General features: G+C 72.4%; 53 protein-coding genes and 1 tRNA gene (1 of these 54 running past the window's edge). 24 read left to right on the forward strand and 30 right to left on the reverse strand.

The annotated features are described in order from the left end of the window. Positions 1–878: DUF3662 domain-containing protein (locus ACLQ3K_RS03785; RefSeq protein ID WP_425997140.1), on the reverse strand; the 878-nt coding region annotated here is incomplete at its 3' end. A 212-nt stretch (positions 879–1,090) separates the two neighbouring features. Here ACLQ3K_RS03785 and ACLQ3K_RS03790 point away from each other — a divergent pair. The 4 genes from ACLQ3K_RS03790 (at position 1,091) to ACLQ3K_RS03805 (ending at position 3,616) form a co-directional block, all read left to right on the forward strand. Next, positions 1,091–1,176, forward strand: a tRNA-Leu gene (locus tag ACLQ3K_RS03790). A 159-nt stretch (positions 1,177–1,335) separates the two neighbouring features. Next, entirely contained in the window at positions 1,336–2,514 is a 1,179-nt protein-coding gene (locus ACLQ3K_RS03795) for a DUF4253 domain-containing protein (protein ID WP_425997142.1), read from the forward strand. Further along, on the forward strand, positions 2,511–3,077 hold the full coding sequence (locus ACLQ3K_RS03800; RefSeq protein WP_425997144.1) for a TetR/AcrR family transcriptional regulator: 567 nt from the start codon (positions 2,511–2,513) through the stop codon (positions 3,075–3,077). Before ACLQ3K_RS03795 ends, ACLQ3K_RS03800 begins: the two co-directional genes overlap by 4 nt. After that, positions 3,074–3,616, forward strand: coding sequence for an FAS1-like dehydratase domain-containing protein (locus ACLQ3K_RS03805; protein ID WP_425997146.1), 543 nt, complete (start codon positions 3,074–3,076; stop codon positions 3,614–3,616). The genes ACLQ3K_RS03800 and ACLQ3K_RS03805 overlap by 4 nt, the downstream gene beginning before the upstream one ends. Positions 3,617–3,635: 19 nt before the next feature. On the opposite strand, the gene ACLQ3K_RS03810 is transcribed toward ACLQ3K_RS03805, so the two are convergent. Beyond that, positions 3,636–4,256: a TetR/AcrR family transcriptional regulator gene (locus tag ACLQ3K_RS03810; protein ID WP_425997148.1), complete on the reverse strand. Its 621-nt coding sequence runs from the start codon at positions 4,254–4,256 to the stop codon at positions 3,636–3,638. A gap of 118 nt (positions 4,257–4,374) precedes the next feature. On the opposite strand from ACLQ3K_RS03810, the gene ACLQ3K_RS03815 reads away from it, so the two are divergent. Both ACLQ3K_RS03815 and ACLQ3K_RS03820 read left to right on the forward strand, forming a co-directional pair. Beyond that, a complete protein-coding gene (locus ACLQ3K_RS03815; protein WP_425997150.1) occupies positions 4,375–4,851 on the forward strand; it encodes a DUF2867 domain-containing protein in 477 nt (158 codons plus the stop codon). Then, a complete protein-coding gene (locus ACLQ3K_RS03820; protein ID WP_425997152.1) occupies positions 4,848–6,143 on the forward strand; it encodes an alcohol dehydrogenase catalytic domain-containing protein in 1,296 nt (431 codons plus the stop codon). The genes ACLQ3K_RS03815 and ACLQ3K_RS03820 overlap by 4 nt, the downstream gene beginning before the upstream one ends. A 10-nt stretch (positions 6,144–6,153) precedes the next feature. Here ACLQ3K_RS03820 and ACLQ3K_RS03825 read toward each other — a convergent pair whose 3' ends face one another. Next, on the reverse strand, positions 6,154–7,143 hold the full coding sequence (locus ACLQ3K_RS03825; RefSeq protein WP_425997154.1) for an alpha/beta hydrolase: 990 nt from the start codon (positions 7,141–7,143) through the stop codon (positions 6,154–6,156). Positions 7,144–7,226: 83 nt separating this feature from the next. After that, complete coding sequence (locus ACLQ3K_RS03830; RefSeq protein WP_425997156.1) at positions 7,227–8,447, reverse strand: MFS transporter; 1,221 nt, start codon at positions 8,445–8,447, stop codon at positions 7,227–7,229. 391 nt (positions 8,448–8,838) lie between these two features. Here ACLQ3K_RS03830 and ACLQ3K_RS03835 point away from each other — a divergent pair, with 391 nt between their 5' ends. The 3 genes from ACLQ3K_RS03835 (at position 8,839) to ACLQ3K_RS03845 (ending at position 11,270) form a co-directional block, all read left to right on the forward strand. Beyond that, positions 8,839–9,135 carry a hypothetical protein gene (locus ACLQ3K_RS03835; protein ID WP_425997158.1) on the forward strand — a complete coding sequence of 99 codons (297 nt, stop codon included), beginning with the start codon at positions 8,839–8,841 and terminating at the stop codon, positions 9,133–9,135. Between the two features lie 96 nt (positions 9,136–9,231). After that, positions 9,232–10,143, forward strand: a complete 912-nt coding sequence (locus tag ACLQ3K_RS03840) for a metal-dependent hydrolase (RefSeq protein WP_224644822.1) — start codon at positions 9,232–9,234, stop codon at positions 10,141–10,143. 146 nt (positions 10,144–10,289) lie between these two features. Next, complete coding sequence (locus tag ACLQ3K_RS03845) at positions 10,290–11,270, forward strand: nitronate monooxygenase (RefSeq protein WP_336669516.1); 981 nt, start codon at positions 10,290–10,292, stop codon at positions 11,268–11,270. 35 nt (positions 11,271–11,305) lie between these two features. Here the strand turns inward: ACLQ3K_RS03845 and ACLQ3K_RS03850 are convergent, their stop codons facing one another. Together ACLQ3K_RS03850 and ACLQ3K_RS03855 are read right to left on the reverse strand one after the other, a co-directional pair. Beyond that, positions 11,306–12,034 (reverse strand): GGDEF domain-containing protein, encoded by a 729-nt coding sequence (locus ACLQ3K_RS03850; RefSeq protein ID WP_425997160.1) that lies wholly within the window; start codon positions 12,032–12,034, stop codon positions 11,306–11,308. Beyond that, positions 11,998–12,390: a hypothetical protein gene (locus ACLQ3K_RS03855; RefSeq protein ID WP_425997162.1), complete on the reverse strand. Its 393-nt coding sequence runs from the start codon at positions 12,388–12,390 to the stop codon at positions 11,998–12,000. Before ACLQ3K_RS03855 ends, ACLQ3K_RS03850 begins: the two co-directional genes overlap by 37 nt. A 120-nt stretch (positions 12,391–12,510) precedes the next feature. Here ACLQ3K_RS03855 and ACLQ3K_RS03860 point away from each other — a divergent pair, with 120 nt between their 5' ends. After that, the gene (locus tag ACLQ3K_RS03860) at positions 12,511–13,161 is read left to right on the forward strand and encodes a GNAT family N-acetyltransferase (protein ID WP_425997164.1); all 651 of its coding nucleotides are present in this window, start codon (positions 12,511–12,513) and stop codon (positions 13,159–13,161) included. Between the two features lie 46 nt (positions 13,162–13,207). Here the strand turns inward: ACLQ3K_RS03860 and ACLQ3K_RS03865 are convergent, their stop codons facing one another. From ACLQ3K_RS03865 to ACLQ3K_RS03875, 3 genes are all read right to left on the reverse strand, one after another. Further along, a complete protein-coding gene (locus ACLQ3K_RS03865; protein ID WP_425997166.1) occupies positions 13,208–14,629 on the reverse strand; it encodes an O-antigen ligase family protein in 1,422 nt (473 codons plus the stop codon). Next, positions 14,629–15,588: a hypothetical protein gene (locus ACLQ3K_RS03870; RefSeq protein ID WP_425997168.1), complete on the reverse strand. Its 960-nt coding sequence runs from the start codon at positions 15,586–15,588 to the stop codon at positions 14,629–14,631. Before ACLQ3K_RS03870 ends, ACLQ3K_RS03865 begins: the two co-directional genes overlap by 1 nt. A gap of 92 nt (positions 15,589–15,680) precedes the next feature. Then, positions 15,681–17,078, reverse strand: a complete 1,398-nt coding sequence (locus ACLQ3K_RS03875; protein WP_224644828.1) for an oligosaccharide flippase family protein — start codon at positions 17,076–17,078, stop codon at positions 15,681–15,683. 263 nt (positions 17,079–17,341) lie between these two features. Between ACLQ3K_RS03875 and ACLQ3K_RS03880 the strand changes: the two genes are divergently transcribed. The 4 genes from ACLQ3K_RS03880 (at position 17,342) to ACLQ3K_RS03895 (ending at position 22,161) form a co-directional block, all read left to right on the forward strand. Next, positions 17,342–18,280: a glycosyltransferase family 4 protein gene (locus tag ACLQ3K_RS03880; protein ID WP_425997170.1), complete on the forward strand. Its 939-nt coding sequence runs from the start codon at positions 17,342–17,344 to the stop codon at positions 18,278–18,280. 140 nt (positions 18,281–18,420) lie between these two features. After that, entirely contained in the window at positions 18,421–20,406 is a 1,986-nt protein-coding gene (locus tag ACLQ3K_RS03885; RefSeq protein WP_425997172.1) for a glycosyltransferase, read from the forward strand. An 8-nt stretch (positions 20,407–20,414) separates the two neighbouring features. Then, positions 20,415–21,527, forward strand: a complete 1,113-nt coding sequence (locus tag ACLQ3K_RS03890) for a glycosyltransferase family 4 protein (protein ID WP_425998119.1) — start codon at positions 20,415–20,417, stop codon at positions 21,525–21,527. Then, entirely contained in the window at positions 21,508–22,161 is a 654-nt protein-coding gene (locus ACLQ3K_RS03895) for a class I SAM-dependent methyltransferase (RefSeq protein WP_425997174.1), read from the forward strand. The genes ACLQ3K_RS03890 and ACLQ3K_RS03895 overlap by 20 nt, the downstream gene beginning before the upstream one ends. 24 nt (positions 22,162–22,185) lie before the next feature. Here the strand turns inward: ACLQ3K_RS03895 and ACLQ3K_RS03900 are convergent, their stop codons facing one another. After that, positions 22,186–22,920 (reverse strand): WecB/TagA/CpsF family glycosyltransferase, encoded by a 735-nt coding sequence (locus ACLQ3K_RS03900; RefSeq protein ID WP_425997176.1) that lies wholly within the window; start codon positions 22,918–22,920, stop codon positions 22,186–22,188. A gap of 104 nt (positions 22,921–23,024) precedes the next feature. Here ACLQ3K_RS03900 and ACLQ3K_RS03905 point away from each other — a divergent pair, with 104 nt between their 5' ends. Next, positions 23,025–24,224 carry a glycoside hydrolase family 5 protein gene (locus ACLQ3K_RS03905; RefSeq protein ID WP_425997178.1) on the forward strand — a complete coding sequence of 400 codons (1,200 nt, stop codon included), beginning with the start codon at positions 23,025–23,027 and terminating at the stop codon, positions 24,222–24,224. Positions 24,225–24,250: 26 nt separating this feature from the next. Here the strand turns inward: ACLQ3K_RS03905 and ACLQ3K_RS03910 are convergent, their stop codons facing one another. After that, positions 24,251–25,348 carry a glycosyltransferase family 4 protein gene (locus ACLQ3K_RS03910; protein ID WP_425997180.1) on the reverse strand — a complete coding sequence of 366 codons (1,098 nt, stop codon included), beginning with the start codon at positions 25,346–25,348 and terminating at the stop codon, positions 24,251–24,253. An 11-nt stretch (positions 25,349–25,359) separates the two neighbouring features. Between ACLQ3K_RS03910 and ACLQ3K_RS03915 the strand changes: the two genes are divergently transcribed. Beyond that, entirely contained in the window at positions 25,360–25,920 is a 561-nt protein-coding gene (locus tag ACLQ3K_RS03915) for a hypothetical protein (RefSeq protein ID WP_224644835.1), read from the forward strand. 4 nt (positions 25,921–25,924) lie between these two features. Here ACLQ3K_RS03915 and ACLQ3K_RS03920 read toward each other — a convergent pair whose 3' ends face one another. Both ACLQ3K_RS03920 and ACLQ3K_RS03925 read right to left on the reverse strand, forming a co-directional pair. Then, complete coding sequence (locus ACLQ3K_RS03920; RefSeq protein ID WP_425997182.1) at positions 25,925–27,268, reverse strand: glutamate-1-semialdehyde 2,1-aminomutase; 1,344 nt, start codon at positions 27,266–27,268, stop codon at positions 25,925–25,927. Continuing rightward, a complete protein-coding gene (locus tag ACLQ3K_RS03925) occupies positions 27,265–28,368 on the reverse strand; it encodes a class I SAM-dependent methyltransferase (RefSeq protein ID WP_425997184.1) in 1,104 nt (367 codons plus the stop codon). Before ACLQ3K_RS03925 ends, ACLQ3K_RS03920 begins: the two co-directional genes overlap by 4 nt. 14 nt (positions 28,369–28,382) lie before the next feature. Here ACLQ3K_RS03925 and rfbC point away from each other — a divergent pair, with 14 nt between their 5' ends. Then, positions 28,383–28,937 (forward strand): dTDP-4-dehydrorhamnose 3,5-epimerase, encoded by a 555-nt coding sequence (gene rfbC / locus ACLQ3K_RS03930; RefSeq protein WP_224644838.1) that lies wholly within the window; start codon positions 28,383–28,385, stop codon positions 28,935–28,937. Between the two features lie 5 nt (positions 28,938–28,942). Here the strand turns inward: rfbC and ACLQ3K_RS03935 are convergent, their stop codons facing one another. From ACLQ3K_RS03935 to ACLQ3K_RS03950, 4 genes are read right to left on the reverse strand one after another with little or no spacing between them, the layout of a single operon-like run. Continuing rightward, entirely contained in the window at positions 28,943–29,959 is a 1,017-nt protein-coding gene (locus ACLQ3K_RS03935) for an NAD-dependent epimerase/dehydratase family protein (RefSeq protein ID WP_425997186.1), read from the reverse strand. After that, positions 29,956–30,609, reverse strand: a complete 654-nt coding sequence (locus tag ACLQ3K_RS03940; protein WP_425997188.1) for a PIG-L deacetylase family protein — start codon at positions 30,607–30,609, stop codon at positions 29,956–29,958. Before ACLQ3K_RS03940 ends, ACLQ3K_RS03935 begins: the two co-directional genes overlap by 4 nt. After that, the gene (locus ACLQ3K_RS03945) at positions 30,606–31,388 is read right to left on the reverse strand and encodes a glucose-1-phosphate cytidylyltransferase (protein ID WP_336669520.1); all 783 of its coding nucleotides are present in this window, start codon (positions 31,386–31,388) and stop codon (positions 30,606–30,608) included. The genes ACLQ3K_RS03940 and ACLQ3K_RS03945 overlap by 4 nt, the downstream gene beginning before the upstream one ends. Before the next feature lie 3 nt (positions 31,389–31,391). Continuing rightward, positions 31,392–32,639, reverse strand: coding sequence for a class I SAM-dependent methyltransferase (locus ACLQ3K_RS03950; protein ID WP_224644842.1), 1,248 nt, complete (start codon positions 32,637–32,639; stop codon positions 31,392–31,394). 442 nt (positions 32,640–33,081) lie between these two features. Between ACLQ3K_RS03950 and ACLQ3K_RS03955 the strand changes: the two genes are divergently transcribed. From ACLQ3K_RS03955 to ACLQ3K_RS03965, 3 genes are read left to right on the forward strand one after another with little or no spacing between them, the layout of a single operon-like run. Then, positions 33,082–34,635, forward strand: a complete 1,554-nt coding sequence (locus ACLQ3K_RS03955; protein WP_224644843.1) for a sugar transferase — start codon at positions 33,082–33,084, stop codon at positions 34,633–34,635. A 20-nt stretch (positions 34,636–34,655) separates the two neighbouring features. Then, a complete protein-coding gene (locus ACLQ3K_RS03960; protein WP_336669521.1) occupies positions 34,656–35,069 on the forward strand; it encodes a hypothetical protein in 414 nt (137 codons plus the stop codon). After that, complete coding sequence (locus ACLQ3K_RS03965) at positions 35,066–35,425, forward strand: hypothetical protein (RefSeq protein WP_336669522.1); 360 nt, start codon at positions 35,066–35,068, stop codon at positions 35,423–35,425. The genes ACLQ3K_RS03960 and ACLQ3K_RS03965 overlap by 4 nt, the downstream gene beginning before the upstream one ends. Here ACLQ3K_RS03965 and ACLQ3K_RS03970 read toward each other — a convergent pair. From ACLQ3K_RS03970 to ACLQ3K_RS04015, 10 genes are all read right to left on the reverse strand, one after another. Then, positions 35,403–36,467: a threonine aldolase family protein gene (locus ACLQ3K_RS03970; RefSeq protein ID WP_336669523.1), complete on the reverse strand. Its 1,065-nt coding sequence runs from the start codon at positions 36,465–36,467 to the stop codon at positions 35,403–35,405. The genes ACLQ3K_RS03965 and ACLQ3K_RS03970 overlap by 23 nt on opposite strands. Next, positions 36,464–37,168: an SDR family NAD(P)-dependent oxidoreductase gene (locus tag ACLQ3K_RS03975; protein ID WP_336669524.1), complete on the reverse strand. Its 705-nt coding sequence runs from the start codon at positions 37,166–37,168 to the stop codon at positions 36,464–36,466. Before ACLQ3K_RS03975 ends, ACLQ3K_RS03970 begins: the two co-directional genes overlap by 4 nt. Next, a complete protein-coding gene (locus ACLQ3K_RS03980; RefSeq protein WP_425997192.1) occupies positions 37,165–39,288 on the reverse strand; it encodes a DUF6421 family protein in 2,124 nt (707 codons plus the stop codon). The genes ACLQ3K_RS03975 and ACLQ3K_RS03980 overlap by 4 nt, the downstream gene beginning before the upstream one ends. A gap of 91 nt (positions 39,289–39,379) precedes the next feature. After that, on the reverse strand, positions 39,380–39,937 hold the full coding sequence (locus ACLQ3K_RS03985; protein ID WP_425997194.1) for a YdcF family protein: 558 nt from the start codon (positions 39,935–39,937) through the stop codon (positions 39,380–39,382). A 52-nt stretch (positions 39,938–39,989) separates the two neighbouring features. After that, positions 39,990–41,447 carry an NAD-dependent succinate-semialdehyde dehydrogenase gene (locus ACLQ3K_RS03990; protein ID WP_425997196.1) on the reverse strand — a complete coding sequence of 486 codons (1,458 nt, stop codon included), beginning with the start codon at positions 41,445–41,447 and terminating at the stop codon, positions 39,990–39,992. A gap of 200 nt (positions 41,448–41,647) precedes the next feature. Continuing rightward, the gene (gabT, locus tag ACLQ3K_RS03995; RefSeq protein WP_425997198.1) at positions 41,648–43,012 is read right to left on the reverse strand and encodes a 4-aminobutyrate--2-oxoglutarate transaminase; all 1,365 of its coding nucleotides are present in this window, start codon (positions 43,010–43,012) and stop codon (positions 41,648–41,650) included. After that, positions 43,009–44,583 (reverse strand): APC family permease, encoded by a 1,575-nt coding sequence (locus tag ACLQ3K_RS04000; protein ID WP_425997200.1) that lies wholly within the window; start codon positions 44,581–44,583, stop codon positions 43,009–43,011. The genes gabT and ACLQ3K_RS04000 overlap by 4 nt, the downstream gene beginning before the upstream one ends. Further along, positions 44,580–45,446 carry a universal stress protein gene (locus ACLQ3K_RS04005; RefSeq protein WP_425997202.1) on the reverse strand — a complete coding sequence of 289 codons (867 nt, stop codon included), beginning with the start codon at positions 45,444–45,446 and terminating at the stop codon, positions 44,580–44,582. Before ACLQ3K_RS04005 ends, ACLQ3K_RS04000 begins: the two co-directional genes overlap by 4 nt. Continuing rightward, a complete protein-coding gene (locus tag ACLQ3K_RS04010) occupies positions 45,443–47,431 on the reverse strand; it encodes a primary-amine oxidase (protein ID WP_224644853.1) in 1,989 nt (662 codons plus the stop codon). The genes ACLQ3K_RS04005 and ACLQ3K_RS04010 overlap by 4 nt, the downstream gene beginning before the upstream one ends. A gap of 57 nt (positions 47,432–47,488) precedes the next feature. Continuing rightward, a complete protein-coding gene (locus ACLQ3K_RS04015; protein ID WP_425997204.1) occupies positions 47,489–48,916 on the reverse strand; it encodes an aminobutyraldehyde dehydrogenase in 1,428 nt (475 codons plus the stop codon). Positions 48,917–49,031: 115 nt separating this feature from the next. On the opposite strand from ACLQ3K_RS04015, the gene ACLQ3K_RS04020 reads away from it, so the two are divergent. Beyond that, a complete protein-coding gene (locus ACLQ3K_RS04020) occupies positions 49,032–50,558 on the forward strand; it encodes a PucR family transcriptional regulator (protein ID WP_336669533.1) in 1,527 nt (508 codons plus the stop codon). Here the strand turns inward: ACLQ3K_RS04020 and ACLQ3K_RS04025 are convergent. Further along, positions 50,529–51,170, reverse strand: a complete 642-nt coding sequence (locus tag ACLQ3K_RS04025; protein WP_425997206.1) for a TetR/AcrR family transcriptional regulator C-terminal domain-containing protein — start codon at positions 51,168–51,170, stop codon at positions 50,529–50,531. The two genes, ACLQ3K_RS04020 and ACLQ3K_RS04025, sit on opposite strands and share 30 nt — an antisense overlap. Positions 51,171–51,290: 120 nt before the next feature. Here ACLQ3K_RS04025 and ACLQ3K_RS04030 point away from each other — a divergent pair, with 120 nt between their 5' ends. The 3 genes from ACLQ3K_RS04030 to ACLQ3K_RS04040 are packed head-to-tail and all read left to right on the forward strand — an operon-like array spanning position 51,291 to position 54,071. After that, positions 51,291–52,268 carry a nitrilase-related carbon-nitrogen hydrolase gene (locus ACLQ3K_RS04030; RefSeq protein ID WP_425997208.1) on the forward strand — a complete coding sequence of 326 codons (978 nt, stop codon included), beginning with the start codon at positions 51,291–51,293 and terminating at the stop codon, positions 52,266–52,268. Beyond that, positions 52,265–53,284, forward strand: a complete 1,020-nt coding sequence (locus tag ACLQ3K_RS04035; RefSeq protein WP_425997210.1) for an agmatine deiminase family protein — start codon at positions 52,265–52,267, stop codon at positions 53,282–53,284. Before ACLQ3K_RS04030 ends, ACLQ3K_RS04035 begins: the two co-directional genes overlap by 4 nt. A gap of 43 nt (positions 53,285–53,327) precedes the next feature. Further along, a complete protein-coding gene (locus ACLQ3K_RS04040) occupies positions 53,328–54,071 on the forward strand; it encodes a sulfite exporter TauE/SafE family protein (RefSeq protein WP_224644859.1) in 744 nt (247 codons plus the stop codon). Here the strand turns inward: ACLQ3K_RS04040 and ACLQ3K_RS04045 are convergent. Continuing rightward, entirely contained in the window at positions 54,068–54,697 is a 630-nt protein-coding gene (locus ACLQ3K_RS04045; protein ID WP_425997212.1) for a TetR/AcrR family transcriptional regulator, read from the reverse strand. The two genes, ACLQ3K_RS04040 and ACLQ3K_RS04045, sit on opposite strands and share 4 nt — an antisense overlap. Continuing rightward, positions 54,694–55,233, reverse strand: the 3' portion of a protein-coding gene (locus ACLQ3K_RS04050; RefSeq protein ID WP_425997214.1) for an MBL fold metallo-hydrolase. 261 nt of this gene lie beyond the right edge of the window; 540 of the gene's 801 nt are visible here — the last part of the coding sequence; its start codon lies beyond the right edge, outside the window — the gene reads right to left on this strand; the stop codon is at positions 54,694–54,696. Before ACLQ3K_RS04050 ends, ACLQ3K_RS04045 begins: the two co-directional genes overlap by 4 nt.

A 55,233-nucleotide genomic window follows, 5' to 3' on the forward strand; every position in this document is an offset into this window, starting at 1 on the left:
TCGTACGCGGGCTGCTGCTGGTAGCCCTGGTCGTAGCCGGGCTGCTGGTAGTTCTGCTGGCCGTAGTTCTGGTCGTAGCCGGGCTGCTGCTGGTAGCCCTGGTCGTACCCCGGCTGCTGCGGCTGCGCGTAGTTCTGGTCGTACGCGGGCTGCTGCTGGTAGCCCTGGTCGTAGCCGGGCTGCTGGTAGTTCTGCTGGCCGTAGTTCTGGTCGTACGCGGGCTGCTGCTGCTGATAACCGGCCTGGTCGTACCCCGGCTGCTGGTCGTAGCCCTGCTGGCCGTAGGCCGGCTGCTGGTAGTTCTGCTGGCCGTAGTTCTGGTCGTACCCGGGCTGCTGCTGGCCGTAGCCCTGCTGCTGGTCGTACCCCGGCTGTTGCTGCTGCTGGTAGCCGCCCTGGTCGTACTGGCCGCCGTGCCGTCCCTGGTCGTATCCGGGATTGTTGCTCATCGAATCGGCTCCTGATTCTGCAGGTGGTCGCTGGGGTACAAGGTTCTGGGGGACTGCATCCGGATCCACAGTGCCGCGGGCCCGGAACTGGCCCGTGTGCAGGCCTGGTGACTGCTCGAAGTGCACGACCACGTCACCATAAGTCTGCCAGCCGTTGTCATGGATGTATTCGTCGAGGTGCTTCGAGAAGGCACGGATCGCGAGCTCGCGGTCCGCCTCGAAGGTCTCCTGATCGGTGGGGGAGACGGCGATGACGTACTTGTTGGGTACCAGGTACGCCCCGTCTCCGAGGGTTTGCAGCTGATCCTCAGCCTCGCGTTGGAGAGCGGCCTCCACTTCCTGGGGGACCACCTTGCCGCCGAAGACGCGGGCGAAGCCGTCGCCCACCGCGCCCTCGAGCTTCCGCTCGAACCGCTGCAGGATTCCCATGGAACGACTTCCCCCTTCCTCAGCGTGTCGTGATGCATGTACTGACCAATGATGATAGCCGCGATCGGGGCACGGCGAAGTCAGCGTAACCCCATTGGTCCCAACTGTCCCTTTGGTAGCACGAATGTCCACGGCCCGGCAAGGTCGGAGTGCCAGGTGGCGGTCCGATTTCGCGGGCCGCGTCGCCTCGTGTTAATCTTCTCCGGTCGCTCGGGCGAGTGGCGGAATGGCAGACGCGCTGGCTTCAGGTGCCAGTGTCCTTCGGGACGTGGGGGTTCAAGTCCCCCTTCGCCCACCACCACACGAGAGAAGAACCCCGGGTCACGAGTACGTGGCCCGGGGTTCTTTCGTTGCGCGACAGTCGGTCGACGTTGCCGCCGGTCCGAGAATGCCGCGTGCGATCGCCGGGCAAGCGTCCCTTCAGCCCGCGGCAGGCACGAGTCGGCACGATCGGCGAATGCCTCTTTCGACCGGCGCGCCGCCGGCGCGCCCCGAACCGCACGGGCGGCGATCCCGCGCGATGTCCGGGCGCCGCGGCGGGATCGGGCGACTCGCCTCGATCGTGGTCGTCGGACTGCTCTGCCTGAGCGGGTGCCGGATGGTGCCGGATCCGCACTTCCCGAGGAGTGCTGCGAGGAGCACCCCGAGCAGTTCCCCGAGCAGCGTGCCGGTCCCCGATGACTGTCTGCGCAAGCAATCCCGCGGTGCCGACGACGGTGCGCGGACGGCCCGCGTCTTCCGGGCCGTCCCCGGGCCCCTGCCCGCGCCCGGCGTCGGCGAGGTCGGCGGCGTGGCGTTGCCGGCCGGGAAGCTCGTCACGAACGTGGCCGGCGATACCGTCGCCTGGATCGGGACCGAGCTGCTCGGCGAGGAAAGACTCACCGGCCTGATCCGGGATCTGGCGGCCGCCTACACCCGGACCGGGCTGTGGCCGCTCGCCGTCCCGGAACCCGGGTGGAGCGGCCTCAGCGCCCCGTGGTCGTCGACGGGGCCTGAGCGACCGGTCGTCGACGTCCCCGATGCCCTGACCGTCTTCCATCGGCTCTGCCGGACGAACTCGGTCTACACCGACGCCGACTACGACCCGCCCGCGCCGCCCGTGACCGTCTTGGCTCCGGCTCAGCCGGGGCCCGACCAGACTCCTGACCGGCTCACCGTCACCGAGCGCGGCAGCCTTCTCCTGGTCCCGGTCGCGCGACCGGCCGACGTGCCCGCGGCGCTCGGCTGGTGGGGCGCGACGAACGCGCAGCTCACCGGCGGGGACGTCACCGCCGTCCTGCGGTCGTGGGAGGACCGCTTCGGCGCGACGCTGGTGTCCCTCGGGGTCGACACCATGGTGCTCCAGGTCGCGCGACGCCCGACGGGCGCGGAGCAACGGACAGTTCTCGCGGCGGAGCACTTCGCGTTCTGCGTGGACAACTTCGAGGGCTCACGCTCGAGGACTACGGCCGGGCCCTGGCCCGCTCGGATCGTTGGGCGTTCTGGTGGGACTGACGGACAGGTGCCGGCGGTCGCCAATCTGTCTCGCTCCCATCCGCGGGGACATCGGCTCCGAATGATCGGTGACCATGTTTCCGATCAGGAGGCGCCCACCGTATGGACACGACGGCACGCCAAGGTAGACCACCCCGCATGAGCCGGGACAAGATCGTCGCGACGGCGATCGAGATCCTCACGCACGACGGCTACGCGAACTTCTCCATGCGCCGGCTCGCGGCCCGGCTCGGCGCGAGCCCCATGGGGATCTACTACTACTTCGACTCGAAGGACGAGCTCCTCGACTTCCTGTTCAACCGGCACGGCGGCGTGGCCGACCACCGGCGCGAGCACCCGTCGGACGATCCCTTCGACCGGGCCGTGCAGTCGTCGGTGGCGGTGGTGCGCTTCCTCGAGGCCCGGCCCTGGGCGCTCGCGGGGATCGTCGACGGGTACATCGGGGTGGAGGAGTTCACTCGGGTCCACCTTCGGGACCTGGCCGACGGCGTGCGCGCCCTCGGTTTCGACGAGGAGGACGCGGCGGAGACGGTGCGCGGGATCTGGCGGATCGCGATCGGCGAGGCCGTGGTCGGCGCGGCGTCGACGAGGCCGGCGCGCTCGCACGCCCCGTGTGCGGAGACGATCGAGAGCTACCTGGTGGGAAGGCTCAGCCGCGTGCGGCTCTCCGACCGGATCGACGACTCCGTGCGGAGCGGCTCATGACCGCCCCGGCGAGCCTCCCGGACGGCCCGCGCCCGGAGGAGTGGGATCTCCGGTTCGACGACGCCTACGAGATCGGCGCGGAGGCGGTGCGCGGGTTCGCCCGGGCCGTGTGCGATCCCCACGTCCCCTTCGGCGCCCGGGGAGTACTGCCCGCCGACACCCCGGTTCCCGTCGCCCTCCTCGCCGCGCCCATGTTCGACGCCGCGGCCGCACTGGTCAGTCGCGCGATCCCGAACTGCAACCTCTCCCGGATCGTGCACGCGGCGCAGCAGTTCACGGTTCTCTGGCCGCTGCGGATCGGGCAGCGCGTCGGCTTCGGGGCGCGCCTGACGTCGCACGTCGTCAAGGCGGGCGTCGACATCCTCGTGATCGACGTGACCGCGTACGCCGACGGATCGCCGCACCTCGCCGCGGTGATCACGCTCGCGCACTCGGGATCGGCGGCACCCGAGGTCGATCTCGACGCGGTGGCGGACCTGATCATGCTCACCGGAACGGGGCCGTCCGACAGCGACGCCTACACCGCGACGCGGGGGTGAGGGCAGGGGCCCGTCCCGGCTAACCGATCCGGCCGAGGACGGTGCGGAGCAGGGCGTCGTCGAGCACGGCGTCCGGGAGGGTGTCCGGGTCGAAGTGCCGGCCGATGGTGAAACCGAGCATGATCGCGTCGACGGTCACCGCGAGCTCGGCGGCGGGGCGCGGGAGGTCGACGGCGAGGTCGGCGGAGAACTGCTCGAGGGTCTCGGCCACCTGTCGCCGGGAGTCGCGGAGGAACCGTCGCGCGTACTCGTCGGCGACGCGCGGCGTGCGCGCGGCGTAGGCGAGGAACTCGAGGTAGAGCGGCAGCCAGCCGGGGATGTCCTCGATGGCGGAGACGAAGAGGTGCGCGGCCGATTGCGCACCGTCGGCGTTCGCGCGGACGGTGTCGAGGATGCGCTGGAACCGGTCCTCCAGCAGCGCGAGGAACAGCTCCTCCTTCGACGCGAAGTTGTAATAGAGCGCGCCCTTCGACATCCCGGCCGCGGCGGCGATCTCGTCGAGCGAGGCCGCGTGGAAGCCGCTCCGCGCGAAGACGTCGAGGGCGGCGTCGATCAGGGCGGCGCGGGTCGCCTCCCGTCGCTGCGCCTGCGTCCGCCGTTCCGGCCTCGACGCGGCCGGCTCCGATGCCTTGCCGTCCACGCGCCCGCCTCCCAGCTCTCGCCCCGACGGTGACCTTGACCACATACCGTCGCGTCAGTATGTTACGAGACGTATCGAGACTCCGGTATCCGGCTCGCCGCGACGAAGGAAGTGCGCGATGGCAGACACGGTGGCACGACGCGCGGAACCGCCCGCGCGAACCCGGTCGGCCGGGGTCGCCGGCGCCGATGCGACCTACACGTTCGCCGTCGCGCGACGCCCCGGCGACGATCGCACGGCGCAGCAGTGGGCGCGCTCCGTCTTCGAGGACGCCCCCGCCCCGATGCCGACGGTGCTGCTCCTCGGCTGGCGCACCGTCCTGCGGCTCCGGTCGCGCCCGCGGACCGGACCCGGGCATGTCCTCGGCTGGCGCATCCGCGCCGACGAGGGCGACCTCCTGGTGTTGGAGCAGGACTCGGGGCTGATCGCCGCGCGGAACGTGGTGCAGGTCGACGGCGAGCTGGTCTCGTGGTCCACGACGGTCGAGTTCGCGAACCCGGCGGCGCGACTCGTCTGGGCCGTCGTGCTCCCGTTCCACCTGGTCACCATCCCCCGCCTGTTGGCGCGTGCCGCGCGGCGCGGGGGACGGGCGTGAGCGAGCGGGCCCCGTCGGCCGCGGTCCCGACACCGGCGGCGCACGCCTACCTCTATCCCGCCGGCCCGCGGCACCGTCCGCGCGGCGCGGCGCGCCATCTCGCCGGGGTCGCGACCGCCGGGACCGCGATCCCCGCCGCGCGCGTGGCACTGGAACGCGGTGCCGCGGAACGCCTCACGAGGTTGCGGTCCGCCGCTGCGGACCGAATCCGGCACCGTCGGCGCGGAGGACCGACGATGCGGGCCCTCGTCGCCTCGCCCGGCGGGCGGATGCGGTGGCGCGACGTCCCGGCGCCACCCCCGCCCGGGCCCGGCGCCGCAGTCGTCCACCCCATCGCGGTCGCCAGCTGCGACCTCGATCGCGCGATGGCGCTGGGGCGCACGCCCTTCCCGCTGCCCTTCCACTTCGGCCACGAATGCGTCGCGGAGGTCGTCGACGTCGGCGAGGGCGTCACGACGGTGCGGCCCGGCGACCGCGTCGTCGTGCCCTTCCAGATCAGCTGCGGCGCCTGCCGGTCCTGCGCGGCGGGCCTCACGGCGAACTGCCTTCGCGTCCCGCCGATCTCGATGTACGGCTTCGGCGTCGTCGGGGGCCACTGGGGCGGCGCGCTCTCGGACCTGCTGACGGTCCCGTTCGCGGACGGCATGCTGGTCCCGCTGCCCGACGGTGTCGACTCGGTCGCCGCGGCCTCCGTGGCGGACAACGTCGTCGACGGCTACCGCGGTGTCGCGCCGCACCTGCCGGGCCTGCTCGCCCGCGATCCCGACGCCGACGTCCTGATCCTCAGCGAGATCGGGCGGCGGCCGCCGATCAGCGCCAGCGTCGCGCTGTACGCCGGCCTCACCGCCCTCGCGCTCGGCGCCCGCCGGGTGCACCTCATCGATCGCCGCGCGCACGTCCGCCGGCACGCCGCCGGCCTGGGCCTGCTCGCCCACGAACCCTCCGCGGTGCGCTCGCTCCCGCCGGCTGACCTGGTGGTGGACAGCACCGGCGACCGACGGGGCGCCGGGCTCGCGATCCGGCGTACCGCGCCCGACGGCACGTGCGTCTCCCTGTCGAGCCTGAGCCGGTCGAGCCCGATCCCGACCGCGCTGATGTACGGCCGCAACGTCCGCTACGAGCTGGGCCGCTCGCACGCGCGGGCCCACATCCCCGCGGTCCTCGAGCTGCTGCGCACCGGCGCTCTGCGCCCGCAGGACGTCATCACGCACACCGGGCCCCTGGACCGGGCGGATCGCATCGTCGCCGAGCACGTCCACGGCGAGGCGACGAAGACCGTCGTGCACGAGTAGCGCGAAGGGCCTACCCGCGCGGCGCGAGATGCGTTCCGGTGGAGCCGATCGCGGCGCGGGTGAAGGCCCGCATCGACGTCGCGCGGGCGGCCAGGATGTCCGCGGCGTGGTACATCCCCGGCTCCACGAGGAGTTCGACGGGAACCCCGGCTGCCTCCAGCCGGCGCGCGTAGTCGACGTCCTCGTCGTGGAAGAGGTCCAGGTCGCCGACGCCGATCCATGCGGGTGGCAGGCCGGCGAGGTCGGTGCGGCGCGCCGGCGCGGCGTAGGCGGGCACCTCCCGTTCGGCGTGCCCGGCGCCGAGGTAGGCGTCCCAGGCGAAGGCGTTGGAGCGCCGCGTCCACACGAGCGTGCCGCGGCGATCGGCCGGGCGGGTCGGGGTGCGGTCGTTGAGCATCGGGTAGACCAGTAGCTGGAAGGCCACGGGCAGGCCCTCGTCGACGGCGCGCTGCACCACACCCGCCGCGAGTCCGCCGCCCGCGCTGGCCCCGCCGACGCCGATCCGTGCGGCATCGATCCCGCGCTCGGCGGCACCGTCGTGCAGCCACCGCAGCGCCGCGAAGCAGTCGTCGTGCCCGGCGGGGAACGGGTGCTCGGGCGCCAGCCGGTACCGCGTGCTCACCACGATCGCGCCGGTGTCCCGCGCCATCCGCACGCACCGCTGGTGGTCGATCTCCGGCGCGCCGATGATCGTGCCGCCGCCGTGGATCCACAGCAGCGCACCGCCGTTCGGCGCCGCGGGCGTGTAGACGTAGACGTCCTGCCCACCGTCGACATCGTGGTGCGTCACGGTGACGCCGCCCCGCGTCGGCATGCCCGACGGTCCGCGCGCCGCCCGGACCGCCTTGAGCGAGACGGGCCCGATCGAGGGGATCATCGCGGCGGCGGGGTGCCGCAGCCCGGGCGCCACGCCGCGCAGGGCGCGGATGCGTCCCGCGGCCGATCCCGCGGCGGTGCCCGCAGCGCCCAGCACGGGCAGGAGCATCCATCGAGCCTTCATCGTCGCCTCCGTCGTCCACGCGGGCCCGGTTGCGTGCGCACAAGCCGGACAGCCCCGTCGATCATCGCGCATTCCGGCGCCGCTCACGGGGAGTCGGCGGGACGGCGGGGCGGAAGGCCCCGGCGGCGAGCGCCGCGCCCGCGGCGGCCCCCAGCAGAGCGACGGCCCCGGGCAGCCCGAAGGGGCCGCGCGAGGACCCCGACGAGGGGCGGCCCGCCCAGGTGGGCGAGGTAGCCGACGGCGCTCACCGCGGCCGTGGCGCGCGCCGCGGAGCCCGGCGACCGCGCCGCCGCGGCGCCGATCGCGAGCGGGAACACCGGCCCGAGGAACAGGCCGACGACCACCACGCCGGCGTACGTCGCGATCCACCCCGGAGCGACCAGCCCGACGGCGGTGCCCGCGCTCCCGCCGAGCGCCGCGAGCAGGAGACAGCGCCGCGCCCCGAACAGCGGGACGATCAGGTCGCCCGCCGAGCGGGAGACGAACATGGCCAGGCTGAACGCGACGACGACCGTCGCCCCGATGGCGTTCCCCGCGCCGTGATCCCGCGCGACGAGCAGCGCCGACCAGTCCGCGAGCATGCCCTCGAGCAGCAGCCCCGCGACCGCCACCGCCGCGACGGCCGGCGTGATCGCCCGCACCAGGGGCGTGCGCGGCGCTGCGACGGGACCGCCGGTGTCCGTCCCGACGTTGCCCGTCCCGACGCTGGCCGTCCCGACGGTGCCGCGCGCGGCGGACCGCGGGACGTGCCGGCCGGCGGCGGCGAGCAGTACGAGTAGGACGCCGGCGACGGCGGTGAACTGACCGGCCACGGTGACCCCGGCGGCCGCGGCGCCGCCCGCCGCGCCGCACAGCACGCCGAGGCTGTAGCCCCCGTGCAGGCGCGCGATGACGGGCACGCCCGCGCGTCGCCGCTGGTACTCGATGCCGGCGGTGTTCATCGCGACGTCGAGGACGCCGGACGCCGCGCCGAGCGCAGCGAGCACCAGGCCCAGGCCGACCGGCCCCGTCGTCGCGGCGATCGCCGGGAGCCCCGCGGCGAAGGCGGCCCCGGAGGCCAGGCAGACGAGGCGGCCGTCGACGCGGCGCAGGAGCCGGTCGGTCAGGAGCAGCGCGGGCAGGGAGCCCGCGGCGACGCCGAACAGCGCGGCACCGAGCGCGGCGTCGGAGAGGGCGAGCCGGTCCTTGACCTCGGGGATCCGCGGCGCCCAGCTGGACAGCACGGCGCCGTTGACGAAGAAGACCAGCCACAGCCCCACGACGGGATGTGGACGGCGCGGGCGGAGGGGGATGTGTCGGAACATGCGGCCTCGTGGCCGCCCTGACGGGAGTGGAGGCGATCCCCGGACGGGACAGGAACCGCGGCGCCGGCATGCGGCGCTGGGGCCAGGCAATCACGGTCCCGTCGCGAACGCAAGGCCCCGGCGCCCTGACCTGCGCAATCGCAGCGTGTGCGGAACGCCGGTGGGCGGTGGTGTCCGAATTCGGACGAATTTCGGGGGATTTCGCGTGACCGCTGGTGTACGAGGTTCCACCAACGCGTGGAGTGTGCTTATCTTCTCCTCGAAGATCGCCATCAGCGACTGATAGCTGCACGATCGATATTCCGTCGAGCAGCCGGCGGCGAGCACCGCGGACCGTCGGAACCGGGTTCCGCACCCGGGCCGAGCAGCCCCCAGGGAAGGCACGAACGCCATGCGCAGGTCGAAGACCGAGACCGTCACCCCCGACCCCGAGGCCACGACGGACGCGGCCGCGGCGACCGTCGATCCCGCGCTCGAGGTCGGCACGGAGGTCGTCGCGTTCGCCGGCTCGGACCGCGAGTCCGCGGGCCGCATCGTCGACGACTTCGGCGACTTCACCCCCGTCGCCACCGAGTACGACGGGGAGCGCATCGCCGAGCCCGCCCGACGGTGGGCCGTCCTCACGACCGCCGGCGACCTGCTCTTCGCCGACTCGGCGGACCTCACCGCGGGGCCCCCGGCGAAGTGATAGAAATCGACGCTTGACATATCACTGAGGGCGCACCAGACTTCGGATCAGTTCCTACATCGTTGTACGAATCTCTCCGACAGGCTGGAGTCGAGCATGGTGTCCCTCAGCAACAAGGCCGGCAAGAACGCGGCGTCGGTCGAACCGGTCGGCGTGGAGATCCACGCCCGCAACGTCGAATTCGACTGGGACGACGTCCCGCTGGAATGGATCCCCGGGCAGCCGGTGGCCAGCGACATCGTCAGCAGCATCCTGCACGTGATCCTCCCCGAGGGCGAGCGGTGGTTCTGCGAGGTCTACACCGAGGCGCTGCCGTACGTGAAGGACGAGAACCTCGCCCGCACCATGCGCGGCTTCATCGGCCAGGAGGCGATGCACGCCGAGTCCCACGATCGGGCTCTGTCGGAGTACCTCGGGCGCTGCGGCATCGAGACCGAGCCGCTCGCGCGGCAGATGGAGTACACCTTCCGCAAGATCCTCGCCCCGCGCCGCTACCGGTCGGACCGCGCGCAGTACAACGACATGGTGCAGCGGCTCTGGCTCATCGCCGGGATCGAGCACTACACCGCCATCCTCGGGGTGTTCGCGCTGAACAACACCTGGGACGAGTACGACGTGAACCCCGTGATGGCCGACATCTGTCGCTGGCACGGCGCCGAGGAGGTTGAGCACCGGTCCGTCGCACACGACGTGGCGAACTATTTCGACCCCGGCTACCTGCACCGCGTGCGGGCGATGCTCACCATCGTCTTCTTCCTGGGGCTCACCCTGCACCGCTCGTCGGGCTACATGCTGCGCAAGGACCCGCACTTCAGCTACTCCTACCCGCGCCTGTGGTGGGAGTACCTCAAGGCCTCGCACAAGGGCCTGCTGCCCAAGATCCGCAGCGTCATCAAGTTCACGCTCGTCTACTTCAAGCCGAGCTTCGACCCCGCGTCCATCGGGTCGACCGCGCAGGCCGTCGCGTACCTCGCCACGTCGCCGGCCGCCCGCGCCGCCGAGTCCTGAGCCGCGCCCGACGACACCGTCGGATCCGTTGTGCCCGCGCACCGTCGGACCCGCGCGGGAGGGGGACGCCGAACCATGGCGCGCGTCGCCCGTTTCGTCCAGACTGTGAGGGTTCACCGCCCCCATCGAGAGGACCACGACCGAGCATGATCAGCACACGCATCACGGAGATGTTCGGCATCGACCACCCCGTGGTCTGCGGCGGCATGACGGGCCTGGGCACCGCCCCGCTCATCTCGGCCGTCGCCAACGCCGGCGCGCTGGGCTTCCTCACCGCGCTGACCCAGCCGAGCCCCGAGGCCCTGGCCGCGGAGATCAAGCGCACCCAGGACCTCACGGACAAGCCCTTCGGCGTGAACCTGACGATCCTGCCCACGATCAACCCCGTCCCCTACGACGAGTACCGCGCGGTGATCGTCGAGTCCGGCATCAAGATCGTCGAGACCGCGGGGTCGAGCCCCGCGCCGCACCTGCCCGACTTCCAGGCCGCCGGCGTCAAGGTCATCCACAAGGCCACCAGCGTGCGCCACGCCCTCTCCGCCGAGCGCAAGGGCGTCGACGTGATCAGCATCGATGGCTTCGAATGCGCCGGTCACCCGGGCGAGGACGACGTGCCCGGCCTCATCCTGATCCCCGCCGCGGTGCGCGAGCTGAGCATCCCCGTCATCGCCTCGGGCGGCATCGCGACCGGCAGCGGACTCGCCGCGGCGCTCGCCCTCGGCGCCGACGCGGTGAACATGGGCACCCGCTTCATGGCGACCGTCGAGGCGCCGATCCACCAGAACGTCAAGGATCAGATCGTCGCCAACTCCGAGCGCGACACCGTGCTCGTCTTCCGCAACTTCCACAACACCGCCCGCGTCGTGCGGAACACGATCTCCGAGCAGATCGTCGAGATCGGCGAGCGTCCCGGCGCGAGCTTCGACGACGTCGCCGAGCTCGCCTCCGGCGCGCGGGGCCGCGCCAACGTCCTCACCGAGGGCCGCATGGAGGATGGGATGTGGTGGGCCGGCCAGACGCAGGGCCTCGTCGAGGAGGTCGACACCGTCGCCGCCGTCGTCGACAAGGTCGTCGCCGACGCCGAGGAGATCATGACCCGGCGCCTGCCGGGCCTCGTCCGCGACTGACGGACCGCCGGGCCCGACGGTGCCGCACCGTCGGGTCAGGAGGCCAGGACCACCGCGTCCCGGGTCCGCTTCGCCTCGTACATCCCCCGGTCGGCGTCCTCGAGCAGCGCCGTGAGCAGGGAGGCGTCGACGTCGGGATGCTCGTCCACGGCGACCCCGATGCTGGTGGTCACGCCGGCGTCGCCGGCCACGGCCCGGCGGATCCGGTCGCCCAGGTCGAGGCACTCCTGCGTGCTGCGGCCCATCACGAGCAGCGCGAACTCGTCGCCGCCGAGCCGGGCGATGACGGCGTCGTCCGCGGCGCCCTCGACGCGCAGCACGCGGGCCACGTGCACCAGGACCTCGTCGCCGGCGGCGTGGCCCCGCCCGTCGTTGATCTCCTTGAAGTGGTCGAGGTCCAGGACGAGGACGCCGACGTGCTCCGCCGACGGGGACCGTCGCATCGCCCACGTGGTCCAGCGCGTGCGGAGGCCCCGGCGGTTGGGGATGCCGGTCAGCGGGTCGGTGCCGGCCTCGGCGGTGTCCAGCCAGGAGAAGGTCATGCCGAACTGCATCGTCCCGGGCACGCCGATGGTCGCGCCGGCCAGGATCGCCGAGGCGAGCCCGGAGTTGAACATGCCGTGCACGGCGGCGATGGGTGGCGCGGTCGCGGCGATCGCCGCCGCGACCAGCACCATGCTCACGACGAACCACCGGGTCGTGAGGATCAGCGCGCCGAACGTGGCGATCATCGCGAGGCTCGCGACGCCGAGGGCGACGCCCACCGGGTCGTGCTGCGCCGAGCGCCGTAGATCGCGATGATTGAGGTGGCGACGAAGACCGCCGCCTCCCGCGCCCCCGGCAGCGGGCCGACCTGCCACCGGACGGCCCAGAACGCGGCGACGACGGCGCACACCACCAGCCGCACCTGCACCGGGGTCGAGAGCGGCGCGATGTTGATCAGGAGTCCGATGGACATCAGCCCGAGCAGGAACGCGCAGATGCTCACGGCGGCGCGGATGAGCCCCAGCAGCGAGCGGTTGCGGAGGTAGGTGATCCGCTCGTCGTACGTGGGGCCGCCGAACCACCACGCGGAGACGAGCTCGGTCAGCGTGGTGCGGAGCGACGCGCGGGTGGTCATGGTGCGCTCAGATTATCCGCTGCGCACGGGGCTTCCTCCGCCGTCCCTCGATGTTCCGGTGGGCGCGGGTGACGTCGGGTTCGGGCGTTACGTGCCGCGGTGTCGGGATAGGATTCGGCAATGCAAAATCCGACCGCGTCGGTGCTGGCCAGAAGGAAGTCCGGGGCCGGAGCACGCGGTGTCTTCGACGGCCGCGAGTTCGAGCTGCGCCGGGTGCGGCTCACCGACTACGCGTCGTGGCGCACCATCCGGCTGGCCAACGAACGCCGGCTGGCGCCGGCGTTCAAGCGCCCGGACCGCACCTGGGAGGAGTGCCACTCCCCGATGGCGTGGGTGGAGTGGTTCGCCGATACCGCCGTCGGATCGCTGCGGCGGACGCGGTACGCGTTGGTCATCGTCGAGCACGCCGCGGGAAAGCCGGCGCGCGTGGTCGGCGAGGTCGGTCTCTGCGGGGTGGACCCCGTTACCCGGGCCGGGGAGCTGTCCGCGTGGGTCTCCGATTCGCCCGGAACGCTCGTTCCCTGGGGGCTCGCCAACGTGATCGACCGGGTCTTCGCCCCGGAGTACGGGCTCGAGCGCATCGTCGCGCCCGGTGTGGAGACCAAGGGGCGTCCGGCGCACCTCGTCGCCGCGCTCGGGATGGAGCGCATCGGCACGCGGCGCGACTTCCGGATCTTCAACGGGGAGCCGACCGACCACATGATGTGCGTCCTGGAGAACACCCCCGAGGTCCGCGCGTCGATGCGCGCCCTCGCCGCCGGGCCGCGCTGACGGGGCGGGAACGCACGGGCCGCGACGACGGGGCGGTGGACCCGCGCTAGACGCCGGCGGGGCGCGGCGCGGGCAGGTCGCCCCGCGCGGGCGCGTCGGCCGGTGCGGGCGCGGCGCCGCGCGCCGCCTCGTCGTCCTTGCGCAGGCTGTTCGCCACCCCGGCCAGGGCGATGAGGATCCAGGTGAGGAACCAGATCTGGACGAATCCGGCCGTGTCCAGGATCAGTGAGATCACGGCCACCGCGGCGAGGGCTCCCGCGATCCCGCCGCTGAGCTCGGCGATGGACGGGTTCTTCGACCGCGACGAGCGCAGTGCCAGGAGCAGGCCCACCACGAGCGCCGCGACGAAGGTCGCGAAGCCGATGACACCGGCCTCCATCAGGCGGGAGACGTACTGGTTGTCGAGCACCGGTTGCTTGAGCGCCGGGTAGGCGCCCACGCCCTGCCCCAGCCACGGATGCTCCCAGAAGTGTTCGCTCGCGTAGGCGAGCCCGCGGCCCCGGGAGTGGAGCGAGTCGTCGCCGAAGGCGCCGGCGAACACCGCGAACATCGCGGAGATGAACTTCAGCTGGAACAGCAGGCCCAGGCCGATCGCGGTCCCGCCGGCGACGAGGACGGCTGCGACGCGGGTGATCGGCCAGCGCCAGCACATGACGGCGACGGCCGCCGCCGTGCCGACGACTGCGGACCGCGACAGCGTGACGAGGGCGCCGCCGACGAGGATCACCGTGCATCCCGTCCACAGCCAGTAGGTGTTCACGCGGCGGGCCTTGGCCTCGAGCGCGAGCGCCACCCCGAGCGGGGTCATCACGGTGAGGATGGCGCTCAGCTCGAGCGGATGGCCGGCGCTGCCCTGCGGGCGCGCGACGCCCTCACGCATCAGGTTGGTGACGATCTGGTAGTCCCGGAAGTTGAGGCCCGGCAGCGTGAAGTAGGCGGCGAGGTCGATGCCGGTGGCCACCTTGACCAGGCCGAACCAGGCGGACAGGGTGGCGCCGATCACGAGCCCGCCGATCACGATCCGCAGGCTGCCGACCGAGCGCAGCACCGTGAGCAGGAAGAGCACGGCGCCGAGGAGGTACAGGTCGCCGAGGATGTACCGGTCGAGTGCCACCTGGGCGACGTAGGGCACGCCGCGCATCTGGCTGGCCCCGAAGGAGAGGAACGACGTGGTCACGTAGCCGAGCACCGCGAACAGGGTGACCCGGTCCCGGACCGGGCCGGAGAAGCCGGTGATGTTCAGGCACACCCAGGTGATCCCGGCGCCGGCGAACAGCGTCTGGCCCACGCTCAGTCCGAAGGTCCCGGGAACGGTGAAGGTCTGCTGCATCCCGAGGAGGAAGAAGCACGCGGTGCCGACGAACAGGGCGAACGGCAGGTCGGGAGGACTCGTGGTCGAGCGGCCGGGGGACCGCAGCACCGACCAGGCCCGCGTCGATGGCGCGCCGCGGTCGGTGACGGTGGCCATCAGGCGTTCTGAACCCGGTCGCCGGTGTCGCCGGCTGCGGTGTCGTCGAGGTCCGGGAGCGGGATCTCGGACTCCTCCGGGACCTCCTCCACGCGGTCGCGCCACCGGGTCATCGCGCGACGGGCCGCGTCGCCCGGCGGGCGGATCGGGATCGCCGCGGGCACGGTGCGCGACGGCGCGCCGGCATCCGATTCGGCACCGAACTCGGGCGCCGCGGGCACGATCCCGGCCAGTGCGGCCGACTCGGCGGTGAGCTCCTCGGGCGTCGCGGGCGTCGTCTGCGTCTGCACGGGGATCGGGACGGTGCGGGAGGCGTCACCCGAGCTCTTGCGGCGGCGCGCCCGGAACGCCTCCCAGGCGGCCGCGGCGATGAGGCAGAGGGTCAGGGTGGCGAGCGCCGCTCCCATGGCCAGGCCCATGGCGGCGCGCAGGGGGTTGCCGCCGACCTCCTCGCCCGGCGTCGGCGCGACGGGAACCCGCAGGTCCGCGTAGGAGTCGCCGACGACGCCGGCCTCGACCTGCATCTTCCGGAGCTCGGTGCGCCAGAACTCGATGAGGGCGTTGGCGCCGGCCTCGGATCGCCAGGCCTCGGGGGCGCTCACGGTGAAAGTGATGAGCGGGGAGATCTGCGTCGAGTTGCCGTCGCCGGCGCTCGCGAGCATCACCACGTCGGGGGAGGAGCCGCTCTTCTCGAGGGCCGCGCGGCCCCCGGCGGACTGCGCGACGGTCGTCAGCACGTGCGCCATCTGGGCGGCACCGCTGTTGAGACCGGTGAACGGGTTGTCCATCGCGTTGCGGCTGCCCGCACCAGGCCCGATCACGAGCACGGCCGCCGAGGTCTCGAAGTGGGTCGTGGTCGACTTCCACCCGATGACTCCGCCCGTGATGCCGGCCAGCAGCACCAGCACGATGATGGCGGGTTTGGTGAGCGCCCAGCGCAGGAAACCAGCGACGTTCATTTACGGGGACCCCCTAGCGCAGTTGCAATTGCAGTGTTCCGAGCATTGACTGTACTACGCAGGTTCGCTGGAGTGTACTTCTACGGTCTGGATCACTCCGACTCCCGCTCGGGCGAGCGCGAGGCCATGCCGATCAGGGCCGACAATCGGATCGGACCCGCGATCGCGCTGGTGAGGAGATAGGCGCCGGCGGATGCGAGGAGCGGGATCAGGACGAACTGATGGCGCAGCACGATCGCGACGATCACCGCCACGCCCAGCGGCACCGCGAGCCGGAACAGGTACTGCCACGGCGGACGGAACGGCGCGCGGGAGCGCAGCCGCCAGCCGGCGACCACCATGCCGATGACCTCGCTGATGATGAGCGCGGCGGCGGCCCCGATCGCGCCGTAGAACGGGATCAGGATCACGTTCAGGGCGATGTTGCCGATCAGGTTCACCACGTTGAGGCGCAGCAGGAAGACCTGGTCGTGCGCCGCGAACAGGCCCTGACTGAGGACGGCCGTGACGAAGGTGACCGAGACTGCGATGAACAGCAGGCTCAGCGTCCGGCCGCCGACCTCGACGAACTCCGCCGTGCTGAGCAGGCCGATGATGCTCGGCGAGAGGACGCCGCCGACGAGCGCGATCGGCGCACCGACGAAGATCAGGGCCTCCGCGCTGCGTTGCACGAATGCGGCGAAGCGCTCCTTATCGGTCGCGAACAGATTCGTCATCGTGGACAGCGAGGAGGCGAGGAAGACGGCGGAGATCACGGTCGCGTTCGACGTGATCTGATACGCGAGGCCGTAGGCGCCGGTCTGCTGCGGCGTGCTCAGCACACTGAGGAGGAAGGCGTCGGCCCGCCAGTACAGAGCCGCGATGATCAGCACGCCGGTCTGCGGCAGGCTCTCCCGGACCAGGTCCCAGCTCTGCCGCGCCGAGAAGACGGGCCGGATGCCGACGGCGCGGTGCGCCACGAAGCCCTGGATGATCAGCATGACCAGCGGCGGGACCAGCTGGACCGCGGCGAACCACACCAGGTCGGCGTCGATCCGGACCAGCACGATCGTGCCCACGAGGGAGAGCGCGCGCCCGCCGACGTCCGACACGGCGACCGCACCGAACCGCACATTGGTCATGAACAGCGGTTGGAAGCAGGACGCCAGGGTGGTCAGCGCAAGGCCGCCGGCGATGATCGCGATCATCATCGGTACCTCGGCGGTGTCGCGGTAGATCAGCGCGCCGGTGATCACCGCCGCCGCTGAGAGCGGCACGCAGTACGCGAGCGACAGGCCGACGTTGACGCGGATGAGTTGCCGCAGGTCACCGGCACCGGAGGTGACGCGCCGGACCACGACCGCCCCGATGCCGAGTTCGGTGAGGCTGGTCCACAGGCCGATGAAGACGATGGCGGCGGTCAGGTGGCCGTACGAGATCAGGCCGAGGTGGGTCGTGGTGATCGCCATCGTCGCGAGCGAGGCGACGAGGCCGACGATCCGCGCCGCCAACTGGAGGCCGAAGGCTCGGGCGATGAGCCGCGGGGATGCCCGTCCGCGGTGATTATCTGTTTGCGACTCGATAGTCTCATCATCGGGCGGTGTCGAGACATGGGACTCGGACCGGGGAGCCGCCGAATCGAAAGGACTGTTCGGTGCGGGTGACGGTGCCTCTTGCTGGGGGATTGACGGCGACGGAGTGGGCTCGTCGGCACGCCGAGGGCGACGTTCCGGATCGGTCACCGTACGGACTCCATCGACTCGAGGACCACGGCATGCGCGTCACGTTCGCTTCGGCGCAACCCGCGGGCGGGCTCCGGGGCAGGATCGAGGACCGGGTCGCCCGTTCGGTACGGCACCGCACCGACGGCTACGAATTCGTCGAGCGGGTGCTCGGCGTGGGCGCGCACGGCGCCGACGCGATCCTGTCCTACGACGAGCGCACCGGAGTCCCGGCGCTGCTCACCGGCCGGACGCCGGTCGCCGCCGGGATCGGCTGGCTGACGACCCGCGCGAACGCGGGCCGTGTGCACGGCGAGCTCGCGGCGCGGGCGCTGCCGCGTGCCGGCGCGGTATGGGCCCAGTGCTCGGCCGTGCTGCCCGTGCTCCAGCGGGAGTGGGGGCTTGCCGCTTCCCGTACGCAGTTCATCCCCCTGGGAATCGATACCGATTTCTACGTCCGACAACCGGGTCCGGGTACTCCGGGGCTCGTGGTGAGCGCCGGGGAGGACCGGTTCCGGGACCACGCGACGCTGATCCGTGCACTGGCGAAGGTGCGTGCGCAGCGTCCGGACACCCATCTCGAGCTGGCCTCCGGTCTGCCCTTCGACGCTCCGGAGGGCCTGGTCACGGTGCACACCGAGCGGTTGGACGGACGGATCCGCGACCTCTACGCCCGGGCGTCCGTTGTTGCGATTGCGCTCCATCCTACCGTCACCGGCTCCGGGCTCACGGTGGTGCTGGAGGCGATGGCCAGCGGCCGACCCGTCGTGGTCACCGACAATCCCGGCGTCGCGGACTACGTCGAGCACGGCGTGACCGGCCTGCTCGTGCCCCCGGAGGATCCCGAGGCGCTCGCCGCGGCCGTCGGGGAGTTGCTCACTGACGAGGCCGCGCGGACCGAGATGGGCCGCGCGGCCGCGGCCCGAGCGCGGGAGCGGTTCACGACCGACGTCATGGCCGGGCACTTGGCGAGGATGCTGTCGTCGATGTGATCCCCCCGGTGCCTCCATGGCCGTCCTCTCGTCCCGCGGAGCGATGTGGCCGCGATGATGCGATGACGAATCGTCATGCGTTGTCATTGCGTATAGTATGACGAAGCTGATAGCGCCCGATGACGCGTGAGGAGATGTTCGTGCCGAGCGAACTGGATCGTGCGTACCTGCGCGGCGGTCTGGGATCGGCGCCGCCGCCCGCCGAAGCGGGGGAGCACCCGCTCGTCGTCCTCGTCGTCGCCTACCGGAATCCGGTGGATCTGCGGGCGTGCCTCGAGTCGGTGGCACTGCACCTCCCGGGTATCCGCACCCTGATCTGGGATAATTCCGGACCGGACTGGCCGGGGATCGCCGAGCTCCACGCCGCGTTCCCGGACGTCGAGTGGTACACCGACGGAACGAACAGGGGCTTCGCCGCGGGGGTCAACCGGCTCGCCGCGCTCGCGCCGGAGGCCGACCTGCTGCTGCTCAATCCCGATGCGCTGCTGCTCGGGGATCTGGCCGTGACGCGAGTGGCGTTGCGCTCGCCGGGCGTCGCCGCCGCTGCTCCAAGAATTCAGGATTCAGCACTTTCCGCGAGCGACGGACGCGATTGGGACGTCGCGCACCGTCGGCGGGGCACGGTCCGCGCGCTGACCTCCTACGCGGGCTACGCCGCACGGTTGCGGGGGACTCCGTTGTCGGACCTGTACGGGGAGGCGCCCGGCGAGGTGGAGGGCTACCTGACGGGTGCCTGCCTCGCGATCCAGCGCGACGCGTGGGAGGCGCTCGGGCCGTTCGACGAGGAGTTCTTCCTCTACGGCGAGGAGTCCGACTGGCAGTGGCGCGCCCGGCGCGCGGGCTGGCGGTTGGTGCTGACCGACGATGCGGGAGTCGAGCACGCCGGCCACGGCACCGTCGCCGATGACGCGAAGGCCGGGCGCCGCTCGACCGACCTGCTGCGCGCGAACATCGCCCTGAACCTCGAGCACGACCGCGGCGTTCGTGCCGCCGATACGTACCTGGCGGGCACTGCTCTGCTCGACCGACTGCAGCGGTCGACGCGCCGTGCGAAGGCGACCGCACGGCGGACGGCGAAGCCGGCGATCGTGATCACGACCAACCGGCTGGTGTACGGCGGCGCGGAGCGGCAGCACGCGCTGCTCGCGGCGGAGTTGGATCGTCGGGGTTACCCCGTGACCATCGCCTGCATGCAGCGACTGGGCCCCATCGTCGCCGAGATCCCGCATTCGGTGCGCGTGGTGCGCCAGCCCTGGTGGGCCCCCGTGCTGGACCCGGTATCGGGTCCGCAGATCCTGATCAGCGCCACGACGAACACCGAGACGGGGTTCGCCTCGCTGTGGCGCGCCGGCTCGAAGGATCGACGGTGGCTGGTGGCAGCGCATTCGTGGTTCGGGCCGAACGGCACGACGTTCTCGGCGCCGCTGGCCCGCGCGATGCGCCGTGCCGACGGTTTCGTCGGGCTGGCTCCCGGTCATTGGGATGTGGGCCCGCAGTTCCAGGACCTGGGTAAACCGGTGTTCACCGCGCCGAACGGCATCGTCTCGGCGACCGAACTCGACTCCGTGCCGCCCTCCCGGCCCGCCCGCGCCGCAGGCCGGCCGCCGCACCTCGTGATGCTCAGCCGGATCGTCGAGTGGAAGAACCCGCAGCTGCTGGTAGAGGCCCTGGCGGGGATCGACGCGCCGTGGGAGCTGTCGATCTTCGGCGACGGCCCGGACCGCGAGCGCCTCGAGCCGCTCACGCCCCCTGCGGCACGGGATCGGGTGCATTGGCGCGGCTGGGTCCAGGGCCCGGACGCCGGGCTCGCCGACGCGGATCTGCTGTGTGTGCCGAGCCGGGACGAGGCCTTCCCGCTGGTGATCCTCGAGGCCATGGCCCGCGGCGTCCCGGTGGTCGCGTCCGCCACCGGTGCGGTCCCGGAGATGCTCGCCCACGGCGAGGCCGGGCGCCTCGTCGAGGACGTCACCGTCGACGGTTGGCGCGCCGCGATGACCGACCTGCTCGCGCACCCCGAGGCGTGGCCGGCCCTGGGCGATCGGGGCTTCGAGCGGATGCGGGCGAACTACTCGATCGAGGCCATGGCCGACGGCTACGAGGCCGCCTTCGCCGGAGTCCTCCGGTGACGGGGCGCGTGCTCTGGCTCTCGCCCTGGATGCGCCCCCTGGCCCGGGTGTACTGCGAACAGCTCCAGGACGCCGGGTGGGAGGTGGTCCTGGTGACCACGGACCAGCACCCGGAGTCCGACGGTGCGCGGTCCTACGAGCGGGTGCTCGACGCGCGGCCCCGCACCGCCTCGACCTGGCCCGGCTTCGCGCGGGAGCTGCGGGCTGCGCGGTCCTTCGTGCCCGACGTGGTGGTGACCGAACTGGTGCGCGACCCGCGGTGGATGCTGCTCACCGGCGGCGCGCCGCGCGTGAACCTCATCCACGACGACCGGCCGCACGGCGCCGACGAGGTCTTCCCCGCGTGGGAGCGTCGGCTCTTCGGCCGGTGGGCGGAATCAGCGGCGGGAACGGTCGCGTTCAGCGACTACGTCGGCGAGCGCATCGGCGCGTCCGCGGTGGCGCCGCTCACCAGCGACCTCGACGAGACGCGCGTGCCGCCGCTCGTCGGGGCCGCGGGACGCCGCGACTTCGTGGTGTTCGGGCGCCTCTCCGAGTACAAGAACCTCGGCGTCACCCTCGCGGCGTGGGAGCGGCACGTCGCCGGGCCGGGGTGGCGCGGCGACGAGCTGATCCTCATCGGCGACGGTGATCTCTCCCCGGACCTGCTTCCGGCGGTGCGCTGGCGGCGGGGCCGGTACTCGTACGCCGACGTGCTGGAGCCGATGGCCCGGGCCAAGGGCTCGGTGGTGCACTACCGGCGCGCGACGCAGAGCGGAGTCCAGGTGCTCGCGATGCAGCTCGGGGTGACGCCGATCGTCTCCCCCGAGGGCGCGCTTCCCGAGTTCCAGCCGCCCGGCGAGGATCCGATCGGCGTGGACGACGTGGCGGGCCTGGCCCGCGCCTTCGACGGCCTCGCCGACCCCGCGGAGGCCGAGCGGCGCGGCCGGGCCGCGCACGCGCACTACCTGCGCGTGCACGCGGCGCCGGTGTCCGCGGACGCGCTCGGCGCGGAGCTGCTGCGCGCGGCGGGGAAGCGGAACACGGCCCAGCACGACATCACTCACCAGCACGACATCACTCATCGGACCCGCGGTGCGGGCGAGGTCGAAGGAGACGGACATGGCGGATTGGCTTCGTGACGCGGTGACCGGGGTGGACTCGGAGCGATCGCTGTCGGGTCGCGCCCGCGCCCGGCGGTGGGACGAGCTGCTGCGTCGATTCCCGGACTTCGCGGAGATGCGGGTGCTCGACCTGGGTGGCACCCCCGACTCCTGGCGCCTCGCCCCGGAACGGCCCGTCTCCGTGACCACCGTGAACCTGATGGACCTTCAGTCGTGGTCGCCCGACATCGTCGCCGTGCAGGGCGACGCCTGCGCCCTCCCGGCGGCGATCGCGGCGGACCGATTCGACCTGGTCTTCTCGAACTCGCTGCTGGAGCACGTCGGCGGACACGTCCAGAGGCAGCGCCTGGCCGACAACGTGCACGCGCTCGCGGACCGGCACTGGGTGCAGACGCCCTACCGGTACTTCCCGGTCGAGCCGCACTGGCTGTTCCCCGGCATGCAATGGCTGCCCTACGAGGCCCGGACGCAGATCTCCCTGCGCTGGAACCGCGGCCACATCCGCACCCGTACCCGCGCCGAGGCGCAGGACCAGGTCGACGAGATCGATCTGGTCGGGATCTCGCAGATGCGGCGGTACTTCCCCGATTCGGAGGTCTGGTTCGAGCGGTTCGCGGGCCTGGTGAAGTCCCTGGTCGCGATCCGCGCGTGAGCGGTGTCCCCGGTTCCGGGCCGGTCAGTGCCGGCGATCGGCCGCGCGGGTACGTATCGCGCGGAGCAGGAACAGGGGGTTGCCCAACAGGTACCGCCCGGCCTTGTGCGGCTCCCGCAGCAGGATGTCGACCCATTCGACGCCCAGTCGCCGGGCCTGCCCGGGCGCCCGGGTGCGGGTGCCGGCCCAGAAGCCGAAGAGACCGCCCACGCCGGCGGTGAGCGGGACCCGCATCGCGGAGCGGTTCCGCTCGATCCACTCCTCCTGCAGCGGGTTCCCGAAGCCGACCAACAGCACGTCGGGCGCGGCGGCGTCGATCGCGGCCAGGACCTCCGCGCCGTCCGACAGGTCGAAGTAGCCGTGGTGCCGACCCGCGACCTCGACGGGAAAGCGCCGCTCGGCGGCGGCCGCGGCGGCGGCGTTGACGTCCTCGGTCCCGCCCAGCAGGTACACCCGCAGGCCGGGGCTCGCCTCCAGCAGGGCGGGGATCACGTCGGTGCCGTTGAGGTTGGCGCGCAGCTGGACTCCGCGCATGCGTGCCGCCCAACGCACGCCCGTGCCGTCACCGAAGACGAAGGTCGACGCGTTGAGGACGTCCCGGTACTCGTCCGATCGCGCGGCCACGTTGAGCGTCGCGGCGTTGGGGAAGACGACGGTGCTGCCCGCAGGTCCACGCGCGGCCGCCTGCAGGCGGGACACCGCGGACTCGAGCGGGAGATCGTCGAATTCGACGCCGAGGATGCGCACTTCTTGCGACACGAAGGCAGGCTACCACCGTCCTTTGCGACTGCAGTAGACTGCATGGTGGCCGGACGGCCCAGTACGTTGTGCGCCCGGCCGGGTGGCGTTGCGGGGGTGAAGGAATGAGTGCGATCCGCCGTACCGCCGTCGTCGTGCTCCTCGTCTGCGCCCTCCTGGGCGCGACCGTCGCCGTGCCGCGGTCGGCGGCGCCCGAGCAGTCGACGGACGGCCTGCGGGGCATCAACATCGCCACCCTCCTGACGCAGGCGGTCACGATCTACGACCACCCGACGGTCACGGGGACCGGGGAGCCGCTCTCGACCTACGTGCGGTTGCAGCAGCTCGGCCACCGCCTGATCCGCCTCCCCGTCGACTGGAACTTCCTGCAACCGGATCTGGACACGGGCGAGGAGGACTTCCACCCGGCGTACTGGAACGCGGTCCGCTCGGAGGTGGGCAAGATCAAGGCGGCGGGCCTGCGCGTGGTGCTCACGCTGCACTCCGGGTGCGAATGGCGCAAGCCGAAGACGACATCGGCGCCGCTCGTCTGCGGCGCGGGGCTGAGCACGGATCAGACGGACCGGGTGTGGCGGACCTTCTCGGACGCGTTCCGGGACGATCCCGCGGTGATCGCCTACGACCTGTTCAACGAGCCCACGCGGTTCAGCCATCCCACCCGCCGGGACCTGCAGGCGCCGGACAAGCCGGCGTACTCCGTCTACCAGCGGCACGTGAATTCGGTCGTCCGGGCGCTCCGCGAGAACGGCGATCGGAAGACGATCTGGGTGGAGGGGCTGTGCTGCTCGCCGTACACGGACTTCCTCTACACGGATCCGTCCGGCGGCTGGGTGGACGATCCGCTGCGGCGCATCGTCTACTCGCAGCACATGTACCCGGCGCGCAACAGCAGCGAGGGTGAGGTCTTCGACGCCGCGAAGCTCGACGAGGACTACGTCCGCGACGCGGGCAAGCCCTGGGTCGACCGGGGCTACGAGCGGGGTTTCATCGGCCGGCTGCGGGACTTCGGCGAGTGGTGCCGGCGCAGCGCGGTGAGCTGCTCCGTCGGCGAGGTCGGCTGGTACGGCCCCGGCCAGTCCGCGGCGAACGCGGAGCAGTGGAACCTGCTCGGTGACCGCTGGTACGCGCTCGCCGACACCTACGGCTTGTCGGTCACCTACTTCGGCACGTCCTCGGCCTTCCACGGGCCGCTCTGGGCCTACGACGCCCCGGGCCCGGACGTTTGGTTCCCCGCGCCGGGCCTGTCCCGCAAGCAGTCCCAGTCGGCGATCATCGAGAAGCCCGAACACCTGTCACGCGCATAGTCCCGCGGCTCAACGGTCGGCGCGGGCTACGGACGCGGTCGCGCGAGTTCCGTCCACAACGTCGCGAGCCGCGCGTGCCAGGGGGCGATCGCGAAATCCCCGGCACGCCGGCGGGCCCCGGTCGAGATCGTCTCCCGCAGTGCGGGATCCTCGACCAATCGCGCGAGCGCACCGGCGAGGGCGGGCACGTCGCCCGGCGGTACCAGGACGCCGTCCACGCCGTCGGTGATCGCGTCGGGGATGGCGCCGACGGGGGTGGTCAGCGGCGCGAGGCCCGCGGCCATCGCCTCCAGGAGGGCCATGGGCAGGCCCTCGTCGTAGCTCGGCAGCGCGAAGACCTGTGCGGTGGCGAGCAGCGCATCGCGCCCCGCGGGGTCGACCCAGCCGCTCACCGTCACCGCGTCGCCGACGTCGGCGGCCGCGACGGCGGCGCGCACCTCGTCCACCTCGCCGTCGCCCGCGAGGGTCAGATGCAGCCGAGCGCGCACCGCGGGCGGCAGCGCGGCCACCGCCGCGACGAGGTCGTAGCTGCCCTTCCGGACGCCGAGGCGGCCGAGCGCGACCGCCCGGACGACGCCGTCGACCAGGGCACCGTCGTCCCCGTGATCCGGGACCGGGGGCACGGGGTTGTAGAGCACCTCCACCGCGCCGCGCGGCAGCGCCATCGCGGCCGCGTACTCCTCGGCCAGCCCGGTGCCGAGCACGAGCCACCGATCGGCGGGCAGCGCGGCCCGCACGAGCGGACGGGCGGGGGCGGGCAGCCCCGCGACCCAGCCGCCGAAGTCGAAGCTGTGCCCGTGCACCACGGCGGGCACGCCGCGCACGCGCGCGGCCCAGAGCACCGGCGCCTTCCGGACCACGCTGCCGCCGTGCGAGAGGTGCACGTGCACGACGTCGACGCGGCCGCGCAGCACCGCGAGCACGCCCCGCGCCATGCCGGCCAGCCCCGCCCGCAGCCGCTGTCCGACGGTGCCGTCGATGTACGTGGTCACCAGCCGCACGTCGATCGACGGGTCCGGTTGCGCCGCCATGTGGCCGACCACCGTGGCGATGCCGCCGCGGCTGGACGGCCCGGGCGCGGCGGGGCCGACGACGAGCACGTGCGTTTGTGCGATCACAGACATAGTCTATCGGCGTGACCAGCCCCGAGAACCGCTCCCTGCTGCCCCTGTCCCTCGCCGTGCTGCACCTCGCCGCGCGGCGCGGCCGCGCCGCCCTCCGCGACGCGATCCGGCGTCCGGATGCCGTGCCCGGTAAGGAGTTCCGGATCGCCGCGGAGGGTTCGGAGATCACCCCGGCGGGCCCGGACGAGACGCTCGCGGCGGCCGTTCTCGCCGGCGTGCCGCGCGCCGACGCCCGGCGTGCCCTGCTCTCGGGCGGCCTGACGGGGATCGTCGTGACGCATCCGGACGGGCGGGTGGATCGCGCGATCGGCCGGGTCGACCTGGGCACCGGGACGATCGACGTGCACGTCACGCCCCTCGGCACGCCACCGGACCCCCGGGCCGCGGAGCCGCTCGCCGCCTACGCGCGCCACCGGCTGAGCGAGGACGAGCATCTGCGCCGGGTCTCGGTCACCGTGCCCGCCGGTCACCCCGTCGTGGAGCGGCTGGTCGCGGCCGGTTTCGTCGACGAGGGCTGGGCGCCTCCTGTGGGCGGCTGGACCGACGCCCGCCTGCTCACCCACCTGCGCTGAGGGGTCAGGCGCCGCGCAGCCGCCGCGGCGCGGCGGTCCGCCGCAGCGCGGGCGCCACGGGACGGCCCTGCAGCAGCCCGTCGACGGTGCCCGCCTCCAACGCCTTCCGGTAGGGCACGAGCGCCTGCGCGACGGCGTCGACGGTGTGATCGACGTCGGCGTCGATGTGCGCGGCGGAGATCACGAAGGACTGCCCGAGCACACCGCGGCGCAGCAGCTCCTGCAGGAACAGCGTGCGATACGCCTGCGACGGTGCGCCGTCGGCATCGCGGGTGGTGAAGACGAGGCAAGAGGGCCGGCCGATCGCCCGCACCGCGTCGCCGACGCCCGCGGCCTCGGCGGCGGCGTTCACCCCGTCGGCCAGGCGGCGCCCGGCCCGCTCCATCGCGCCCACCGGATCGCCCTCCCGGTAGGCCCGGGCGACGGCGCGGAAGGCGGTGAGCGAGACCGACTCCGGACCGTGCGTCGTGGACAGCAGGAAGACGCGTTCGGCGTCGGTGTTCAGGCCGCCCAGTTCCATGAACTCGCGCTTGCCGGCGAGCGCGGCGATCGGGAAGCCGTTGCCCATGGCCTTGCCCCAGCAGGAGAGGTCGGGCGTCACGCCGTACACCGACTGCGCGCCGTGCGGCGACCAGCGGAAGCCGGTGATCATCTCGTCGAAGACCAGAAGGGCGCCGTGCTCGTCGCACAGGGCCCGGACGGTCTCCAGGAAGCCGGGCTCCGGCTCGGCGAGCGCGGTGGCCGCCTCGAGGAAGACCGCCGCGATGGCGCCCGGGTACTCGGCGAACAGCGTGCGCAGGGAATCGGCGTCGTTGTAGCGGAAGCGCACGGTGGCATCCCGCGCCGCCGCGGGGATTCCGGCGTTCATGTCCGTGACGCCGATGAACCAGTCGTCCACGGAGAAGAAGGGCTGATCGCAGATCGCCACCAGCTCGCGGCCGGTCACGGCGCGGGCCAGCCGGACGGCGGCGGTGGTGGCGTCGGAGCCGTTCTTGCCGAACTTCACCATGTCCGCGGTCGGCACCAGCTCGAGGAAGTCCTCGGCGGCGTCGAGCTCGGTCGTCGTGGGCCGGCTGAAGCTCAGGCCGTCGTCGAGGCAGGCGCGGACGGCCCCCACGACGGGCGGGTAGGCGTGCCCCAGGGTCACGGCGCGCAGTCCCATGCCGTACTCGACGTATTCGTTGCCGTCCGCGTCCCAGACCCGCGCGCCGCGGCCGCGGGTCAGCACGGGCGGCATGAACTCGGGGTACTGATCGGCGCCGCGGGCGTAGGTGTGCGCGCCGCCGGGCACCAGGTGGTGCAGGCGGTCCTGCAGCGCGCGGGAACGGGCGAATCCGGGTTCGGTCATGGTTGGTTCACCAATCTTCCACGGAGGGCGGGCCAGGCGTCGAGCACCTCGTCGTACAGGTCGGGCAGCGTCAGCACGACGGGGCCGTCGAGGGTGATCAGGTGCTCGGGCGCGACGATCGGGATGTCGGTGCCGGGCATGCGGCGCCCCTGCTTCGACGGTGACGCGTCGGCCACGCAGGTCACGAGGCCCGCGTCGAGCCCGGCGAGCGCGAACAGGGCCACGGCCCGCGATGCGGCGCCGTAGGCCGCGACGGTGCGGCCCGCCGCGGCGTGCCCCTGCGCCCACTCCCGGAGCGCCCGGGCCTGGTCGGCGGGCGCGGCGCTGAGGGTGCGCAGGCCCGCGGGGGTGCCGAGGCCGGCTTCGGCCTCGGTCGCGAGGATCCGGCGCACGACGGGGTCGGCGACGCCCGCGCCGGGAACGACATCGGCCGTGCCGGCGTGCCGCACCGCGAGCAGCACGGTGCCGCCGTACAGGTCGAACTCGAAGGCGCGCACCGGCTCCAGGCCGGCGGCGGCGAGCAGCCGCAGCAGGGCCGTCAGCGTGTAGTAGCCGAAGTGGCCGTGCCGCAGGGCGGTCCACTGCTGCTGATTGACGATGCCGCCGAGCGGCTGGTACTGCAGGAGCAGCACGCCGCCGGGCGCGACGGCCGCCGCGCGCGCGGCGAAGGCGGCCCGCTGGTCCGGCTCGTGCATGATCCCGAAGCTGTCGAGCACCACGTCGGCGGGGCCATCGGTGTCGTGGAAGCCGCGGTCCGCGAGCAGCGGCACCCAGGTGCCGCCGTGCGGGCTGCCGAACTCGCGCACCGTCGTACCGGGGAGGAGGCCGGCGTCGGCGACCCGGCTCACCGCGTCGGCGGCCTGCTCGCGCAGGGCGCGCGGCTCCACGCCGCGCGGCTCGTCCGTCACGGTGTCGTCGTCGGCGAGTTGCGCGAGGCCGCACGCCGCGCACAGGTCCATCGCGAGCGGATGCGCGGATTCGCCGGGGTCCACCGGGGATCCGGCGGGCGGGAAGTGGTCCGCCGCGGGGACGCGGCCGAGGTCCAGCACCCGGGTGAGCTTGGGAGAGCCGCAGGCGCGGCACGCACGGGCGTGTCTCATGGCAGCATGTCCTCATGCGCATCGAGCAGACCGACCTGGCCGACGTCCTGCTGCTGGTTCCCACTCCGCACGCCGACGACCGGGGCCTGTTCACCCGCACCTTCGATGCGGAGATCTTCGACGAGTACCTCGGGGAGCCGGGCGCCGCAGCGCGATTCGTGCAGGACTCGCAGTCCCGCTCGGTGCGGGGCGTGCTCCGCGGGATGCACGGCCGCTCCGGCCGGGGAGAGGCCAAGCTGGTGCGCTGCGCGCACGGCGCGGTGCACGACGTCCTGGTGGACGCGCGACCGTACTCGCCCACCTTTGGCCGGTCGCAGGCCTTCCGCCTGGACGACGAGGCCTTCCGCACGCTGTACGTGCCGCCGGGCTTCCTGCACGGCTTCCAGGCGCTGACCGACGTGGCGGACGTCTGCTACCGGATCGACCGCCCGCACGACCCCGCCGAGGATCTCGCGGTGCACCACGCCGATCCGGAACTGGCCCTGCAGTGGCCGCTGGCCGCGTCGATCGTCTCGCCGCGGGACCGCGCGGCCGGCACGTGGGCCGACCTGCGCGCGCGCCTGGGCTGAGCTGGTCATCGCCGGCGCATCGACGCGTCGATCGCGCCCTCGCCCTGCAGCTCCTTGAGCACGGCGAGCCGGGTGAAGTCGTCGTGGAAGGAGCGTTCGGTGAGCCCGTACTCGGTGTAGGCACGGTGCAGCTCGGCCGCGCCGTCCGCCACCGTCCACTGCGCCTCGAAGCCGAGTTCGTCGCGGGCGCGGGAGAAGTCGACCCGGTAGGAGCGCGGGTCGTTGCCCGCCTCGCCGGTGATCCGGACCGCGGCGTCGGGCACCACGTCGACCACGGCCTGCGCGATCTCGGCGACGGTCACGTTGTTGCGCTCGGTGCCGATGTTGTAGGCGCGCGCCGAGATCGTGTCCTTCGGCGCGGTGAGGCAGGTGGCGAAGGCGCGGGCGATGTCCTGTGCGTGCACCAGCGGGCGCCACGGCGTCCCGTCGGAGAGCACCAGCACCTCGCCGGTGAGCACCGCGTAGCCCATCAGGTTGTTGAGCACGATGTCCGCGCGCAGCCGCGGCGAGAAGCCGAAGGCCGTGGCGTTGCGCAGGAAGACGGGCGTGAAGTCGGCGTCCGCGAGGGCCGCGGCGTCGTCCTCGACCCGCACCTTGCTGATCGCGTACGGCGTGATCGGGTTGAGCGGGGCGTCCTCGGTCACGAGGCCGTCGCCCGCGGCGCCGTAGACGGAACACGTGGAGGCGTACAGGAATCGGGAGACGCCCGCCTCCTTCGCCAGCCGCGCGAGCCGGCTCGACGCGGCGTGGTTGATGTCGTAGGTGATCTCCGGTGCCAGCGAGCCGAGGGGGTCGTTGGACAGGGCCGCGAGGTGGATCACCGCGTCGAAGCCCTGCAGCTCGTCGACGGTCACGTCGCGCAGGTCAGTGGTGATCGTGGGCGGGTCGGCGACCGCCGGCCCGAGGACGCGGTCGGCGAAGAGCCCGGAGTCGAGGCCGGTGACCTCGTGTCCGTCCGCGCGCAGGATCGGTGCCATCACCGTTCCCAGGTATCCCTGGCTGCCCGTGAGCAGGACCTTCATCGATTTCCTCCGAGATCTACGATCGCTTTTTCCAGCATGAAACCCTCGGCGTAGGTGGAGCGGCACTGGATGCCGCGCAGCCGCGCCAGGCCGAGGAAGGACTCGTCGTCGAACCAGTCGTGGTCGACCTGCGAGGGGTAGTGCTCCGTGAGCAGCCGCGTCTTCGCCATCGCGGCGTACGCCGAGAGCGGGTTGAAGACGGTGGGCCGCGGGGTGTCGGTCTCCCACTTGAGGATCTCGTAGCCGAGGATCAGGTGGTCCCGGAACTCCTGCGGCACCAGCTCCGCGAGCTGGCGGTGGTCCTGGTGCGCGTCGCCCCGGTGGGGCGCGAAGACGATGTCGGGCGATGCCGACCGCTTGAACTGCGCCAGCAGGGATTTCTCCCGCTGCCAGTGCGCGGGGGCCCGCCCGTCGGGCAGGTCCAGCACCGTGATGTGCAGTTCCGCCTCCGGCGCGAACGCGGCGAGAGCCGCCCGCTCCTCCGCCTCCCGCGGGGTGCCGGCGCCGCTGCCCACGAAGGCCCGCACGCGCAGACCGGGATTGGCCTCCGCGATCTGGAGCAGGGTTCCGCCCATGCCGATCGCGATGTCGTCGCAGTGCGCGCCGAGGACCGCGATCTCGGAGATCCGGCCGGCGGAGAGCCTGATCATCCGACCGGGTCCTTCCACACCATCCAGGGGCGGTCGCCGCGGGCGTAGCCGGCGTCGAGGTCGGCCCGCTCCTTGAAGGTGTCGGCCGGCTTCCAGAAGCCGCGGTGCTTGTAGCCCAACAGCTTCCCCTCCTTGGCCAGCGCCGTGCACGAGTCCGCCACCAGGTCGCCGCCGGGCGGCAGGTGATCGAACACCTCCTGGGTCAGCACGAAGTAGCCGCCGTTCTCCCAGATCGGGAACTCGGAGACGGGAGTGATGCCGGTGACCTTCGACTCGCCGTCCACGTCCACGCAGTGGAACGAGGACTGCGGCGGCACCAGCAGCATCGACGCGGCGGAACCGGTCTCCTTGACCTGGTCGATGATGGTGTTCATCGGGGCGTCGCTGAGCACGTCGGCGTAATTGGCGAGGAAGTACTCGTCGCCGTCCAGGTAGGGCCGCGCGCGCCGGAGGCGTTCGCCGATAGCGGATTCGAGGCCGGTGTCGACGAAGGTGATCGTCCAGTCGCGCATGTCTGCGCCGAGCAGCTCCACCTCGCCGCCGCGGATCACGAAGTCGTTCGACTCGGTCTCGCGGTAGTTGAGGAAGTAGTTCTTGATGTGCTGCGCGCCGTAGCCCAGGCACAGCACGAACTCGGTGTGCCCGAAGTGCGCGTAGTACCGCATGACGTGCCAGATCAGCGGCCGCGGGCCCACCAGCTGCATGGGCTTGGGCACCATGTCGTCCGCGGTGTTGCGCATGCGCATGCCGTAGCCGCCGCAGAACAGGACAACCTTCATCGCTCAGACCTCCGTGGTGGCGGCGGCCGGCCGCGCGGTGTGCAACTGGGGCATGGGGTAGACCACCTCGGTGCCCTGGTCGATCAGGGGACGCAGCTGCTCGGTGATCTCGGTCTCGAGGTTCCACGGCAGCACGACGATCACGTCGGGGCGGTCGGCGTCGAGCCGCTCGGGCTCGTGGATGGGGATGCGTGTGCCGGGGGTGAACCGGCCGTGCTTGTAGGGATTGCGGTCCACGGTGTACTCGAGCAGGTCGGGCCGGATGCCGCAGTAGTTCAGCAGCGTGTTGCCCTTGCCCGGGGCGCCGTAGCCGGCCACCCGCTTGCCGGCGGCGCGGCACTCGAGCAGGAAACGGAGCAGGTCCTGCCGGGCGCGGTCGGCCTGCGCCTGCATGCCGGTGTAGCCGGAGAGCGCGTGCAGCCCGGCCTCCTCCTCGATCCGCAGCACCTCGCGCACCCGGTCCGACGGTGCCTGCGCGACCCCGTCGGGGCGCGCCCAGACGCGGATCGAGCCGCCGTGGGTGGGGATGGTCTCGACGTCGACGACCGCGAGGCCCGCGGTCGCGAGCGCGCGCTGGGCGCTGAGCACCGTGTAGTACTGGAAGTGCTCGTGGTAGATCGTGTCGAACTGGCCCTCGGCGACGAGGGCGAGCGCGTGGTGCACCTCGATGCTCAGCCAGCCGTCGTCCGCGAGCAGGCCCCGCAGGCCCTGGGTGAAGCCCAGGAGGTCGGGGATGTGCGCGTAGACGTTGTTCGCGACCACGAGATCGGCGGGGCCGTGCTCGGCGCGGACCTGCGCGGCGGTCTCCGGGCCGAGGAAGGCGGTCACCGTCGGGACACCCTTGTCGCGGGCGGCCTGCCCGACGTTGACCGAGGGCTCGATGCCGAGGCAGGGCACGCCGGCGGCGACCGCGTGCTGCAACAGGTATCCGTCGTTGCTCGCGACCTCGATGATGAGGCTGTCGCCGTCGAGTTCGAGGCGTCGGATCGAGTCGTCGACGAATCGGCGCGCGTGGTCGACCCAGCTCGCCGAGAACGAGGAGAAGTACGCGTACTCCGAGAAGGTCTCCTCGGGGAGGATCAGCGCGGGGATCTGGAGGAGCAGGCACTCCTCGCAGATCCGGAGGTGCAGGGGGTAGGTGGGCTCGGGGCCGTCCAGTTCCGCTGCCGTGAGGAACATTTCACAAGGTGGTGTGGCGCCCAGATCGACCACGCTGCGCAGCCGGGGCGAGCCGCATAGACGGCATTTCATGATGTATTCCGTAACTCTTCGCGGGGCTTCGATCGTTGAGCATAGACCTTCACAGCTTTTCTGGTTGCAAACGGTTAATCATCTTGCGATTGCAACGCTGACGGTCTACGGTAGCAACCGGCGGCCATTCGATCCGCCGCGCGGCGCCCGGAGAGTCGAGGGGTGCCGTCGCGGAAGGACCGAGACCCGGATGCGGTGAGGATGGCTTGTGAACAGCGCGAACGATGTTCTCGGCGAGTGATTCGCACCGGACCCGGGGGTGGCCGTGAGCACCGTCACGCCCACCGGGCGGGGCGATGCGCACACCGGACCACGAAGACATGAGACGAAGCTCACTGGATTAGCTATTCGCAACTGCAATATGTAGATTGTCGATTCTGGCCTAGTGGGGACGGCGCATTGTTTCGGGCCCGCAGCGACGGACGAATGTGAGGAGCGGGACTTGTCGATCGACACCTGGGCAGCGGCACCTGTCGCCCCGGCGGAGCCCTTGCCCGTCGCCGTCATCACGCCCGAGAAGACCTCGACCGCCGCGCCCGACCACTCGGCTTCGTCGACCCCCATGATCGCCGTGCCGCGGGTTCCTTCGGCCCGCGCGGTGGCAGATGCCCACCGGACCCGCCTGAGCCGTCGGATCGTCGCCGCGGACGCGGCCGTCGCCGTCGCGGCCTCCGCCGCGGGACTCACGGTCGGCTACGCCGAAGGCGAGAGCGTCCCCGAACTGGCGGCCATCGTCATCGGAGCGAACCTGTTCTGGTTCCTCCGCCTCTGGCGCTCCCGGCCGATGGCCCTGCCCCTCCTCCAGCTCGGCTCGCCCGAGCTGCGCCGCGTGCTCGTCACGGCTCAGCTCGTCTACGGGCCGCTGGCGCTGATCGAGCTGCTCTTCCCCTGGATGCTCCCGCACGCGCTGTTCGTCGCCTCGGCGCCCGTCGCCGTGGCCGGCGCGCTCCTCGTGCGTCTCCGGTTCCGGCACAGCGCCGCCGCCGTGGCCCCGGTGCCCACGCTCGTGGTCGGCGGCTTCGCCTCGGCCACCGCGTCCGCCCGGAGCCTGCTCCAGGCCGACACCGCGGGCGCGCAGGTTGTCGGCGTCTGCCTCCCCGCGAACGACGCCGTCGTGGTCGACGCGATCGAGCTCTCCGGCACGCGGATCCCCGTCGTGGGCACCGACCGCACGGTGATCGAGTCGGCGCGCGAGACCGGCGCCGGGATCGTGGTGCTCACCGCCACGGACTCGCTCGGCCCCGACGACGTCCGTGAGCTTATGTGGCAGCTCGCCGCGGAGGGCATCGAACTCGTGGTCACGGCCGGCCTGCCCGACGTCGCCCGCGCCCGCATGGTCACCGGCTCCGTCGGGCGCACCCCGATGACGCACGTCGCAGCGCCGCAGCCCGCGCGCTCCTACGGGCTCGGTAAGCGCCTGCTCGACCTCGCGGTCGCCGGCACCGGCGTGCTCGTGACGGCTCCCGTGATGCTCGTGATCGCCGCCGCGGTCAAGGCGGACAGCCGCGGCCCCGTCTTCTACCGCGCCCAGCGCGTCGGCGCGGGCGGCGAGCTCTTCGACATGATCAAGTTCCGCAGCATGCACGTCGACTCCGATGTCCGGCGCGACGTGCTGGCGGACGAGAACATGGGCGCCGGACCGCTGTTCAAGGTCAAGAACGATCCTCGGGTCACCCGGGTGGGCCGGTTCATCCGCCGGTACAGCCTGGACGAGCTGCCGCAGTTCTTCAACGTGCTCGGCGGGTCGATGTCGGTGGTCGGACCGCGCCCGGCGCTCGCGCACGAGGTCGAGCAGTATCCGCCGGTCATGCTCCGCCGGATGCTGGTCAAGCCCGGCGTCACCGGCGCTTGGCAGGTCAACGGCCGGTCGAATCTCAGCTGGGACGAGTCGATCCGGCTCGACGTGGGCTACGTCGAGAACTGGTCGCTCGGCCGGGACGTGGGCATCATCGCGCGGACCGTGCGCACGGTGCTCGCCTCCGACGGCGCGTACTGACGGGACGTATCGTCGTCGGAGTGCAGGAGATCCCACCCCCTCCGACGGTGTCCGACGGCCCGCGGCTGCCCACCGACCGCCGCACGCTGGCGTGCGTCGCGCTCGGCGGCGCTCTGGCCGCCGTCGCCGCGAGCCGGCTCTCCTCCGCGCCGGCGTGGCGGGCCCTGGAGTTCGACGTCCGGATCGCGGGCCTCGCCGTGCTCTCGCTCCTGACCGGGGCGCTCTTCGCCCTCCGCGACGTGATCGGCGACCGCTGGTTCGCCTTCCTCGTCTTCGGGGTCCTGGCGGGATTCGGCTCGGTGGGCGTCTACGGCCTGGTGTCCCTGCTCGCGATGCCCCCGTCGGCGGGTGTGCGCTTCCTGTTCGCGGCCCCCGCCGTCGCGGCCCTGGGGATGGCCGCGGGCCGGGCGATCGTGCGGAGGGCGCGGCGATGACGCTGCTCGTCGCGCTCGCCGGGGCGGCCGGTTCGGTGCTCGGCTACCGGCTCCTCGCGGGCGGGCCCCGCTGGACCCGGATGCTGTGCGTCACCATCGCGGTCTCGGCCGTGTTGGGCGGCACTGCCCGGCTGGTGCGCATCGTGGGCGACACGGGTTTCGCCGCCCTCCCCGTCGCCCTGCTCGGGCCGATCGTCACCTTCCTGGGGATCGGTTGGTGGCTCACCGAGGCGCCGCGCCGCGACGCCTGGCGGGCCGCCCTCGTGGTGGGCGGCGGCGTCGCCGCGGCGATCCTCGGCTACCTCTCGATCGACCTCATGGGCCTGGCCTACGTCAAATTCCCACGGTTCGGCTGAGCTCCTCGGCGACGAGGGCGGCGAAGCCGCGGACGTCGTCCTCGGTGGTGTCCCAGGCGCACATCCAGCGGACCTCGCCGCGGATCTCGTCCCAGAAGTAGAACGGCACCCGCTCCATGAGCGCCTCGGCGGCGGCGTGCGGGAGCTCGGCGAAGACGGCGTTGGACTGCACCGGCTGGGTGATCGTCACCCCGTCGATCCCGCCGGTGAGCTCGGCGAGGAGCCGCGCCATCGCGTTCGCGTGCCCGGCGACCCGCAGGTACCGGTCGTCCGAGAACAGCGCGAGGAACTGCGCGGCCAGGAAGCGCTGCTTCGAGGCCAGCTGCATCGACAGCTTGCGCACGTACTCGATCCCGGGCGCGGAGGCCGCGTCGAGCACGACTACCAGCTCCGCGCCGAGCAGGCCGCTCTTGGTGCCGCCGACGCTCACGATGTCGGCGCCGACGTCGGTGGTGATCGCCCGCAGGTCCGTGCCGAGGCTCGCGGCCGCGTTCGCCAGGCGCGAGCCGTCGATGTGCAGCAGCCAGCCGCGCTCGTGGGCGTACGCGGCGAGGGACCGCAGCTCGTCCGGGCTGTAGACCGTGCCGAGTTCGGTGGACTGCGCCACCGAGAGCACCCGCGGCTGCGCCCAGTGCACGTCGCCCGCGCGGTCGGGCACGGCGGCGGTGATGGCCTCGGGGGTCAGCTTGCCCTCGGTGGTGGGCACGACGAAGAGCTTGAGCCCGGCGAGCTTCTCCGGGGCGCCGCCCTCGTCGACGTGGATGTGGCCGGTATCGGCGCAGACCACCGCGGACCAGCGGTCGGAGACCGCCGACAGGGCGACGACGTTCGCGCCGGTGCCGTTGAAGACGGGGAAGGCCTTCGCCCCGGCGCCGAAGATCTCGGCGATCCGCTCGCCGAGCGCGGCGGTGTAGTCGTCGGCGCCGTACGCGCCCTGGTGCCCGAGGTTGGCCTCGGCGATCGCCTCGAGCACCTCCGGCAGCACGCCGGCGTAGTTGTCGCTCGCGAATCCGCGCTTGGCGGGATCGTGCAGGCGGGTCATGCGGTCACCTCCGGTACCAGGGTGTCGACGATGCCGTTGACCTCGGCCGCGGGGGCGTCCCACAGTGCGACGAGGCGGTCGGCCACGTCGCCGATGGGCGTGTAGCGCGGGAACTTCCGCTCCGGGGCGTCGGCCCGCATCTGCGGAGTGAGCAGCGCCATGACCCGCAGGACCGCCGCGGCCGCGCCGGTCCCGGCGAAGCCGTCGGCCAGGGCGAGGGTCCACGCCTCGGCCGCGGCCTTGGCGGAGGCGTACATAGCGTTCTTCGCGGTCGGCTTCGCCACGGAGACCGAGGAGATGACGGCGACGCGCGCGTCCTCGCTGGCGGCGAGCGCCGGGTACAGCGGCTGCGAGACGTTCTGCAGGCTGCGGATCAGGCCCGCCTCGAGGAAGTCCCAGTCGGCGGGGTCGGCCTCGTCGATCGGCGTGCCGCCGCGCCAGCCGCCCACCAGGTGCAGCAGGCCGTCGGCGCCGCCGTGCTCGGCGACGATGCGGCGCACCGCCTCCGCGGTGGCCTCCCGGTCGGACAGGTCCGCGCGGTAGGCGCTGACGCCGTCGAGGGAGGCGATCGCCTCCGCCGGGGCGCCGCGCGTGATCACCGCGGGCTTCGCCCCGGCGGCGACGAGCCGCCGCACCACCTCCTGGCCCAGTGCCCCGTTCGCGCCCGTCACCACGACGGTGCGCCCCGTCACCCCGCTCATGCCGGTACCTCCGTCGCCGTCGCCGCCGTGATGCCCTTCGCGCTCTCGATCACAGGACCCATCTTGCGCCGCAGCGCCTCGTAGAACATGTTGAGGGGGAACTCGTCGGGGAGGACGAGGTCCACCAGGGCCTTCGGCGGACCGTCGAGCGGCAGGGCCGACGGGCCCTTCGCCCAGGTCGAACCGGGGCCGGGCGCGACGTAGGAGGAGACGAACTCGTAGCTCGCGAGCCACTGGCCCACCTTCGACCGGTCGATGCCGGTGCGGTAGAGCTCCTCGATCTCCTCGGTCAGCCGGATCACCTGGAGCGGCAGCTCCTTCCAGTCGAAGGAGAGGCGGTTGTCGCGCCAGCGCAGCGCGCCGTGCCGGTGCAGGTAGGCGAACAGGAGCTGCCCGCCGAGGCCGTCGTAGTTGCGTACGCGGTCCCCGGTGATGGGGAAGCGGAAGAGGCGGTCGCAGAGGATCGCCAGCTGCACCGGCAGCCCGTACGGGTGGCCCTCCTGCTGGAGGCGGTAGGCCTCGCGGAAGGTGGTCAGGTCGCAGCGCAGCTCCTCGAGCGAGTACTGCCAGTACGGCATCCGCTGCTTGATCATGAACGGATCGAAGGGCAGGTCGCCCCGGCTGTGCGTGCGGTCGTGGATCAGGTCCCACAGCGCGAACGTCGACTGGGCGAGGGACTGCGAGGCGACGAGCCGCTCGCCGTCGGGCGGCAGGCGCAGCGAGAGGATCTCGGCGGCCGCACTGGTCACCCGGCGGAACCGGGCCGCCTCGCGGTCGCAGAAGATGGCGCCCCAGTGGAACTCCGGGGTCTGCGCGACGGTCACGGTTTCGGGGAAGAGCACCGCGGAGTGGGTGTCGTAGCCGGGGGTGAAGTCCTCGAAGGCCACGGCCAGGAACTGGCGGTTGTCGAAGACGCGCTCGGTCTCGGCCAGCCACTGCGGCCAGACGACGCGCAGCAGCACCGCCTCGAAGACCTTGCCCGCGTTGCCGTTCTGCGTGTACATGGGGAAGACGACGAGGTGCTCGGCGCCGTCCACCCGGTTCCGGTCCGGGCGGAACGCCGCGAGGGACTCGTCGAACTCGGGGCGCTCGAAACCACCCTCGATCCACCGCCGGAAGTCGAAGGGCAGCGCGGCGAGGTACTCGGCGTCGTGGGGGAAGCGAGGGGCCAGCGCCGCGATCCGCGTCACGATCTCGTCGACCAGGTCGCCGGCGCGGCCGTGATCGGCGGGGTCCGGGACGGCGCCGGACGCGTCCTGGAGGCCGCGCAGCTCCTCCACGGCGGGCTTGAGCGCGGCCCAGTCGGGGGTGCTCGCGGCGCCGGAGTCGGTGGTGGCGGGCACGTCCTCGTGGGCGCCGGCGGCCCAGGTGACCGCGTTGGCCCAGAGGGTGCGCTGGTCGAGGTCGTCGATCGAGTCGTCGCCGACGAGGTCCGAGTCCGCGAAGACCACGACGCGGCCGCGATCGACCTGCAGTGCCGCGGCGAGGGGCCGACCGCCGGGCGCGGCGGTGTCGCTGGTGCGGGCCAGGATCGTCGCGTCGGGCGCGGCGGCGAGGTCGAGGACGCCGGTGCGGTAGAAGCACGCGCCGTCGACGGCGGCGGCGATGCCCTGGCCGCCCAGCTCGGGCGCGATGTCCGAGCGGACCCAGGTGGCGTTGCCGCCGTGCCTGCGCTCGCCCGCGGCCTCCTGCACGACCACCGACTCCACGTGCACCCCGAACCGGCCGAGCAGCTCGTCGAGGTTGTTGCCCGAGGTCGCGGTGTCGCACTCGGCGAGCACCACGAGCCCGCCGCCGTCCCGGACGTACTGCTCGATCGCGTCGAGCTCATCGGAGGCGTAGACGGGCGGCAGGTCACCCGTGACGCGCTCGACGCCCGGCCGCGCGAGGTGCGGAATCACGTAGACATCGGCCGCGGCCAGCTCCGCGACGCCGATGTGCGGGGCGAGGGCGTCGGTCACCGTCATGCCGCGGCGACGGAGCGTGTCGACCGCTTCGGCCAGGCTCGCGTCGGCCGGGTTCGGGGGAACCATCTCGCGCGCCCGGTCGAGCGACGTGGCCCACGCACAGCTGCGGGCCTGCTCCACCTGCACGCGAGGGAACACCGCATCGTCTGACATATCCGTACCGCCCTTTCACCTCTTACGCACGATCTTGACGCAACCTTAACGCCCGAGCGCTCTCGGAGGAAGTGGAACCGGCGCGAAGGCCCTAGCCGCAGCCGCCCTGGACCACGGCCTTCGCCGTGCCCACGAACTGGTAGAGGTAGATCAGCTCCCAGTCGGCGGGGCCGTAGTCGTACTCGCGGGGAACCGCCCGCATGACGGTGTCGCCGGAGAAGCAGTTGCCGTAGATGTAGCGCGAGCGGGTCAGGTGATAGCCCCAGCTGATCACGATCACGGAGGTCCAACCGTTCTGCTTCGCGAGCCGCTCGGTGAAGATCGCCTCGCCGCGGGTGGTGCTCGGCACGGGTACCTCGCAGGTCACGCTGATGTCGCCCACGCGGGTACCGCACAGCTCCCGCATCGTGCGGTCGTGGTCGTAGGGGTTCGAGAGCACGACGTTCTTCGACCAGCCCTCCTGGGCGAGCCGGATGCCGTACTCCTCACGGCCGTCGTGCTCGCCGCCGAGCACGATGATCGCGTCGACCTTGCGGAGGGGATCCTGCTGGTCGCCGCCGAACAGCAGGTACCCGGCGCCCCCGACCGCGGCGAGCGCCAGGACCACGACGAGCGTCGCGCCCCACAGGAGTTGTTGCAATCGACGCACGTCGCCACCCTACCGGCGCGCGGGAGCGCCACCCGCACGCGTGCGGGCCCCGTCACACGGGCGGGAGCGCGATGTACTTCGTGTTCAGGTACTCCTCGATGCCCTCGCTGCCGCCCTCGGAGCCGAGGCCGGACTGCTTGATCCCGCCGAACGGGGCGGCCGGATCGGAGATGACGCCGCGGTTGACGCCGACCATCCCGGCCTGCAGCCGCCGCGCGACGCGCTGCGCCCGCCCGACGTTCTCCGTGAAGAAGTACGCGGCCAGCCCGTACTCGGTGTCGTTGGCCATCGCCACGCCCTGCTCCTCGGTGTCGAAGCCGACGATCGCGGCGACGGGGCCGAAGATCTCGTCGCGGCGGATGCGGGCGTCGTCGGGCAGGCCGTCGATGACGGTGGGCTCGTAGAAGAACCCGGCACCGTCGACGGGCTTGCCGCCCGTGCGGACGGTGGCGCCGGCGGCGACGGCCTCGTCGACGAGCGCGGCGATGGAGCCGCGCTGCTTGGCGTTGATGATCGGGCCGATGGCGGACTCGGCGTCCCAGCCCGGACCGACCCGCATCGCCGCGACGCGCTCGGTGAGCTTGGTGGTGAAGGCCTCGCGGATGCCGTTCTGCACCAGGATGCGGTTGGCTGCGGTGCAGGCCTCGCCGCCGTTGCGCATCTTGGCGAGCATGGCGCCGTCGACGGCCTTGTCGAGATCGGCGTCGTCGAACACCACGAAGGGGGCGCTGCCGCCCAGCTCCATCGAGGTGCGCAGCACGTTGTTCGCCGCCTGGGCGAGGAGGATCTTCCCGACGCCGGTGGAGCCCGTGAAGGAGACCTTCCGCAGTCGCGGGTCCGCCATGAGCCCGCCCACGACGGTCGGAGCGTCCAGCGTGGGCAGCACCGACAGGACGCCGGGCGGCAGGCCCACCTCGGCGAAGACCTGCGCGAGCAGCAGCATCGTCAGCGGGGTGTCCTCGGCCGGCTTGACGACCACGGTGCAGCCGGCGGCCAGCGCGGGCCCGATCTTGCGGGTGCCCATGGCCAGGGGGAAGTTCCACGGCGTGATCGCCAGGCACGGCCCGACGGGCTCCTTGACGACGGCGATCTCGCCGGTGCCGGCGGGCGCGGTCGCGGTGCGGCCGCCGATGCGCACGGCCTCCTCGGAGAACCAGCGCAGGAACTCGGCGCCGTAGGCCACCTCGCCGCGGCTTTCGGGCAGGATCTTGCCCATCTCCAGCGTCATGAGTAGCGCGAAGTCGTCGGCGCGCGCGGTCACGGCCTCGAACGCGGCGCGCAGGATCTCGGCCCGCACGCGGGGCGCGGTGGCGGCCCACTCGTCGGCGACGGCGCTCGCCGCGTCCAGGGCGGCCGTGGCGTCGGCGGGCGTCGCGTTCGCGACCGACGCGAGGACCTCGCCGGTCGCGGGGTTGATCACGTCGAAGGTGCGGCCGGACTCGCTCGGGGTGGACGAGCCGTTCGACCACAGGCCGGTCGGGACGGAGTTGATCAGGTCGGTGACGTTCACGAGGGCCTTTCGAGGCAGTGGGGCAGGCGGGTGTGACGAGGAGCGGGTACGGGATGCGCGCGGACGGCTCTCGAATTCTGTCCGGTACGGACAGCGTGTCCGGAACGGACAGAATCCGAGAGCGCCACAACCGGAGGGGGCGGCTCTGCGGCGGGCGAGCGCCGGGGGCCTCGCCGCAGGCGCAGGCCTCCGCGGCGCCGCTAGGCGGAGGCCTCGCGGATCGCCGTCTCCAGCACGGTGAGGGCGTCGTCGAGCAGCTCGTCGCCGATCACCAGCGGGGGCAGCAGGCGCACGACGTTGCCGTAGGTGCCGCAGGTGAGGATCACGACGCCGGCGGCGAGGGCCTTGGCCGCGATGGCCTTGGTCAACTCGGCGTCCGGCTCCGAGGTTCCGGGGTGGACCAGTTCGATCGCGATCATCCCGCCGCGGCCGCGGACGTCGCCGATCACGCCGACCTCGTCGGCCAGGGCCCGCAGCCGGCGCACGGCCGTCTCGCCGATGGCGCGGGCGCGCGCCGGCAGCTGGAGGTCCTCCATCGTGTCCAGCGCGGCGAGCGCCGCGGCGCACGCGACGGGATTGCCGCCGTAGGTGCCGCCGAGGCCGCCCGCATGCACGGCGTCGAGCAGGTCGGCGCGGCCGGTGATCGCGGACAGCGGCATGCCGCCCGCGATGCCCTTGGCCATGGTGATGATGTCCGGCACCACGCTCTCGTCCTCGCACGCGAACCAGGCGCCGGTGCGGGCGAAGCCGGTCTGCACCTCGTCGGCGATGAAGACCACGCCGTTCTCCTTCGCCCACGCGGCGAGGGCGGGGAGGAAGCCGGGGGCGGGCACGATGAAGCCGCCCTCGCCCTGGATCGGCTCGATGATGATCGCGGCCACCGCGTCGCCACCGATCTGCTTCTCGATCTGAGTGATGGCGCGTGCCGCTGCGGCCTTGCCGTCGGCGTCGAGGCCGGCGGCCGCGTCGCGGTACGGGTAGGACATCGGCATCCGGTACACCTCGGGCGCGAAGGGCCCGAAGTCCTTCTTGTACGGCATGGTCTTCGCCGTCAGCGCCATCGTCAGGTTGGTGCGCCCGTGGTAGGCGTGGTCGAAGGCGACAACGGCGTCGCGGCCGGTGGTCAGGCGCGCGACCTTGATCGCGTTCTCCACGGCCTCGGCCCCGGAGTTGAACAGCACGGTGCGCTTGTCGTGGTCGCCCGGCGTGAGTGCGTTGAGCCGCTCGGCCACCGCGACGTAGCCCTCGTAGGGGGTCACCATGAAGCAGGTGTGGGTGAAGTGCTGCGCCTGCGTCGCAACGGCTTCCGCCACCCGCGGGTCGGAGGCGCCGACGCTGGTCACGGCGATGCCGGAGCCCAGGTCGATGAGCGAGTTGCCGTCCACGTCCACGATGACGCCGCCGTCGGCGTCCGCGGCGTACACGGGCACCGAGGAGCCGACACCGCCGGCGACGGCGGACCGTCGGCGCTCGGCGAGGCGGGCCGACTCCGGTCCCGGGAGGGCGGTCACGAGGTCGCGGACCTGGGGCAGGCGGTAGGTGATCGAGGGGGTCGTTGCGGTCATGGGAGGGTCTCCTTGTCGACGTCGACGGGGGCGATGGTGCGGCGGAGGGTCTCGCCGCGGAAGAAGGCGGGGTGGGTGGCCCGCCGGATCAGCATGAGGACGGCGCCCAGCAGGAGCAGGCCGAACCCGATGTAGAAGACGAGCCCGATGCCGAACAGCGAGGAGCCGCTGCCGTTCTCGGGATTCAGGCTCTCCTGCACCGAGATCACGAAGACGACCGCGAGGATCGTTCCGCCGATCAGCGGGAACAGGAACTTGTAGACGATGTTGTGCGGGCCGGTGAAGAGCTCGCGGCGGAAGAACCACACGCACGCGAAGGCGGTGATCCCGTAGTACCAGCAGATCATGATGCCGAGCGCGGCGATCGTGTCCAGCAGGGCGCGGTCGGAGAGCAGCTTCACCACGGCGTAGAAGACGCCCGTGATGACGCCCGAGACCACGGTCGCGTAGGTCGGCACCAGGTACCGGGGGTGGATCGCGGCGAGCTTCTTCGGGAACGCGCCGTACGCGCCCATCGCGAGCATGGTCCGCGCGGCGGGCAGGAAGGTGGTCTGCAGGCTCGCGATCGACGAGGCGAAGATCGCGAGGAAGAGCATCAGGCCGCCGAACTCGCCGAGCACCGGGCTCGCCAACGGGCGGAAGACGTTCTCGGAGTTGTCCGGATTGCCCAGCCCGACGCCCTCGGTCCCGACGCCCGCGTACATCATGACGGCGACCGCCACCAGCAGGTAGGTGATGAGGATCGAGACCACGGCGAGCAGGCCGGCGCGGCCGGGCACCGTCTTCGGGTCCTTCGACTCCTCGCCGAGCGTCAGGCACGTGTCCCAGCCCCAGAAGGCGAAGATCGAGCCGGTGAGGCCGACGACGAAGGCGGCGATCGTGATGCCGGTGAACGGGTTGAACCAGTCGAGGGAGAAGGGCAGCCCCGTCGGGACGCCGCCGGACCGCACGATCGCGGTGACCGCGAACGCCACCAGCACCACCATCTGGAAGCCGACGAGCGCGTACTGCACCTTGGCGCTGGTCGTGATGCCGCGGCCCGCGATGACCGTCGCGATCACCAGGAACAGCAGGGTGGTCGCGATGTTCACCGGCTTGTTCGCGGCGAGGTCGGCGAGCGACTCCTTCCCGGTGACCTGCGCCAGGAACAGGTAGAAGTAGTCCACGGCGATGGCGGCCAGGTTCGAGAGCACGATGATCGTGGCGAGCACCATGCCCCACCCGCACATCCAGCCGATGTAGGGCCCGAAGGCCTTGGTGGACCAGGTGAACGACGCGCCGCAGTCGGGCACGCGCGAGTTGAGCTCGCGGTAGGCGTACGCGGTGAGGAACATCGGGATGAAGCCGGCGATGAAGATCGCGGGCATCTTCAGCCCCACCGACGCGACGATCAGGCCGATGCTCGCGGTGAGCGTGTAGCCGGGCGCCACCGTCGAGATCCCGAGGATCGCGCCCGCGAGGGTGCCGATGCTGCCCTGCGCCAGGCCCTTGTCGACGATCTCCGTCCCGCCCGCGGGCCGTACCGGGGCCGCGTCTCCGGGGTCCTTGCGGCCCGTTCCGGCGGTGGTCATGCGAGGCCGGCCCGGGGGACGACGACCATCGGCACGTCGAGGACGCGGAGCATCTTGGCGGCCGTCGAGCCGAGGAACAGGCGCTTCGGCGCGGCGAGGCGGCTCGAGCCCACCATGATCAGGTCGCCCGCGTGCCAATCGAGGCTGTTGACGGCATCCTCGACGGTATCGCCGAGCACGACGACCGACTCCACGTCGGCGGTGGCGGGCAGGCGGTTCCGGGCCTCGTCGAGCACGGTGGCCGAGTGCGCGCGGGCCTTCTCGAGGGCCTCCTGGTCGGCCTGGTGCACGCCGGGCATGAGGTCGACCGCGATGAGCGAGACGAGCCGCAGGGGCACGCCCGCGCGCTCGGCGCCCGCGATGGCGGCGTCGAGGAGCTCCTCCGCGCCCGGCCGTGCGCCCACGGCGCAGGTCACCGACCGCACCCGCTCGGCCTTGCTGTGCCGCTGCCCGCGCGGGGCCAGCGCGACGGCGACCGGAGAGGAGTGGATGAGGTCGTTCACCACGGGACCGAGCGAATGCCGGCCCAGCAGGCCGCCGCCCGTCGCGCCGACGACGACGATCGCGGCGTCGAGGCGCTGCGCCTCGGCGATGATGCCCTCCGCGATCGAGTCGTACACGCCGATGTGCGTGGACGCCTCGACGTCGCCCGGCACGAGCTCGCGCGCCTGCGTCAGCCAGGCATCGGCCTGATCCGTGAGGACCTGGTCCACGAGGTCGCCGGAGACGTACGCGCCGGCCTGATCGGGCGGGACCACCATGCCGAGAGCGAGTTCCGCGTTCAGAGAGCGGGCGAGCTGCACGCCGAGCGCGACCGCATCGCGGCCGCCGTCGGTCGCGAGGTAAGCGACGTAGACCTTCATTTCTCTCCCTCACAGCAGGCCGATCCGGCGGCGGCACCGTCGGATTCGGTGGAACAGCAGGACGAGGACTTCGCCGGGGTGGGCGCCACGTCGATCGACGGGTTGCGGTCGAAGAAGCCGAAGGGCTTGAGCCAGAAGCTCACCGTGTCGGCCGGCATGATCGGCCAGTCCTCGGGCCGGGTGATGTGGTGGATGCCGAACGTGTACCAGAGCACCACGTCGGTGTTCTCGATCGACCGGTCGGCCGCGGTCCACGCAGGCAGGCCCATGCCGCCGCCGCCCTGATTCACGAATTCGCCGGCGGGCCAGCGCTCCTCGCGGTCGTTCGGGGTGACCCACAGGGTGTGCTCGATGGCGCGGCAGCGGTCGAGGATGGGGGACGCCGGGTCGAACATCGCGGGGACGTTCGCGGAGGCCACCAGCTTGTACGACGGGGACGTGCCGAGGCCCGTCTTCACGTTGTCGTTGACCACCTTCCACGACCGCTGCGTCGGGTAGTGCGGGTCCTGCTTGCCCTCGGACTCGGTGCGCAGCGGCGTGTTCACCTGCTGCAGCGACAGGCCGTACGGGTTGTCCGGCCCCGTGGGCACCATCCGCGTCTCGGACTGGTAGACGGTGTTGTTCTCGCCGTCCACGTCGAGGTCCATGCGCGCGACGATGAAGTGCTGGTGGAAGGGCGCGTAGGTGCGCTGATCGACGAGGGTGCCGTGCGGGTGCGAGCCGCCCTCGGGGAAGTGGCTGACCACCATGATGCCGGTGGCCCGCACCTCGCACTCGATGTTGCCGTCCTCGTAGAACCGCCAGTAGGTGAGGTACTCGTAGTTCGCAACGGTGACGTGGAAGGACACCGTGAGGCGGCGCATGCGACGGACCTCGGCGCCGGCGTGGTGGTCCACGTGCTTCCAGAGGACGGCGTTGTCCTCCTCGTGGATGCAGATCGCGTTGGCGATGTCGTAGGGCTCGCCCTTGCTGTCGTGGAGCGTGGCGTCCAGGTACCGGATCTCGCCGAGGCAGTCGCAGCCGAGCGCGAGCGAGGTGGTCATGAAGCCGAGGCCCCACTCGCCGATGTCGAAGGCGGTGCGGCGGTAGTGGTCCTCGCAGTGGTCGCGGTAGGGGACCATCATCTCGGCGAAGGAGAGCCGGTGCGCGATCTTGCGCACGTTCCCGTTGTCGTTGTAGGTGATCGCGTGCAGGGTCATGCCCTCGCGGTAGTTGAAGCCCACCCGCAGCGACCAGTTCTGCCAGGTCAGCTTGTTGCCCTCGAGGGTGAAGCCGGGGCCCTCGGGCTGGGTGATCTCGAGGGGCTTGCGCTCGGGGCGGGTGCTCGCCTCGCGGAGCTCCTTGGGCAGCATCCGCGGCACGTACTCGCCCATGATCTCCGGGGTGTCCACGCGGAAGGTGTCCTCGATGCGCAGCAGCTCCATCGTGTTCAGGTCGATCACGCAGTGGAAGCCGTTGACGGGACCGGCGTAGGGGTTGGCACCGTCGGACGCCCGGACCCAGGTGTCGGACCAGCCGATCCGGCGCCCCGCGAACTCCTCCGGGATCAGCACCGCGCCGTAGGTCCACGTGTCCATGAAGACCAGCGACATGTCGGTGTGCCCCCGCGCGGCCAGCGCCGCGATGACGTCGGGGTGCGCGCGCAGGGCCTGATCGGCCTCGTCCCACTCGTCGACGGTGACGTTCGCCTGCACGTCCGGGATGTGGTCGAACGACGTCACGGTGTCGGAGGTCAGCGAGACGCGGGCCTTGTAGGTGCGGTTCGCGGTGCGGTCGAAGAGCACCGCGACGGCGACGCGCTCAGCGGGCGTCCCGTCGGTGTCGAAGGCGGTGATCTCGGCCTTGCTCGGCTCGAACATCTCGATCGAGGCGTAGCGCCAGTCGGCGTTCACGCCGTGCTCGCGGGCGAGCAGCGCCGTGACGGCGCGGATCTCGTCGGCGGAGAGGGGATCGAGCGGGTGGGCGGCGGGGGAGGCGTTCTGCATCGCGGGGGTGCCTTTCTCGGCGGCTTCGGCGGGCGGTGATCGGCGGTGCGGTCGGGGTCAGTCGTTGCTGCTCATGACGTGCTTGATTCGGGTGTAGTCCTCCAGGCCGTACGCCGAGAGGTCTTTGCCGTAACCCGAGTGCTTGAATCCGCCGTGCGGCATCTCCGCGACGAGCGGGATGTGGCAGTTGATCCACACCGCGCCCGCGTCGATCCGGATGCTCATCCGGTTCGCGGTGGCGTGATCGGTGGTCCACACGCTCGACGCGAGGCCGTACTGCACGCCGTTCGCGAGCGCGACGGCCTCGTCCTCGGTCGCGAAGGGCTGCACCGTGATGATCGGGCCGAAGGTCTCCTCCTGCACGATCGGATCGTCCTGCCGCACGCCCGTGATCACTGTCGGCTCGACGTAGAAGCCCGTCTCGCCCGCGCGCTTCCCGCCGGTCGCCACCGTCGCGTGCGCGGGCAGCGCGGCCAGCTTCTCCATGACGCGGCCGAAGTGGTGCACGTTGTTGAGGGCGCCGTAGAAGGCGTCCGGATCGTCGGGGGCGCCGGGCCGCAGGGTCTGCGCCTGGGCGACCAGGGCCGCGACGAAGGCGTCGTACACGGACTCGTGCACCAGCGCGCGGGTCGCGGCGGTGCAGTCCTGGCCGGCGTTGAAGAACGCGGCCTGCGCGATGCCCTCGGCGGCGCGGGCGACGTCGGCGTCGCCGAAGACCACGGCGGGCGCCTTGCCACCGAGTTCCAGGTGGGCGCGCTTGAGGTCCGTCGCGGCGGCGGTGGCCACGGCGATGCCGGCGCGGACGGAGCCGGTGATCGCGACCAGCCCGAGCGCGGGGTCGCCGACCAGCCGGGCGCCGACGGCACCGTCGCCGAGCACGACGTTGAGGACGCCGTCGGGGAGGATGTCCTGCGCGATCCGCGCCAGCACCAGCGTCGACTCGGGCGTGGTGTCGGAGGGCTTGAGCACCAGGGTGTTCCCCGCGGCGAGGGCGGGCGCGATCTTCCAGATCGCCATCATCAACGGGTAGTTCCACGGCGTCACCTGGCCGACGACGCCGATCGGCTCGCGCCGCACGTACGAGGTGAAGCCCTCCATGTACTCGCCGGCCGCGCGGCCCTCGAGCAGGCGGGCGGCGCCGGCGAAGAAGCGCACCTGGTCGGCGCAGACCAGGACCTCCTCGGACTTCACCATGGCCGCGAGCTGGCCGGTGTTGCGGACCTGGGCGGCGACGATCTCGTCGGCGTGCTCCTCGATGGCGTCCGCGAGCTTCAGCAGCGCCGCCTGGCGGGCGCTCGGCGTGGTGCGGCCCCAGGTGAGGAACGCGCGCTCGGCCGCGGCGACCGCGGCGGCCACCTCCTCGTCGGTCGAGACCGGCGAGACCGCGACCACGGTCTCGGTCGCCGGGTCGACGATGTCGATCGACGCGGACGACGTCGAGTCGACGAACGCTCCGTCGATGAAGTTCTGGAGGCGGTCGGACATCGCGGCCCTTTCGGTGGGGGGACGGGGAAGTGCTCTCACTGTGCGCTGGGTCACTGGGCCGCGCATCTGCCAGAATGGCGAAATCGACGACGTCGACTCGACGGATTGGAGCGGCATGGCGGTCACGGTGCGCTGGCTGCTGGGGCAGCGCGACCTCGGCCTCGGGCTGCGCGCGGGCGCGGCGGCGACGGACGTCCCGATCACCTTCGTCATCACCACCGAGCTCGCCGACCCCACACCCTGGCTCACCGGCGGCGAGATGCTCCTGACCACGGGCATCGGCATCCCGCCCGGCGACGAGGGCTGTCGGGAGTACGTGCGGCGCCTCACCGACCGCGGCGTCTCCGGGCTGGGCTTCGGCGTCGGCGTCTCCCGCGCCAGCGCACCGTCGGCCCTGGTCGACGCGGCCGACGAGTTCGGGCTCGCACTCGTCGACGTGCCCCTGCCGACGCCCTTCGTGGCCGTCGCGCGCACCGTCATCGACGAGATCGCGCGACGCGCGAACGCGGCGCAGGCGGCGGCGGGCCGGGCCCAGCAGCGCATGACTCGCGCGGCGGTCGCGGGCGGGCCCTCGGCGACGCTGCGCGAGCTGTCGGTGGGATCCGGTGGCGCGGCGCTCCTCCTGGACCGCGGCGGCCGGGTCGTCCAGGCGCATCCGGCCGAGCTCGATCCGGCGGTCGCGCGCGAGGTGGGTGAGCAGGCGCGCGCGCACGTCGCGGCGTCCGCGGTCGGGCCCGTGACGGCGCCGTCGACCGACCCGGCCGCCCGGCACGGCACCATCGTCACCCAGCCCATCCGCGTGGGCGACCGCGGCCACGGCCACCTCGGGGTGGTGCTGCCGCGCGAACCCTCGGCGACGGACCACGTGCTCATCGGCCACGCCAACTCCCTGCTCGCGCTGGACTTCGAGCGACCGCTGCGGCTGCGGCTCGCGCAGTGGCGGATGAACGCCGCGGCCCTGCGCCTGGTCCTGTCCGCGGGTGGGGACCTCGACGAGGCGGCGCCCTTGGTCGCGGAGGCGGCGGATCCGTCCGGGGTCCGCGCGCTGATGATCCGCGGGGGTGCCGACCCGGAGGCGGTGATCGCCGCGGTCCGGGCGGCGCTGCACGACGCGGGCCGCCCGGTGTTCGTCTCCGAGGCGGCCGGCCCGGGCGGCGTGGTGGCGCTCCTCGGCGGCGACGACGGCCCCGCCTTCGCCGACGCCCTGGTCGCGGGCCTCGCGCCGGGCGAGCGCGGCCGGCTGCAGCTCGGGCTCGGGGCGCCGCACGCGCCGGGCGCGGTGGCCGAGGCGGTCGCGGCGGCGGAACTCGCGGCCCGCGCGGCGCGGCCGGGGGGCGGCACCGTCGACGCCGCGGCGCTGGCCGGGCGGACCCTGTTCACGGACCCCGGCACCCGCGATGCCCTCGCGCGGCTCGACCGCGCGCTGCTGGACCCGCTGCGCGCGCACGACGGCCTCGCCGAGGCGCTCCGGGCGTACCTCGAGCACCACGGTCAGTGGGAGGGGACGGCCGCGGCGCTGGGGGTGCACCGGCACACGGCGCGGGCGCGGGTGGAGCGGGCGGAGGAGCTGCTCGGGGTGGACCTCAAGTCGGCGCGGGTGCGCGCCGAGCTGCTACTGGCGCTGTTGCTCGGCGACGAGTAGCGCCCGCAGGCCCTCGATCAGCGCCGCGAGCCCCAGGTCGAAGGCCTGCAGCGAGCGCTCCGGGCCCGACGGTGCCGCGGCGAGGGCCCGGCGCAGGTCGTCGGTCGCGGCCTCGTCGTCGTCCACCGCGATGGGGACCTCGGGCGCCGAGACGTCGAGCGCCGCTCCCAGCAGGAAGTTCTCGACGCCGACGACGATGCCCATCACCTGCTCGACCGGGAAGCCCGCGCGGAGCAGGCCGGCGGTCGCGGCCGCGTACATCGCGAGGTTCTGCTGCCCCCCGATCGTCTCGGTGGCGAGCAGGCGGACCGCCGCGGGGTGCGCGGCGAAGGCGGTGCGGTAGGTGCGGGCCCACGTGTCGACGGCGCGGTCCCAGGGCTCCGTCGCGAAGCACGTGGCGTCGATGTCGGCGGTCACGAGGTCGCGGACCAGGCCGATGACGCCGGCGCGGCCGTCGACGTGGTGGTAGATCGACGAGACCTGGACGCCGAGCCGACGGGCCAGCGCCGGCATGCTCAGCGCACCCTCCCGGTCGACGAGCTCCAGGGCCGCCGCGCCGATCGAGGCGCGGTCGAGTTGCGGGGTGCTCGGCCGGCCGACGCGTCTGCTCACCTGCACGAACCTACCCGACGGGGCGACTAATCGACAGGCTTTCGATTTGCCTCTTGTGGCGGCGGTCACCCGGGGCTATCGTTTATCGAAAGCCTATCGATAAATTCTGGAGGAACCGAGATGGAGCTCATCGTCGCGCCGGGGATCCCGGCGTCGCCCGCCCGCGTGGACGCCCCCGAGCGGGAGCCGCTGCGCGTCGCGCTCGTGCAGCACCGCTGGCACGACGACGCCGCGCTGCTGGCGGCCGAGCTCACCGATGCCATCGGGCAGGCGGCCGGGGCGGGGGCGAAGGTCGTCTTCCTCTCGGAGATCACGCTGCTGCGCTACCCGGCGTTCGAGCGCGGCGGCGCGCAGCCCAGCGCCCTCGCCGAGGACCTGCTGACCGGGCCCACCTTCGCCCTCGCGGCCGCCGCGGCGAAGCAGCACGGCGTCGTGGTGCACGCCTCGCTCTACGAGCGCCACCCCGACGCGGAGCCGCTCGGCTACAACACCGCGATCATGGTCTCCCCGTCCGGCGAGCTGCTGGCCCGCACCCGCAAGCTGCACATCCCGGTCACCGCCGGCTACTACGAGGACACCTACTTCCTCCGCGGCCCGGCGCAGGCCGACGGTGCCGACCCGTACCCCGTGCACGCGCCCGCGGAGCTCGGCAGCGCCCGCTTCGGCCTCCCCACCTGCTGGGACGAGTGGTTCCCGGAGGTCGCGCGGGCGTACTCCCTGGGCGGCGCCGAGGTCATCGCCTACCCCACGGCGATCGGTTCCGAGCCCGACCACCCCGCGTTCGACACCGCCCCGCTGTGGCGGCAGGTGATCGTCGGCAACGGCATCTCGAGCGGCACCTTCATGGTGGTGCCCAACCGGTGGGGGAACGAGGGCGCGATCACGTTCTACGGCAGCTCCTTCATCTCCGACCCGTACGGCCGCATCCTCGTCGAGGCGCCCCGCGACGCCTCGGCCGTACTCGTGGCCGACCTCGACCTGGACCAGCGGCGCGACTGGCTGACCCTGTTCCCCTTCCTCGCCACGCGCCGGCCCGACACCTACGGCCCGCTCGTCGAGCCCGTCGAGGCGAACGGCCCGCTGGGGGGTGCGAAGTGACGTGGCGCATGCCGTCGGAGACGGCGCCCCAGGTCCGCACCTGGATGGCCTACCCCTCGGCCGGCTACTCGCTCGGCGACACCGCCGAGGAGCAGGACTCCGCCCGCACCACGTGGGCCGCGGTCGCGAACGCGGTCGTCGACTTCCAGCCCGTCACCGTCGTCGTCGATCCCGCCGAGCGCGCGGCCGCGGCGCGGTACCTGTCGAGCCGCGTCGACGTGGTCGAGGCGCCGCTCAACGACGCCTGGATGCGCGACATCGGCCCGACCTTCGTCGTCGACGAGGCAGGCCGGCTCGGCGCCGTCGACTGGATCTTCAACGGCTGGGGCGGCCAGTCCTGGGCGACCTGGGACCGGGACAGCCGGATCGGGCGGTTCGTCGCCGACCTCGCCGGAGCCGAGTACATCGGGTCCGAGCTGGTGAACGAGGGCGGGGGCATCAATGTCGACGGTGCCGGGACAGTCCTGCTGACCGAGACCGTCCAGCTGGATCCGGGCCGCAATCCGGACCTGACGAAGGCGCAGGTGGAGGCCGAGATGGCGCGCACGATCGGTGCGACGCACGCCATCTGGCTGCCCTTCGGGCTCGCCCGCGACTCCGACACCTTCGGCACCCGCGGCCACGTCGACATCGTCGCGACCATCCCGTCGCCGGGCACCGTCCTGCTGCACGACCAGCGCGACCCGTCGCACCCCGACCACGCGCGGTGCGCCGCGTTGCGGGAGACGTTCGCGGGGTCGACCGACGCCGCGGGCCGGGCCTGGGAGGTGCTCTCGGTCCCCGCCCCGACGGTGCTCCGCGACGACGAGGGCTTCGTCGACTACAGCTACATCAACCACGTCGTGGTCAACGGCGCGGTGGTGGCCTGTTCGTTCGACGACCCGAACGACGCCGTGGCGGTGGAGGTCCTGGCGGCCGCCTACCCCGGCCGCGAGATCGTCACCGTCGATGCGCGGCCCCTGTTCGCCCGCGGCGGCGGCATCCACTGCATCACGCAGCAGCAGCCCGCGGTCTGAACCGACGCCGTTCGCGCAGTACAGTGCGGACGATGGGGAGCCGATGACGGCGCTGACGGTGGCCGCGCTGGTGGTCGCCGGGTTCGGGGCCGGGCTCATCGGCTACATCACCGGGCTCGCCTCGATCGTCTCCTACCCCGCGCTGCTCGCGTTCGGCCTCTCCCCGGTCGCGGCCAACGTGACCAACACCGTCGCGATGGTGGCGGTGGGCGGCGGATCGATCGCCTCGTCGGCCTCGGAGCTCGCCAAGGACCGCGCGCAGATGCGCACGCTGGCCGTGCTCGCGATCGCGGGCGGGACCGCCGGATCCGCGCTGCTCCTCCTCGCGCCGGGGAGCACCTTCGAGCGGGTGGTGCCGGCGCTCATCGCGATCGCGGCGATCGCGATCCTGCTTCAGCCGCACCTGCACGAGCGCCCCGCGGTGCAGCGGCTCGCGCGGTTCTACCCGGTCGGCGTCTTCCTGGTCGCCGTGTACGGCGGCTACTTCGGCGCGGGCGCCGGCGTGATGATCCTGGCGCTCACGCTGCTGGCCACGTCCGAACCCCTGTGGCGCGCAGCGATGCTCAAGAGCTACGCCCTCGGTCTCGCGAACCTCGCGGCGGCCCTCGGCTTCGCGGTGTTCGGGCCCGTGCACTGGCCCGCGGCGATCGCGATGGCGATCGGCGGCTTCGCCGGCGGCTGGTGCGGCCCGCCCGTCGTGGCGCGGATCGACGCCGGGAAGCTGCGCGTCGCGGTCGCGATCTGCGGCCTCGGCCTCGCGGCCTGGCTCGCCCGCGTGTGGTTCTAGGTGCGGCCCTCAGCGGGGTCGACGATGCCGAGGCCGCGCCCGAGGGTCCGGGCGGCGAACGCCACGGCCTCGTCCCAGCTGACGTCCAGGAACTCCCTGCGCTCCGTCGTGTAGTGGTTCGCGAGGCCGGTGACCTCCGACCACAGGACGGCCATCGCGGGGCGCAGGTCGCCCTCGTACCCCGCGCGGACGAGGGCCTCGCCCAGCGCACCGATGAGGCCGGCCGTCGCGTCCCGGAGGCCCTGCTCCACGGCGGGCTGCAATGCGTCCGCGGTCTCGACCAGCGCGAGCGCGTCGAACTGCCTGCCGAAGACGGGATAGCCGTCGCGGTACTCGTTCGCCGCCGCCGTGAACACCTCGACGAAGTCGGACGCCTCCTCGAGCCGAGGGCGCAGCCGCTCCGTCATCCGCAGCACGTGCTCGGCGAAGACCCCGATGAAGAGGTTCTCCTTGGTCGCGAAATAGGTGTAGACGGTGCCGAGCGAGATCCCGGCGCCGTCCGCGACGTCCCGCATGCGGAGGGCGGCGTATCCGCCGCTGCGCAGGAGCTCCTCGCCGGCGCGGAGGATGTCGATCCGGCGCTGGTCGCGGTCGCCCCACTGCGTGGCGGGCCTGCTCCTGTTCACCCCTCGATACTGCCTCGCGCCGCCTCGGCGTACATCACCGGATCGTGCGCGCACAGCAGTCGGACGGATCCGGCACCGTCGCCGAAGGTCTCCGCGAGCCGGTCCCGGGTGGCCCGGGCCTCCCGCCGTCGGGTGGCGGAGACGAACTGACCCGCGCGCAGCGCGGCGGGCACGGGCCCGCCGAGAACGGCTGCGCGGTGGTAGAAGGCGTCGCCGCAGTGCAGGATCCAGCCGTCGCCGGATCGCACCGCGATCCCCGCGTGGCCCGGCGTGTGGCCGGGCAGCGGTACCAGGAGCGCGTCGTCGCCCAACGGCGTCAGCCGCGCCGCCGCGAACCCGAACCAGTCCTCGCGGAAGTCGTCGTACGCCGCCACAGCGGGTTCGGGCGAATGCCGCCAGGGCCGGTACCGCACGGCGGCCGGGATGCCGCGGGCCCCGCGCGCCGACCGCAGCTCCGCCGCGGTGGCGTGCACGGTCGCGCCGGGGAAATCGTCGATCCCGCCCGTGTGATCGGAGTCGAGGTGCGTGGCGACGAT

Source organism: Tsukamurella sp. DT100 (genome assembly GCF_049844855.1).
In the GTDB taxonomy this organism is placed as follows: domain Bacteria; phylum Actinomycetota; class Actinomycetes; order Mycobacteriales; family Mycobacteriaceae; genus Tsukamurella.

Excerpts from the sequence above, each read along its gene's own strand:
- ACLQ3K_RS03795 (WP_425997142.1), top strand. The coding sequence starts at position 1,336 with ATGCCTCTTTCGACCGGCGCGCCGCCGGCGCGCCCCGAACCGCACGGG.
- ACLQ3K_RS03800 (WP_425997144.1), top strand. The coding sequence starts at position 2,511 with ATGAGCCGGGACAAGATCGTCGCGACGGCGATCGAGATCCTCACGCAC.
- ACLQ3K_RS03805 (WP_425997146.1), top strand. The coding sequence starts at position 3,074 with ATGACCGCCCCGGCGAGCCTCCCGGACGGCCCGCGCCCGGAGGAGTGG.
- ACLQ3K_RS03815 (WP_425997150.1), top strand. The coding sequence starts at position 4,375 with ATGGCAGACACGGTGGCACGACGCGCGGAACCGCCCGCGCGAACCCGG.
- ACLQ3K_RS03825 (WP_425997154.1), bottom strand. The coding sequence starts at position 7,143 with ATGAAGGCTCGATGGATGCTCCTGCCCGTGCTGGGCGCTGCGGGCACC.
- ACLQ3K_RS03830 (WP_425997156.1), bottom strand. The coding sequence starts at position 8,447 with ATGTTCCGACACATCCCCCTCCGCCCGCGCCGTCCACATCCCGTCGTG.
- ACLQ3K_RS03835 (WP_425997158.1), top strand. The coding sequence starts at position 8,839 with ATGCGCAGGTCGAAGACCGAGACCGTCACCCCCGACCCCGAGGCCACG.
- ACLQ3K_RS03840 (WP_224644822.1), top strand. The coding sequence starts at position 9,232 with ATGGTGTCCCTCAGCAACAAGGCCGGCAAGAACGCGGCGTCGGTCGAA.
- ACLQ3K_RS03845 (WP_336669516.1), top strand. The coding sequence starts at position 10,290 with ATGATCAGCACACGCATCACGGAGATGTTCGGCATCGACCACCCCGTG.
- ACLQ3K_RS03855 (WP_425997162.1), bottom strand. The coding sequence starts at position 12,390 with ATGACCACCCGCGCGTCGCTCCGCACCACGCTGACCGAGCTCGTCTCC.
- ACLQ3K_RS03860 (WP_425997164.1), top strand. The coding sequence starts at position 12,511 with ATGCAAAATCCGACCGCGTCGGTGCTGGCCAGAAGGAAGTCCGGGGCC.
- ACLQ3K_RS03865 (WP_425997166.1), bottom strand. The coding sequence starts at position 14,629 with ATGGCCACCGTCACCGACCGCGGCGCGCCATCGACGCGGGCCTGGTCG.
- ACLQ3K_RS03870 (WP_425997168.1), bottom strand. The coding sequence starts at position 15,588 with ATGAACGTCGCTGGTTTCCTGCGCTGGGCGCTCACCAAACCCGCCATC.
- ACLQ3K_RS03880 (WP_425997170.1), top strand. The coding sequence starts at position 17,342 with ATGCGCGTCACGTTCGCTTCGGCGCAACCCGCGGGCGGGCTCCGGGGC.
- ACLQ3K_RS03895 (WP_425997174.1), top strand. The coding sequence starts at position 21,508 with ATGGCGGATTGGCTTCGTGACGCGGTGACCGGGGTGGACTCGGAGCGA.
- ACLQ3K_RS03905 (WP_425997178.1), top strand. The coding sequence starts at position 23,025 with ATGAGTGCGATCCGCCGTACCGCCGTCGTCGTGCTCCTCGTCTGCGCC.
- ACLQ3K_RS03910 (WP_425997180.1), bottom strand. The coding sequence starts at position 25,348 with ATGTCTGTGATCGCACAAACGCACGTGCTCGTCGTCGGCCCCGCCGCG.
- ACLQ3K_RS03920 (WP_425997182.1), bottom strand. The coding sequence starts at position 27,268 with ATGACCGAACCCGGATTCGCCCGTTCCCGCGCGCTGCAGGACCGCCTG.
- ACLQ3K_RS03925 (WP_425997184.1), bottom strand. The coding sequence starts at position 28,368 with ATGAGACACGCCCGTGCGTGCCGCGCCTGCGGCTCTCCCAAGCTCACC.
- rfbC (WP_224644838.1), top strand. The coding sequence starts at position 28,383 with ATGCGCATCGAGCAGACCGACCTGGCCGACGTCCTGCTGCTGGTTCCC.
- ACLQ3K_RS03935 (WP_425997186.1), bottom strand. The coding sequence starts at position 29,959 with ATGAAGGTCCTGCTCACGGGCAGCCAGGGATACCTGGGAACGGTGATG.
- ACLQ3K_RS03940 (WP_425997188.1), bottom strand. The coding sequence starts at position 30,609 with ATGATCAGGCTCTCCGCCGGCCGGATCTCCGAGATCGCGGTCCTCGGC.
- ACLQ3K_RS03945 (WP_336669520.1), bottom strand. The coding sequence starts at position 31,388 with ATGAAGGTTGTCCTGTTCTGCGGCGGCTACGGCATGCGCATGCGCAAC.
- ACLQ3K_RS03950 (WP_224644842.1), bottom strand. The coding sequence starts at position 32,639 with ATGAAATGCCGTCTATGCGGCTCGCCCCGGCTGCGCAGCGTGGTCGAT.
- ACLQ3K_RS03965 (WP_336669522.1), top strand. The coding sequence starts at position 35,066 with ATGACGCTGCTCGTCGCGCTCGCCGGGGCGGCCGGTTCGGTGCTCGGC.
- ACLQ3K_RS03970 (WP_336669523.1), bottom strand. The coding sequence starts at position 36,467 with ATGACCCGCCTGCACGATCCCGCCAAGCGCGGATTCGCGAGCGACAAC.
- ACLQ3K_RS03975 (WP_336669524.1), bottom strand. The coding sequence starts at position 37,168 with ATGAGCGGGGTGACGGGGCGCACCGTCGTGGTGACGGGCGCGAACGGG.
- ACLQ3K_RS03980 (WP_425997192.1), bottom strand. The coding sequence starts at position 39,288 with ATGTCAGACGATGCGGTGTTCCCTCGCGTGCAGGTGGAGCAGGCCCGC.
- gabT (WP_425997198.1), bottom strand. The coding sequence starts at position 43,012 with ATGACCGCAACGACCCCCTCGATCACCTACCGCCTGCCCCAGGTCCGC.
- ACLQ3K_RS04000 (WP_425997200.1), bottom strand. The coding sequence starts at position 44,583 with ATGACCACCGCCGGAACGGGCCGCAAGGACCCCGGAGACGCGGCCCCG.
- ACLQ3K_RS04005 (WP_425997202.1), bottom strand. The coding sequence starts at position 45,446 with ATGAAGGTCTACGTCGCTTACCTCGCGACCGACGGCGGCCGCGATGCG.
- ACLQ3K_RS04010 (WP_224644853.1), bottom strand. The coding sequence starts at position 47,431 with ATGCAGAACGCCTCCCCCGCCGCCCACCCGCTCGATCCCCTCTCCGCC.
- ACLQ3K_RS04015 (WP_425997204.1), bottom strand. The coding sequence starts at position 48,916 with ATGTCCGACCGCCTCCAGAACTTCATCGACGGAGCGTTCGTCGACTCG.
- ACLQ3K_RS04020 (WP_336669533.1), top strand. The coding sequence starts at position 49,032 with ATGGCGGTCACGGTGCGCTGGCTGCTGGGGCAGCGCGACCTCGGCCTC.
- ACLQ3K_RS04030 (WP_425997208.1), top strand. The coding sequence starts at position 51,291 with ATGGAGCTCATCGTCGCGCCGGGGATCCCGGCGTCGCCCGCCCGCGTG.
- ACLQ3K_RS04040 (WP_224644859.1), top strand. The coding sequence starts at position 53,328 with ATGACGGCGCTGACGGTGGCCGCGCTGGTGGTCGCCGGGTTCGGGGCC.